This is a genomic window from Amphibacillus sediminis NBRC 103570 (assembly GCF_001552275.1).
GTDB classification, from domain to species: domain Bacteria; phylum Bacillota; class Bacilli; order Bacillales; family Amphibacillaceae; genus Amphibacillus_B; species Amphibacillus_B sediminis.
Genome location: NZ_BCQW01000016.1, coordinates 1 through 57,671, shown reverse-complemented (window position 1 = coordinate 57,671; position 57,671 = coordinate 1). Strand labels below are relative to the sequence as shown.

At 38.0% G+C, this 57,671-nt stretch carries 51 protein-coding genes and 1 pseudogene (1 of these 52 running past the window's edge); 36 read left to right on the top strand and 16 right to left on the bottom strand.

Going from position 1 to position 57,671, the window contains the following annotated elements; genetic code table 11:
- Together ASE01S_RS10550 and ASE01S_RS10545 are read left to right on the top strand one after the other, a co-directional pair.
- Positions 1 to 1,093, top strand: the 3' portion of a protein-coding gene (locus ASE01S_RS10550; protein WP_067841862.1) for a DUF2264 domain-containing protein. 752 nt of this gene lie to the left of the window's left edge; the window shows 1,093 of its 1,845 coding nt (coding positions 753-1,845); its start codon lies off the left edge, out of view; its stop codon occupies positions 1,091 to 1,093.
- Positions 1,094 to 1,723: 630 nt separating this feature from the next.
- Positions 1,724 to 2,086 carry a hypothetical protein gene (locus tag ASE01S_RS10545; protein WP_067841860.1) on the top strand — a complete coding sequence of 121 codons (363 nt, stop codon included), beginning with the start codon at positions 1,724 to 1,726 and terminating at the stop codon, positions 2,084 to 2,086.
- Positions 2,087 to 2,693: 607 nt separating this feature from the next.
- On the opposite strand, the gene ASE01S_RS10540 is transcribed toward ASE01S_RS10545, so the two are convergent.
- Together ASE01S_RS10540 and ASE01S_RS10535 are read right to left on the bottom strand one after the other, a co-directional pair.
- Positions 2,694 to 3,626 carry an FAD-dependent oxidoreductase gene (locus ASE01S_RS10540; RefSeq protein WP_083512108.1) on the bottom strand — a complete coding sequence of 311 codons (933 nt, stop codon included), beginning with the start codon at positions 3,624 to 3,626 and terminating at the stop codon, positions 2,694 to 2,696.
- A 450-nt stretch (positions 3,627 to 4,076) separates the two neighbouring features.
- Positions 4,077 to 5,069 (bottom strand): LacI family DNA-binding transcriptional regulator, encoded by a 993-nt coding sequence (locus ASE01S_RS10535; protein WP_067841858.1) that lies wholly within the window; start codon positions 5,067 to 5,069, stop codon positions 4,077 to 4,079.
- Positions 5,070 to 5,707: 638 nt separating this feature from the next.
- Here ASE01S_RS10535 and lacZ point away from each other — a divergent pair.
- The gene (lacZ, locus tag ASE01S_RS10530; RefSeq protein WP_067841855.1) at positions 5,708 to 8,836 is read left to right on the top strand and encodes a beta-galactosidase, LacZ type; all 3,129 of its coding nucleotides are present in this window, start codon (positions 5,708 to 5,710) and stop codon (positions 8,834 to 8,836) included.
- A 407-nt stretch (positions 8,837 to 9,243) separates the two neighbouring features.
- Positions 9,244 to 10,221 (top strand): pectate lyase family protein, encoded by a 978-nt coding sequence (locus ASE01S_RS10525; RefSeq protein ID WP_373277947.1) that lies wholly within the window; start codon positions 9,244 to 9,246, stop codon positions 10,219 to 10,221.
- A gap of 373 nt (positions 10,222 to 10,594) precedes the next feature.
- On the opposite strand, the gene ASE01S_RS10520 is transcribed toward ASE01S_RS10525, so the two are convergent.
- Complete coding sequence (locus ASE01S_RS10520) at positions 10,595 to 10,864, bottom strand: hypothetical protein (RefSeq protein ID WP_067841852.1); 270 nt, start codon at positions 10,862 to 10,864, stop codon at positions 10,595 to 10,597.
- 723 nt (positions 10,865 to 11,587) lie between these two features.
- Between ASE01S_RS10520 and ASE01S_RS10515 the strand changes: the two genes are divergently transcribed.
- Together ASE01S_RS10515 and ASE01S_RS10510 are read left to right on the top strand one after the other, a co-directional pair.
- A complete protein-coding gene (locus ASE01S_RS10515) occupies positions 11,588 to 12,433 on the top strand; it encodes a DUF6544 family protein (RefSeq protein ID WP_067841850.1) in 846 nt (281 codons plus the stop codon).
- Positions 12,434 to 12,449: 16 nt separating this feature from the next.
- Positions 12,450 to 12,998: a DinB family protein gene (locus tag ASE01S_RS10510; protein ID WP_067841848.1), complete on the top strand. Its 549-nt coding sequence runs from the start codon at positions 12,450 to 12,452 to the stop codon at positions 12,996 to 12,998.
- 383 nt (positions 12,999 to 13,381) lie between these two features.
- On the opposite strand, the gene ASE01S_RS10505 is transcribed toward ASE01S_RS10510, so the two are convergent.
- Positions 13,382 to 14,665 carry a right-handed parallel beta-helix repeat-containing protein gene (locus ASE01S_RS10505; protein ID WP_067841846.1) on the bottom strand — a complete coding sequence of 428 codons (1,284 nt, stop codon included), beginning with the start codon at positions 14,663 to 14,665 and terminating at the stop codon, positions 13,382 to 13,384.
- A 224-nt stretch (positions 14,666 to 14,889) separates the two neighbouring features.
- Between ASE01S_RS10505 and ASE01S_RS10500 the strand changes: the two genes are divergently transcribed.
- Positions 14,890 to 15,846: an HD domain-containing protein gene (locus ASE01S_RS10500; protein WP_157065196.1), complete on the top strand. Its 957-nt coding sequence runs from the start codon at positions 14,890 to 14,892 to the stop codon at positions 15,844 to 15,846.
- A gap of 362 nt (positions 15,847 to 16,208) precedes the next feature.
- Here ASE01S_RS10500 and ASE01S_RS10495 read toward each other — a convergent pair whose 3' ends face one another.
- Positions 16,209 to 16,607 (bottom strand): VOC family protein, encoded by a 399-nt coding sequence (locus ASE01S_RS10495; RefSeq protein ID WP_067841844.1) that lies wholly within the window; start codon positions 16,605 to 16,607, stop codon positions 16,209 to 16,211.
- A gap of 304 nt (positions 16,608 to 16,911) precedes the next feature.
- Here ASE01S_RS10495 and ASE01S_RS10490 point away from each other — a divergent pair, with 304 nt between their 5' ends.
- The gene (locus ASE01S_RS10490) at positions 16,912 to 17,427 is read left to right on the top strand and encodes a DinB family protein (protein WP_067841842.1); all 516 of its coding nucleotides are present in this window, start codon (positions 16,912 to 16,914) and stop codon (positions 17,425 to 17,427) included.
- 110 nt (positions 17,428 to 17,537) lie between these two features.
- Here ASE01S_RS10490 and ASE01S_RS10485 read toward each other — a convergent pair whose 3' ends face one another.
- Positions 17,538 to 17,825, bottom strand: coding sequence for a YciI family protein (locus ASE01S_RS10485; protein WP_245630361.1), 288 nt, complete (start codon positions 17,823 to 17,825; stop codon positions 17,538 to 17,540).
- Positions 17,826 to 17,915: 90 nt separating this feature from the next.
- On the opposite strand from ASE01S_RS10485, the gene ASE01S_RS10480 reads away from it, so the two are divergent.
- The 14 genes from ASE01S_RS10480 to ASE01S_RS10415 all read left to right on the top strand — a co-directional run bounded on the left by ASE01S_RS10480 (position 17,916) and on the right by ASE01S_RS10415 (position 29,634).
- Positions 17,916 to 18,341, top strand: coding sequence for a winged helix-turn-helix transcriptional regulator (locus ASE01S_RS10480; protein ID WP_067841837.1), 426 nt, complete (start codon positions 17,916 to 17,918; stop codon positions 18,339 to 18,341).
- A gap of 218 nt (positions 18,342 to 18,559) precedes the next feature.
- Complete coding sequence (locus tag ASE01S_RS10475) at positions 18,560 to 19,114, top strand: helix-turn-helix domain-containing protein (protein ID WP_067841835.1); 555 nt, start codon at positions 18,560 to 18,562, stop codon at positions 19,112 to 19,114.
- A gap of 87 nt (positions 19,115 to 19,201) precedes the next feature.
- Positions 19,202 to 20,107 (top strand): SDR family oxidoreductase, encoded by a 906-nt coding sequence (locus tag ASE01S_RS10470; RefSeq protein WP_067841833.1) that lies wholly within the window; start codon positions 19,202 to 19,204, stop codon positions 20,105 to 20,107.
- A 197-nt stretch (positions 20,108 to 20,304) separates the two neighbouring features.
- On the top strand, positions 20,305 to 21,087 hold the full coding sequence (locus tag ASE01S_RS10465) for a helix-turn-helix transcriptional regulator (protein WP_067841831.1): 783 nt from the start codon (positions 20,305 to 20,307) through the stop codon (positions 21,085 to 21,087).
- A gap of 95 nt (positions 21,088 to 21,182) precedes the next feature.
- Complete coding sequence (locus tag ASE01S_RS10460) at positions 21,183 to 21,596, top strand: VOC family protein (protein WP_067841829.1); 414 nt, start codon at positions 21,183 to 21,185, stop codon at positions 21,594 to 21,596.
- 212 nt (positions 21,597 to 21,808) lie between these two features.
- Positions 21,809 to 22,360: a DUF4269 domain-containing protein gene (locus ASE01S_RS10455; protein ID WP_067841827.1), complete on the top strand. Its 552-nt coding sequence runs from the start codon at positions 21,809 to 21,811 to the stop codon at positions 22,358 to 22,360.
- 19 nt (positions 22,361 to 22,379) lie between these two features.
- A complete protein-coding gene (locus ASE01S_RS10450) occupies positions 22,380 to 22,958 on the top strand; it encodes a hypothetical protein (protein WP_067841822.1) in 579 nt (192 codons plus the stop codon).
- A 571-nt stretch (positions 22,959 to 23,529) separates the two neighbouring features.
- Positions 23,530 to 23,976, top strand: a complete 447-nt coding sequence (locus ASE01S_RS10445; protein ID WP_083512103.1) for a MerR family transcriptional regulator — start codon at positions 23,530 to 23,532, stop codon at positions 23,974 to 23,976.
- Positions 23,977 to 24,007: 31 nt separating this feature from the next.
- Positions 24,008 to 24,943 (top strand): aldo/keto reductase, encoded by a 936-nt coding sequence (locus ASE01S_RS10440; protein WP_067841820.1) that lies wholly within the window; start codon positions 24,008 to 24,010, stop codon positions 24,941 to 24,943.
- Between the two features lie 554 nt (positions 24,944 to 25,497).
- A complete protein-coding gene (locus tag ASE01S_RS10435) occupies positions 25,498 to 26,034 on the top strand; it encodes a GNAT family N-acetyltransferase (protein WP_083512102.1) in 537 nt (178 codons plus the stop codon).
- Positions 26,035 to 26,192: 158 nt separating this feature from the next.
- On the top strand, positions 26,193 to 26,681 hold the full coding sequence (locus ASE01S_RS10430; RefSeq protein WP_067841904.1) for a cupin domain-containing protein: 489 nt from the start codon (positions 26,193 to 26,195) through the stop codon (positions 26,679 to 26,681).
- A gap of 60 nt (positions 26,682 to 26,741) precedes the next feature.
- Entirely contained in the window at positions 26,742 to 27,239 is a 498-nt protein-coding gene (locus tag ASE01S_RS10425) for a GNAT family N-acetyltransferase (RefSeq protein ID WP_067841818.1), read from the top strand.
- A gap of 343 nt (positions 27,240 to 27,582) precedes the next feature.
- Positions 27,583 to 28,017, top strand: coding sequence for a VOC family protein (locus tag ASE01S_RS10420; RefSeq protein ID WP_067841816.1), 435 nt, complete (start codon positions 27,583 to 27,585; stop codon positions 28,015 to 28,017).
- Positions 28,018 to 28,782: 765 nt separating this feature from the next.
- Positions 28,783 to 29,634 carry an AraC family transcriptional regulator gene (locus ASE01S_RS10415; protein WP_067841814.1) on the top strand — a complete coding sequence of 284 codons (852 nt, stop codon included), beginning with the start codon at positions 28,783 to 28,785 and terminating at the stop codon, positions 29,632 to 29,634.
- A 445-nt stretch (positions 29,635 to 30,079) separates the two neighbouring features.
- Here the strand turns inward: ASE01S_RS10415 and ASE01S_RS10410 are convergent, their stop codons facing one another.
- From ASE01S_RS10410 to ASE01S_RS10395, 4 genes are read right to left on the bottom strand one after another with little or no spacing between them, the layout of a single operon-like run.
- Positions 30,080 to 31,270, bottom strand: coding sequence for an NAD(P)H-dependent oxidoreductase (locus tag ASE01S_RS10410; protein ID WP_067841812.1), 1,191 nt, complete (start codon positions 31,268 to 31,270; stop codon positions 30,080 to 30,082).
- Positions 31,271 to 31,283: 13 nt separating this feature from the next.
- A complete protein-coding gene (locus ASE01S_RS10405) occupies positions 31,284 to 31,892 on the bottom strand; it encodes an NADPH-dependent FMN reductase (protein ID WP_067841902.1) in 609 nt (202 codons plus the stop codon).
- Between the two features lie 19 nt (positions 31,893 to 31,911).
- On the bottom strand, positions 31,912 to 32,838 hold the full coding sequence (locus ASE01S_RS10400) for an FAD:protein FMN transferase (RefSeq protein WP_067841810.1): 927 nt from the start codon (positions 32,836 to 32,838) through the stop codon (positions 31,912 to 31,914).
- Positions 32,839 to 32,858: 20 nt separating this feature from the next.
- A complete protein-coding gene (locus tag ASE01S_RS10395) occupies positions 32,859 to 33,773 on the bottom strand; it encodes a helix-turn-helix domain-containing protein (RefSeq protein WP_245630360.1) in 915 nt (304 codons plus the stop codon).
- A gap of 593 nt (positions 33,774 to 34,366) precedes the next feature.
- On the opposite strand from ASE01S_RS10395, the gene ASE01S_RS10390 reads away from it, so the two are divergent.
- The 7 genes from ASE01S_RS10390 to ASE01S_RS10360 all read left to right on the top strand — a co-directional run bounded on the left by ASE01S_RS10390 (position 34,367) and on the right by ASE01S_RS10360 (position 43,962).
- Positions 34,367 to 37,783 (top strand): glycoside hydrolase family 2 TIM barrel-domain containing protein, encoded by a 3,417-nt coding sequence (locus tag ASE01S_RS10390; protein WP_067841808.1) that lies wholly within the window; start codon positions 34,367 to 34,369, stop codon positions 37,781 to 37,783.
- A gap of 315 nt (positions 37,784 to 38,098) precedes the next feature.
- A complete protein-coding gene (locus tag ASE01S_RS10385) occupies positions 38,099 to 39,580 on the top strand; it encodes a methyl-accepting chemotaxis protein (protein WP_067841806.1) in 1,482 nt (493 codons plus the stop codon).
- A 25-nt stretch (positions 39,581 to 39,605) separates the two neighbouring features.
- Positions 39,606 to 40,526 (top strand): DUF5692 family protein, encoded by a 921-nt coding sequence (locus tag ASE01S_RS10380; protein WP_067841804.1) that lies wholly within the window; start codon positions 39,606 to 39,608, stop codon positions 40,524 to 40,526.
- A 220-nt stretch (positions 40,527 to 40,746) separates the two neighbouring features.
- Positions 40,747 to 41,598 (top strand): DUF72 domain-containing protein, encoded by an 852-nt coding sequence (locus ASE01S_RS10375; RefSeq protein ID WP_067841803.1) that lies wholly within the window; start codon positions 40,747 to 40,749, stop codon positions 41,596 to 41,598.
- 139 nt (positions 41,599 to 41,737) lie between these two features.
- Positions 41,738 to 42,292 (top strand): DUF1697 domain-containing protein, encoded by a 555-nt coding sequence (locus ASE01S_RS10370; RefSeq protein WP_067841801.1) that lies wholly within the window; start codon positions 41,738 to 41,740, stop codon positions 42,290 to 42,292.
- Positions 42,285 to 42,923, top strand: a complete 639-nt coding sequence (locus tag ASE01S_RS10365) for an HAD family hydrolase (protein ID WP_067841799.1) — start codon at positions 42,285 to 42,287, stop codon at positions 42,921 to 42,923. Before ASE01S_RS10370 ends, ASE01S_RS10365 begins: the two co-directional genes overlap by 8 nt.
- Positions 42,924 to 43,464: 541 nt before the next feature.
- Positions 43,465 to 43,962 carry a staygreen family protein gene (locus ASE01S_RS10360; protein ID WP_083512101.1) on the top strand — a complete coding sequence of 166 codons (498 nt, stop codon included), beginning with the start codon at positions 43,465 to 43,467 and terminating at the stop codon, positions 43,960 to 43,962.
- 658 nt (positions 43,963 to 44,620) lie between these two features.
- Here the strand turns inward: ASE01S_RS10360 and ASE01S_RS10355 are convergent.
- Positions 44,621 to 44,926, bottom strand: a complete 306-nt coding sequence (locus tag ASE01S_RS10355) for a PadR family transcriptional regulator (RefSeq protein WP_067841797.1) — start codon at positions 44,924 to 44,926, stop codon at positions 44,621 to 44,623.
- A gap of 139 nt (positions 44,927 to 45,065) precedes the next feature.
- Here ASE01S_RS10355 and ASE01S_RS16090 point away from each other — a divergent pair, with 139 nt between their 5' ends.
- A complete protein-coding gene (locus tag ASE01S_RS16090) occupies positions 45,066 to 45,656 on the top strand; it encodes a chromate transporter (RefSeq protein ID WP_217995649.1) in 591 nt (196 codons plus the stop codon).
- Positions 45,608 to 46,270, top strand: coding sequence for a chromate transporter (locus ASE01S_RS16085; protein ID WP_217995648.1), 663 nt, complete (start codon positions 45,608 to 45,610; stop codon positions 46,268 to 46,270). Before ASE01S_RS16090 ends, ASE01S_RS16085 begins: the two co-directional genes overlap by 49 nt.
- Positions 46,271 to 46,517: 247 nt before the next feature.
- Here the strand turns inward: ASE01S_RS16085 and ASE01S_RS10345 are convergent, their stop codons facing one another.
- Entirely contained in the window at positions 46,518 to 46,961 is a 444-nt protein-coding gene (locus ASE01S_RS10345) for a GNAT family N-acetyltransferase (protein WP_306303216.1), read from the bottom strand.
- Positions 46,962 to 47,205: 244 nt separating this feature from the next.
- On the opposite strand from ASE01S_RS10345, the gene ASE01S_RS10340 reads away from it, so the two are divergent.
- From ASE01S_RS10340 to ASE01S_RS10320, 5 genes are all read left to right on the top strand, one after another.
- Complete coding sequence (locus ASE01S_RS10340; protein ID WP_067841794.1) at positions 47,206 to 48,552, top strand: MATE family efflux transporter; 1,347 nt, start codon at positions 47,206 to 47,208, stop codon at positions 48,550 to 48,552.
- A gap of 526 nt (positions 48,553 to 49,078) precedes the next feature.
- Complete coding sequence (locus ASE01S_RS10335; protein WP_067841792.1) at positions 49,079 to 49,669, top strand: GNAT family N-acetyltransferase; 591 nt, start codon at positions 49,079 to 49,081, stop codon at positions 49,667 to 49,669.
- 225 nt (positions 49,670 to 49,894) lie between these two features.
- Positions 49,895 to 52,669 carry a glycoside hydrolase family 3 protein gene (locus ASE01S_RS10330; protein WP_067841790.1) on the top strand — a complete coding sequence of 925 codons (2,775 nt, stop codon included), beginning with the start codon at positions 49,895 to 49,897 and terminating at the stop codon, positions 52,667 to 52,669.
- A gap of 125 nt (positions 52,670 to 52,794) precedes the next feature.
- A complete protein-coding gene (locus ASE01S_RS10325; RefSeq protein ID WP_245630359.1) occupies positions 52,795 to 52,968 on the top strand; it encodes a YfhD family protein in 174 nt (57 codons plus the stop codon).
- Positions 52,969 to 53,404: 436 nt separating this feature from the next.
- On the top strand, positions 53,405 to 54,196 hold the full coding sequence (locus ASE01S_RS10320) for a carbon-nitrogen family hydrolase (protein ID WP_067841788.1): 792 nt from the start codon (positions 53,405 to 53,407) through the stop codon (positions 54,194 to 54,196).
- A 72-nt stretch (positions 54,197 to 54,268) separates the two neighbouring features.
- Here ASE01S_RS10320 and ASE01S_RS10315 read toward each other — a convergent pair whose 3' ends face one another.
- From ASE01S_RS10315 to ASE01S_RS16065, 4 genes and pseudogenes are all read right to left on the bottom strand, one after another.
- Positions 54,269 to 54,451 (bottom strand): hypothetical protein, encoded by a 183-nt coding sequence (locus tag ASE01S_RS10315; protein WP_067841786.1) that lies wholly within the window; start codon positions 54,449 to 54,451, stop codon positions 54,269 to 54,271.
- A gap of 57 nt (positions 54,452 to 54,508) precedes the next feature.
- The gene (locus tag ASE01S_RS10310; protein WP_067841783.1) at positions 54,509 to 55,522 is read right to left on the bottom strand and encodes a hypothetical protein; all 1,014 of its coding nucleotides are present in this window, start codon (positions 55,520 to 55,522) and stop codon (positions 54,509 to 54,511) included.
- A gap of 143 nt (positions 55,523 to 55,665) precedes the next feature.
- The gene (locus tag ASE01S_RS10305; RefSeq protein WP_067841781.1) at positions 55,666 to 56,745 is read right to left on the bottom strand and encodes a glycosyltransferase family 2 protein; all 1,080 of its coding nucleotides are present in this window, start codon (positions 56,743 to 56,745) and stop codon (positions 55,666 to 55,668) included.
- A 206-nt stretch (positions 56,746 to 56,951) separates the two neighbouring features.
- A pseudogene (locus tag ASE01S_RS16065) lies at positions 56,952 to 57,671 on the bottom strand (collagen-like protein); the annotation flags it as partial.

Below are 57,671 nucleotides of genomic sequence, written 5' to 3'. Positions count from 1 at the left end.
TCCATATGGGAGAAGCCTAACCTATCGATTTAGTCAGATCGCTTTTTTCTCCATTTATGTTTTTGCAGAGGTAGATCCAGATGCTAATGGCTGGATCAAAGGGGTGATATTGCGACATTTGCGTTATTGGTTTAAGCAGCCAATCTTTGATCGTGATGGCATTCTAACGGTTGGTTATCGTTATCCTAATTTATTGATGAGTGAAAACTATAATGCACCAGGCTCTCCATACTGGGCACTGAAAAGTTTTTTATTTTTAGCTTTGCCGGATGATCATCTTTTTTGGCAGGTTGATGAAGAGAGCTTACCTGATCTTGCAGAGAAGTTAGTCGACGATAAAGCTGAAAAAACAATAATTCGTGATACCGACACTGGACATGTCGCCCTTTTTCCATCAGGTTATTCTCATACCAATGGGCATACCCACGTAGCAGCAAAATATGAAAAATTTTGTTACTCGACCCATTTTGGTTTTAGTGTTCCTCGTTCGGAATCGACCTTAGATCAAGGAGCTTTTGATTCAATTCTTGCTGTTAGTGAAAACGATGACTATTATCGAGTAAAAAGGCAAGTTGTTGAGAAGCGTCATGAGCGCGATTATTTATATATGTTGTGGAAACCGTGGCCAAATGTTGCGATTAAAACCTGGATCATTCCTGGTTTACCGTGGCATGTTCGGATTCATTTAATTGAGAGTGAGCGTGAACTTCGCTTTGCTGACGGTGGTTACGCTATTGGTACTGATCAAACGGCAGCGGGCAAATTAGAACGAGAACAAAATTGGAGCTATGCCTGTTATCAGACAGGAGTAGGTGGGGCAGCTGTACTGAAAGGTGTAGGGAAGCCTATTCATGTTGTCCCTAATGGTAATACAAACATCATGACGCCTAACACTATTATTCCAACTATTACTGGAGAACTCAAGCAAGGTGTAACTCTATTAGTTCATGCCTTTTACGGTAAGCCGAAGGATCAACAACCTATGACGCAGTATATAGAGACCATCCCAATAATTAGTCAAGACGATCAAGAGCAACTAACGATTCAATTAAATGGGCAAGTAGTTAAGCTGGATTTATCGGGCTCGCTTTAGAGTGAAACAATGATGAATTTAATATTAATGATAGATTAGGGAAAACCAGAGTGAATGGTAGATTTAAAAAAACAACTATCATGATTTGTCAAAACGCTAATAGGTAGGTGAGTGTCCTAGGCTGTAAAAGTGCAGGAGAGCAGTGTAGACAATGTTCATATTCCGATACAAAATCCTCTCTCTTTGATCGCAGTGTAACTGGCTATAAGCCTCCCACTTCAAGAAATAAGGGACCACGTCATGTCTAAGTGGGAGACCCAACAGCCAGTAACGGACCGATCGGTTCATCTAACGTTCAGTGTGGGAGAGAGCAAGCTGACTAAGTTCGCGACGTCGTGTCGCAACGTCTGCACGAGCATTCGCTCCCCACTGAACGAAGTTTCACTTTATATTCCATCAACTAGCTCCATTCTCCTTGATCAACTAATGAGTAAGTAAAAAAAGTGTGCGTATATTGTTGTAACCGTTGGTTTCAGTTGACGAAAATTAAACAATTTATTACGGCATAGATAGCTCGCTCAATTGATTAAACCAAACATTTCGTCTTTACAGCTAACTGATATTTATGATTTAATATAATTACAAATCGTAATCATTTCGCTTTAAAGAGAAACAACGGAGGATTATGCTATGAACGAGTTACTATACCAATATGCACATAAACAAGCGCTTAAAGAATTACCATTAGCTGACCAAGAACTGTACAACTATGTAGTGGTGAGAGAAGTTATTTTAACTGAACATGCTACTATAGAGCAGCATTTATATGACCTTTTTATTGAAAAGTCACCTATTCTAGAAGCGGCAAAAGCATTTGATTTACCATCTAAAAAAGTGTACGACACTGTACAACGAATCGAACGTTTTCTTGAAGATCGGATACAATATTATACCAATACACTACACTTTATCGAAATGACGGATTTATTTGAACAAAGAGGGCTAATTTCAAATAAACAGCAAGTCAAATATTATTTGTTACCCAATAATTAATCTAACTCAAGCTTCACTTGGAAATAGCCTACAGGTCATGATAGGCCTAGGATTCCACTATAGATAGACACTCTATTTCAGCTCACTAGTACAAAGATGCCTGTTTTGTGCTGATAAAAGAAAATGGAGTATTTTGAAAGCGGTGGGCACACGCAACGATTAAAGTCATGTTAGTCTCTATTCTTTTTTGTTAATCTTTTACCTGATGTTTCTTTAGGTGAAAGATTATTTTTACTTTATCGCAGTGTAACTGGCTGCAGCCGTAGACTAAACATGAATCACTAGTACAGTCAAACGATTACTCGCGCCCTATCCTCACACTCATTTCTAAATATGGCATCTGATAAGCAGAATCCATTGATTCTATATTTCTTTTCTTATGTTATTCTGTCAAAATTATCGCCGCTTTTCTAGCCCCTGAAATATTCCGAGCAACTGGCCCAAGCTCTAATTCTGCTAATGCACCTGTCACATATAAGCCTTGCTTCCATTCCAAGTGTTTATTAACAATTGGAAAACCACAAGGAGCACATGGCAAATATTCATTTGTAATGACTTTATTTAACCATTGATTCTCGGGTATTCTAGCCTCTGAGCCTGTTGCTAACTAAATCATTGAAAATTCTTTCATATCGTTTTCTTCAAAGGATAGCTGGAGCTTGTCATTCTTATATGAAGCGGTTATAACTTGATCGTCAATCACTTCTAAATGTTGACTCGCTTGACATCTTTTGAGCTTGAAAAGCATATTTTGTGGCATAGAGCCCTTGTTTCGAGCTTTCGTAATTAAAAGGCGACGTTCACTTAAATCTGTCACTTTATTATATTTAGTTAAGCATTTTGGTCCTAGCCACCCTGGATCACTGTCGAAATCATGGACACGAAATGGATGACGTTTAACAAGGGTTACTTTACGCTTTGACGCTGTGGATAATTTTACTGCTAAATGGGCTGCGGATAGTCCCCCACCAATTATACAAACATCTCCAACTTCTGCTGTTACATCGGTATTTTCCTCAAAAATATGTTTTACCTTATCTGGGTTTCTATCACGTAATGGGAGAGTCCATTCCGGAAAAGCCGGTTGTTCATTCACACCTAAAGCTAGGATAACATTATTTGTTTCAATGAGGTGATCTTGCTCCGTATAGATACGCCATTTTCCATTAAAGGAACGAATATCGTTTACTTCCACTTGATACCACACTTTATCAATAGAAATGGAGTCTAATAATGCCAGACAATGCTCGTTAAATAGATCTAGTCTTGGTCGCTTATATCGGCCAAGAAATCCATTAACCCCACTCGTGCTTTTGATATAATTTTGCAAACTAAACGGGTCAAGATCAATATGATGAACAATAGGTGAGCGAAGAAAATCCATTCCTATTTTACTCGTAATTGTTGACCACTTGTGGAGAGGTTCTTCATAACGATCAACAATTAACAGTTCATCAGGCTTAACTTTGCCACTTTTGACTAGATAAACCGCAATCGTGCATCCATGAATCCCACCACCAATAATCACCCATTTATACATCGCCTTCCTCCTCTTCTTGCCTTTAGTGCTACATGTACGATGTCTCGTAACAAAATATATAGACAAAAAAATAAACGTAACTCGTAAAGATTACATCTTTTTGTTATTGTAACGCTGCTATTTCGATTTGTAAATAGTAATCATTACGTTTTACAAAAGGAATGGGCTTGTAAGTATGCTTTGTTTCCAACAATCCCCGACTTCCATTAGCCCTTAAGGGGATAAGTGGGTTAGATCAAAAGTTAGTAGAGAACATACGGACTCTTAACTATAGATCAAGCATCTGTAAATATAGCATAGCTTTTGCTAATCACCATCAATTATCATACATTCACAAGTCATTTTTTGAGACGGGCTTTTAGAACGAAAATGTGAAAGACCTCTTGCGATTAAAGATAACTTTAATTACAAGAGGCCTAGCTCTAAAAAGCATGATCCGAGCGTCTTAGATTAATTTGACGAGTCTCTTAATTTTAATGTTGTTTCAATGAATATCTTTTTAGCAACAGTTCGTTCTGAGGCAAGCTTATCAATAATCAGATCAACTGCCGTTTCACCCATAAGTTCCGTTTCGATCCTAACAGTGCTTAATGCAGGATAGACATATTTAGAAATACTTATATCATCTATGCTAATCAGACTAACTCGATCAGGAACTTTAATATTTTGCTCGTGAAGTGCCCTTAAAGCTCCTATTGCGATCGGGTCACTACCGATAAAAAAGGCGGTTGGTAAGTCATCCTTTAATGTATCAATCGCATTTTTCATTTGCGTGTAGCCACTGTCTGCAGTGAAATCATCAATAAAGATATAGCTTTCATTTAACAACTTTTTCTTACTGAGGTGTTCTCGATAGTATTTCTCACGTTTATCTTGAATAGGTTGAGCTGTTCCATGAAAGGTCTCATATCCACCAATAAAACCAATTTTTTCATGTCCTCGTTCAATAAAATGATCTAAAACCCGTTTTGTCACTTTTTTAAAGTCAATTTGTACAGTATCAATGCCAGCAACATCATAGAACGGATCAATGATAACAATATTGGTTGTCAACAGCTTGAGTTTTTTTAATGGCTCATCAGCCATATGCCCGACGATAATAATGCCATCAATATTCTCAGGGATATCAAGGTAATCTTGCTTCAAGTACTTTAATAATTGAATTTTGTGGTATTCAGACCTTTCTTCAATTCCTACACGAATGGCCATATAATAGACATCGTTTAGTTCCTCCGATTCTGTTCCCCAATGTAAAAATACGATTCTTCGAGTCGTATTTGTCTTGTGCTTACGCTTCTTATAATCTAAATCCTCCGCAATTTTAAAGATTTTCTTTTTTGTTTCTTCACTTACTGAAAGTGTCGAGTCATAATTTAATACGCGTGAAACTGTTGCAATAGAAACTCCGGCTTTTTCTGCAATATCTTTAATGGTTGTTGCCAAAATACTCACCTCTAATATTATTATTGGCGAAGAGACGGATCTGTTTGAAAGTTAAATACTTTGGGGTGATCTTGCAAAGAAGAAATAGTATTAGCAAAATTTAACTTCATTCAGAATAATTCTTCCACTTCTATAAGTGGTAAGCTGAATACAAACGTGTATTCCATTCAGAGGGGGAATAAACCCCGACTGAATAAAGTTAAAGCCTCATGGCAGATGCCACAGATTTTCAGCGTGATTTATCGAGCCGAGCTCGATAAGATCTGGGCAAATACGCCAAGGTGCATTTGCTAAATCAAGGGCATGCCCCGTATATTGTCAATAAACCGCTCTGAGCCGATTGATTTGATCATCATTGATCATTCACAGCAACTTTAACTAAAAGACAAAGTGTCCTTAGTAAAGGATTCTACTTCAAGATTAGCTTAAAATAAGATAAACGTCAACTTTTAGTTAAAAAATTAAAAGCAAAAATCCGCTTCATATCAAAGTGTAGCATTATAATGATTCGCTGTTTACTAATAAAATAATACACTAAAAACAAGTAAAAATATTAGTTAATTTTCCTTGACTTGTTTAGTTATAGCCAGTAAAATCATAATAATGTATGCGTTATCAAAAATGAAAGGAGAAAAGAAATGTTAAAAGAGCTAAAGAAATTTAACTATTCACCACCTGTAAACGGTTATCCTGAATGGAATAATAATCCTGAAATCTTTCAATTAAATCGACGTGAAGCTCATGCAACACTTATGCCTTACGTAACAATTGAGCAGGCTATTTCAGCAAAACGTACTGACTCTCCATTTTATTATGATTTAAATGGTAAGTGGACGTTTGCTTTTTCGCCAAACCCTGAAGCAAGGAAGAGGGACTTTTACCGTGTCGACTACGATCATGATCAATGGGAACAAATAACGGTACCGGGTCACTGGCAGTTACAAGGATTTGATTATCCCCAATACACCAATACGGTCTATCCTTGGGTCGAGAAGGATGATATTGCGGCTCCTTTTGCCCCTACCGAATATAATCCGGTAGGTCAATATGTACGTTACTTTGAATTACCTGAGACGTGGCAGGGGGATCCTGTTTATTTGCATTTTGGAGGGGTAGAATCTGCCTTTTATGTTTGGCTAAATGGTGATCTCGTCGGCTACAGTGAGGATAGCTTTACTCCAGCAGAATTTGATCTTACTCCTTATTTGACTCATGGCAGAAATAAGTTAGCTGTAGAAGTTTACCGGTGGAGTGATGCTAGTTGGTTAGAGGATCAAGATTTTTGGCGGTTGAGTGGTATCTTTCGTGATGTTTATCTGTATCGGACACCACAGATCCATATCAATGATTTCTTTGTCCGAACTGATTTGGATCAAGATTATCGCGATGCAATCCTTCATGTTCAAGTCGACCTGCTAAACTATTATGGCCGTGATACATCAACAGAATTTCAGGCTTTTCTATACGATGCTGATCGTAAACAGGTTTTACCGACACCAATTAAAAAGACGATTGCATTAAACGATGAGCAGGTTAGCTTTGATTTGACAACTGAACTTGAAAATCCACTTAAATGGAGTGCTGAACAACCCAATCTGTACACACTCGTTTTATGTTTGTATGATCAAGCCGGTCAACTGATTGAAGCAGAAAGCTGTCGTGTAGGTTTTCGTAAATTTGAGCTTAAAGATGGCCTAATGAAGCTGAACGGCGAACGCATTGTTTTTAAGGGTGTCAATCGTCATGAATTTGCAGCTGACAAGGGGAGAGCTGTCACTTATCAGGATATGGTGGCTGACATAAGATTAATGAAGCAATTTAATATTAATGCTGTTCGAACCTCTCACTATCCTAACCACCCGTTGTGGTATGATCTCTGTGATCAATACGGAATCTACCTCATCGATGAAACGAATTTAGAGACGCACGGTACTTGGCGCTATGATCAAGAGGGGTTAGCTAATGCGATTCCTGGCAGTCGCCCAGAGTGGACGGATAATGTGATCGATCGTTGTAACAGCATGTTTGAGCGTGATAAAAACCATCCATCTATTTTGATTTGGTCACTTGGAAATGAATCCTATGGTGGGGATAACTTTTTAAAGATGTATGCCCATTTAAAAGAAAAAGATCCAGATCGTCTGATTCATTATGAAGGGATCTACCATTATCGTGAATCGGAAGCATGCTCCGATATCGAAAGTACCATGTATATTTCACCAGATGGTGTGGAGCAATATGCTAAAAGAGCAAAGGAAGGCAGCAAGCCCTATATTCTTTGTGAATTTAGTCATGCAATGGGTAATTCGCTAGGGAACTTTTTTAAATATACAGATTTGTTTACTAAGTATCCGATTTTACAGGGTGGCTTCATTTGGGACTGGAAGGATCAAGCGTTATTAACTACTACTCAGGATGGTCAGCCATATTTAGGGTACGGTGGAGATTTTGACGAATCTCCTCATGATGGGAATTTTTCTGGCAATGGTGTCGTATTTGCTGATGGTAAGGCTAGTCCGAAATTATATGAAGTCAAAAAATGTTACCAAAATATATTGATAAAAGGTTATGACTTAGCCTCTAGTTTACTTGAAATAGCCAATCAGTTTTTATTTACTGATTTATCGACTTACCAATTAAATTGGCAAATTTGTAAAAATGGCGAGACGATTGAAACAGGTAGCCAGTGTATTTCCGTTCCCCCTGGGCAAACACGACAAATCAAGCTTGATTATCAGCTACCATCCAAGGATCACCTAGCTGATGAGCATGTATTAACGGTTAGCTTTGTTGAAAAGACAAATCAGCTGTGGTGTAAAGCAGGTCATGAGGTCGCCTTTGAGCAATTCATTTTGCCATCAAAGTTAAACAGTGTCGCTCATGTCCAATCGACTGAGCAGGAATCAGATTTAACAATTAACGAAGATGGCCAGCATTTGGTGATTACCAATGATAACAACACCATTCGATTTTGTAAAAGCAAAGGGGTATTAATTTCCTATTCTATAGCTGGCCAAGAGCTAATAGCTGATGGATTAGAGCCCAATTTTTGGCGGGCGATGACAGATAATGACCGTGGAAATCGCTTTAATCAAAGAAGTGCGATCTGGCGTCAAGCAACTGAGCAAAAGCAATTAATCGGGCTGAGCTATCAATCGGACCGATATCAAGTTATTGTGCATAGTAAATTTTTATTGCCTGAATTAAACCAAACATACCTAGAGCTGGCCTATACAATAGATCAGTCAGGTCAAATTCAAGTGGATTATACCTTGACACCGGGTCAAGGTTTACCAGACATACCTGAAATCGGATTGATGGTTAAAATGCCAAAAGAATATAATCAATTGAAATGGTATGGCAAGGGACCTTATGAATCATATTGGGATCGACAATTAGGCGCTAAAATAGGTAACTATCAAACTAAAGTCGAAGATCAGCTTGTCCCATATCTGAAACCACAGGAATGCGGTAACCACACCGCTGTTCGTTCCGCACAGATTGTCAATCAGGAGGGGATCGGACTAGCGCTTAACGGTCTACCGACTATTGAATTAAGTGTACTTCCATACACACCTTTTCAGCTAGAAGCAGCCGACCATGGCTATAAGCTTCCAAAATCATGCTATACAGTGGTGCGAATAAATCTTGCCCAGACAGGCGTAGGTGGGGATGATAGCTGGGGCCAACGTACACATCATGAGTTTACTTTACCGGCTAATCGTTCCTATCATTATCGTTTTAATCTAAGCGGAGTGATGAAGTAATAATTAGAGGAAAATGTTTAGCTAGCTCGAAAACCTATCTTTTGACAACTTTTATAGCCTGTAGATCACTCGATTACTATTGAGTGGTCTACAGTTTTTTGCATAGATTTGACAATTGGACAAGACAACAGCCGTTATAACCAATTATGCTATCCTAATGTTAATTAATTATGATAATCATTTACTTACTTTTTAATGAGAGCGTTTGTTAAAGGTAAACAAGCAGTAAAATAAAGCGGCATAGAAATCGTTAAGACCTGAAATAATGATTATTTATCGGAAGCGCTTTCGTGATATGATGTCGTTAGTTAAATTTGAAGGGAGGATAGGGTGTTTTGTCTTTCTAGTGGATGGATTAAATATAAAAGGACGTGAGCAAGGTGAGAATGAGAACTGGGTTATTCAAAATGGTTGTTGTTAGCCTCATCGTATTTTTTTGTGCGTTTTTTTCGTTATCATCTATATCGGCCAATACACCTGATTTTAGACAAACTGGTTTTTCCACACTTAATGGTGGGACAACGGGAGGTGCTGGAGGGAATACCGTAACGGTTCGTACAGGCAATGAGTTGATTCAAGCTCTAAAAAATAAACCGGCAAATAGACCTCTGACTATTTATGTTAATGGAACGATTACGCCGAGTAATACATCAGCAAGTAAGATTGATATCAAAGATGTATCTGATGTATCTGTGTTAGGTGTAGGTAGAAATGGTCGATTCAGTGGGATCGGAATTAAGATTTGGCGTGCTAACAATATTATTATCCGTAACCTGACCATTCATGAAGTGAATACAGGCGACAAGGACGCGATTAGTATTGAAGGACCCTCACGAAATATTTGGGTTGATCATAATGAACTGTATGCAAGCTTAAATGTTCACAAGGATTATTATGATGGATTATTTGATATCAAACGAGACGTCTATAATGTCACCTTCTCATGGAATTATGTCCATGATGGTTGGAAGGCTATGCTGATGGGCTCATCTGACAGTGACAATTACGATCGAAATATTACATTCCACCATAATTACTTTAAAAATTTAAATTCACGTGTGCCGAGCATCCGATTTGGGAGAGCGCATCTTTATAATAACTACTTTGAAGGCATCATTGATACAGGTATTAATGCCCGAATGGGAGCACATTTACTAGTAGAGAATAATGTGTTTGAAAACTCACATAATCCTTTAGGATTCTGGTATAGTAATCAAACCGGTTATTGGAATGTCTCTAACAACCTCTACATTAATAGTTCAGGAAGTCGACCGACTACTTCAACTAGTAATTATCGCGTTCCTTATTCTTACAGTTTGACACCAGTTCACAATGTTAAAGCAATCGTGACCCAATATGCTGGGGTTGGCAAAGTACAGCCATAATGCCTTAGGGTTATAACTGCAATCGTGTTCCAATGAAGTGCAATTCGTTAAAAATAGATAATATTCCAGTCCAGAGAAATAAGCGCATGTATACATAACATCGAGTATTTTCTCTGGCTGGGAATACTGGACAACACTTAAAATGACCTTTCCTCTGTGAAACTCTGCTAAATTACCGCAGTGTAACTGGGCTGGGGCTGCGATTACTCGCCCCATCGAAGGGCTTTGGTAAGACTCCCACTACAACGGTCCGATTGGTTAAACTATCGTTCAGTGGAGGAGAGAGGAAGCTGACTAGGTTCACGACGTCAACGTCTGCACGAGCACACCCTATCCGTCGAACCCCCCACTGAACGAAGTTTCACTTTAATGGTTACATTTGGCTAATTCCAGAAATTATAATCCATAAAAATATTATTGATAAAGACAAAAGCATTTCAAGCAATACAAAACTTTTCAGTTTTCGTTTGAGAATATAGACTATTGCAACGATTAACCCATAAGAAGGGATACCTAGCCAAACTATATCCTGTAATAACTCACTTCTTGAACCTATAACCCCGAGAAGATTTGTAAAAAACAATACATACCAAAGCAATTGTAGATACAAACCTACTTTTAATAAATTTTCAATATTTTTCAAATGCACACATCCTTTTCTAAACAATCACTCTCAATAACTAGCATAAAGTGCTCACATTTTATCAAAAATATATTGTGATTACAATTTTATGTTCAAAAGCAACAATCCTATAGAAAACAGCCTTTATCTCAAACAGACGAGCAGACTCCCCCTCAAATCGTGCGCAGGGCACAGCCAAACGGTAAGGGGGAGATGAAATGCCTTCAGACAACCTCTGCAGCTAAAGAATTATGCTTACAAGTATGTGCGTTCCCAAGAATCTCCCACCAATCAGAAAACAAGAGCGATAAGTAGGGGGAGTTCAATTCTTTCTCATATGGATACCGATACTGTTGTATAATAGATATAGAGAATAGTAGGGTACGATTTATTAGTGTTATTTTTATCGCAGTGTAATTGGCTGGGGCTGCGATTACTCGCCCCATCGAAGGGCTTTTGTAACCCTTCCACTACAAGAAATAAGGGAATAGGTCATGTCTAAGTGGGCGATCCAACGGCCAGTAACGGCCCCGATTGGTTCAACTCACGTTCAGTGGGAGAGGGAGAAAGCTGGCTAAGTTCGCAACGTCTGGACTAGCACATCCTATGCGTCGACACCTTCACTGAACGAAGTTTCACTTTATCGATTTAAACAGCATAGCTTCTACTTAAAAAAATAACTTAAATCTACTTTTACTTAATTCACTGTGTCAATGGATAACTATTTGTTAAGGAGGGACTTCCATGCTTAGATTTATCTTAAGTGTTTTATTAATTGGGATTGTGATATTAATAATAATCGTTTATGGGGCAAGGATATCTTTTGATCGAATGGTCAAAAAAGAAATTACGACACTTTTTAGTGACATGACATCGACTGGCAACCAAATTACTGAACAAGATTTAAAGCGATTACCGAACAATGTGCAAAGCTGGCTTCGTTATGCGGGTGTGGTTAATAGTAAGAACGTCACAACAGTTAGATTAAAACAATCAGCCCAAATGCGATTGGCTGAAGATAAGCCTTGGATGGAGGTTGAAGCTGAGCAATATTTTACCACCCAAACGCCGGCTTTTATTTGGAAGGCCAATGTAAAAGCTGCGCCACTGTTCAACATTTTAGCTCGAGATAAATACATAGATGGCAAAGGCAATATGTTAATTAAGCCATTAGCGTTATTTACGGTCGCTGATGCAAAGGGGAAGGAAATTGATCAAGGTACATTAGTACGTTATTTAGCTGAGATTGCTTGGTTTCCAACGGCGGCTCTCAGTTCTTATATCGTATGGGAAGAGCTCAATGATCAACAGGCTAAGGCAACGTTAACATATCAAGGTATTGAAGCTTCAGGAATTTTTACCTTTAATAACGATGGTGAAGTGATCATGTTTGAAGCAGATCGCTATGGTGAATTTGACGGCGAGTTTCGGCTAGAAAGATGGCTGGTTCACATTGAGAACTATCAGACATTTCAAGATTTTAAGGTACCGACAAAAGGTCAAATTACATGGGATTTGGATTCAGGGGAATATAATTGGTTTAACTTTGAAATTCAAGCGGTTGAATATGATCAACCTTCAGCCTATTAGAAAGGAACAATGTTAAATGGAGAGTACATATTTAGCCAAACATTTTAATAAACTCGATCAACAAAGAGAAGTATTTCAGCACGAGATAAGTAGTTATCAAGATTTGGAATGGAAACGGGCCCGCGTTGATAAGTGGTCGATTGGTGAAACCTATTACCATCTCTATTTAATGATTAGAAGATTTAGACAACTTAATCACTTTTATTTACCTTTGGCTAAGCCACTTGCTCGATTACGAAGTAAAAAACCGTATCCTACCAATAGCTATAATATTTATAAAGAATATACGACGAAACGTGATCAATCAATGAAGGCTCCATCAATTATTGCACCGCCTGAAGAAAGGAAGCGGAAGCTAACGTTTATTGAGTTAACTGATGCGATCGAACAGGAGACTCAGTTACTTAAGGAGATGTTGGTAGATGTGAAAGAAGAAGTGGCGGGTCATATTCGTTACCCTGATCCAATTGCACATTATCCCAACTTAATTCAAAGTATTGATTTACTAGGGATTCATGAGCAACATCACTTTAATTTACTGCGAGCTTATTATAAGCTGTTATAGCTTCATTCAGAAGAAAGACGGCCCTTTTATAAGTGGTGAGATGAATGCAAATATGTATTCCATTTAGTGAGGTACAAACCTGGACAGATTTTCAGCGGAAATTTATCGCAGGGTAACTGACTGGGACTGCGATTACTCGCCCCATCGAAGGGCTTTTGTAAGCCTCCCGCTTCAATAAATAAGGGAACACGTCATGTCTAAGTGGGAGATCCAACAGCCAGTAACGGCCCGATTGGTTCAGCTAACGTTCAGTGGGGGAGAGAGGAAGCTGACTAAGTTCGCGACGTTGTGTCGCAACGTCTGCACGAGCACATCCTATGCGTTGAACCCCCGCTGAACGAAGTTTTACTTTATTTCCATTGGACTGTTAACTCTATCAATGATTATTGTCCTGAGTAGGGAACAGCCCCGATATCTGGAGCAGTGCCATGATAAGGTTCACCGATGTCTACCCCGCCATTGACCAAAAAGCTATTAGGTCGTGGTTCAAATAGACGAATATCTGGTAGGGAACCATCTGGCTGACGTGGTCGTTTAGCAAGTGAGGTATCGACACTAAAAAACATACTTGGCGTGACATCTGCTATTTGCCAGCTATTGCCTTGCTGGATGGAGGAATTAGCAATCCGTTCATTTACTGGAGCCATTGCACTTAAATTGTTAATAAGGATATGATTACCTCCATCGACTGGGTTATTAGGGAAATCAAAATTACGTCCATTGTGTGTTATGCCGTTATGGTACCCAGTATTGTGAATCAGCGTTAAAGAACCTGTATTATTATTGTGATCAAAGCCTTTACCATGATTGTTAAAGGCGATATTGTTTCGGACAATATGATTACCTGCAATATGGTTTCCTCCTAACTTGAAACCATTTCCGTTCCCCTCAAAGTTTGGGTGATTCCAAATGGCTGCATTGCCATTGTCAAAAGACCAGTTATTTTCGATCACAATTGTACTGCTTGCCATCCAGAGGTCAAAGCCATCATCAGAGTTTTCCCAAGCCCGATTTCCGTAAAAGATATTACCAGGTCCTAATGCTTCATATTTTGCGGCAAATCCATCAGACATATTTCCAACACGACCACGAAGGTTAAAGTTACGGAAGCTGTCATTATTTTTAATTAGATTATACGAGCCATCTTCAAGGTGAATACCGGTTAAACGATTTTGATAAGCGACTGACTGTTCTAATGTATTATAGCTACCATGAATTCGAAATCCATTGCCACCAGCTCCTGTTACGTGTAATCCGATCATATGCCAGTAGTCACCGTTTAGACGAATACCATCACGTCCAGGTAATTCCTCCTGTGCCCAAAAATTAAATGTAGGTGTTTCACCAGGGTAAGCCGTAATGACGATCGGTTTGTTTTCTGTGCCATTTCTATTAATGTCAATTCGAGTGTTTTCATGGTAGGTTCCACCACGAACGACGATCACATCACCCGGTTGAGCTTGATTAACAGCATACTGCAGAGTAGCAAACGGTGCAGAGATTGAACCATTATGACTATTGTTACCGTGAGGAGCAACATAAAATGTCCGATCTCCATCTGGGATAACGAATGATTCCTGTGAAGCATTTAATTCTAGCAATGAAAGCAGGCTGAACAAGAATAAGAACGAGATAAACATGGAGAGTAATCGCAACTTTTTGAACATCGTTTTTTCCTCCTTTATAGGGTATAGACTAAACTTCGAGAAAGTTAATGAAAACCCTTTCATTGTTTTGGAGTTTTGTTCATCAAATTTTGCAACAGCTACCCGTGCTTTTGTCGAAGTAAATTTGATCTATTTGATTATTATCATTTGACATCGAATAGTGGCATAGGTTAAAGTGGCGAATATCTATTAACTTAGAAAGAAGCAGATGGGAGAGGATAAGTGTGCTAGATAACTCCATATTAATAGATGAACCGCTCTATCCTAAAGAAGTGATGCATCCATGGGAAGAGGCACTTTTTCAGACCAGCTATTTAAGAAGATTAAAGCACTTAGCTCATTATGGTGCTGGAGCACTTGTTAGCCCTGTCGTTCATTCACGATTTGAACATACGCTAGGGGTTTGGCGATTAACGGCCCGATATTTTCCTGAAAACGATCTTATCAGAGTTGCTGCTATTTTGCATGATATTGGTCATTTACCATTCTCTCATGCTCTTGAAAGTGCGTTAGGTTTTAATCATCATCAGCTTACTGAAGCCTATATTTGCGATCCGGAGATCACGAACATTTTAGCGGAAATTAATATACTGCCTCAAGATGTAATTGATTACTTAAATGGACCAAGCCCACTTACTGGAACTGCAGAAGTAATGGGACTCGATCATTTAGATAGCTTTTTGCGTGATACATATATGGCTGGACAAATTAAAATATTACCGAGAAAGCTACTTGAAAAAATCCGGTGTAATGAATCTGGAGTAGTGACTGATGAAGAGACAGGTTGTCAATTACTTGAATTAATCTATCTGGATCATCAGCTATTTTTATCTCCATTACTAATGGCAGCTGACCAACTTTTAATAGAAGCAGTAAAACAGGAACTAGCTAACAGCACAAAGCATGGATTAGCCTTATTAACTGATGCTGAATTACTATCAATTTTATATCGATCTGATCAAAAGCAGGTTAACCAATATGTAGCGTTACTGACAAGAAAGCCAGATCAAATTAAAATAAGTCATGATTTATCAGCTCAAGGAATTCCCTTAAAGGTGAGAAAGCTTTATCAAAAAACACCATTATGTATGGGCCAACCCTTAAGTAAATCCGAAAAAGCACAACCAGTCATGCAGGCATTAGCTGCATTAAAACGAGATTATCAACTACTGGTCAGCTAGGTTTATAAATCAAGGGGGCAGAGGTCAAGGTAATTTGCGAGTAAAATTCCACAAAGGAGAAAAAAGGAGCTTAAACGGCGAAGATAGGCTTAAAAAGGGATGCCGAGCTTAGTGTTGTCCTATTCGCTTTTATGGCTTTTACAGTCAGAGAAACGTTATGCTAGATATTATCGTCATGAATGCTTCATCCCATTGACTTAATCATCTCTTTAAGCTTTTATCGCAGTGTAACTGGCATTCGTCGTGTCGCAACGTCTACACGAGCACATTTTCTATGCTTCGAAACCCGATTGAACGAAGTTTCACTTTATTGACGAGGAGAGGGCTTACCTTTTGATCTGAGACACTGCCAATCTCGCCGTTTAATGGGGAGCTACAAGCTCAACCTTAATCCGGTCAGGGTCTTCAAAATAAACCGCATAATGGTCTTTACCACCGGCGTAAGGGTGTTTATCAGGATACAGGAGCGGTATCCCTTTATCTTTGATCGTATCAGTTATGGTATCAACGTGTTGACGAGAATTTGCTTGAAAGGCCAAATGATTTAAGCCTACTTGGCAGCGATGATAAGGAACCTCGGTATATTTTGCTTCTGTCTGTACAAAGACGATATAGGTTTCACCTAGCCTCCAGCTTTGTCCAAGCTTCCATTTTTGATAGGGCTGGTAACCTAATGATTCTAAAAACCATCCCCAAAACTGGGTCGATCGCTTAAGGTCAGATACATAAAGCTCCAAATGGTGAAGTGAACCTTGTAACATGATAACCAACTCCTTTTCTCTGTCTAATGATAAACATTACCTTCTTAACTTCATTCAGCAGCATTCTCCTACTGCTTATAAATGGTTAGATCAATGCCTGTTTGTCTTTGATTTAGTTCGAGGAAAACCTGGCTGAATCAAGTTAAGGACTTCGGTGGATGGCACAGACTTTCAGCGGAAATTTACCGAGCGAAGTTCGATAAAATTTGGCGCAAATTCGCCAAGGTGAATGTGATAAGGTACTTATTAACTTTTGTACGAAATAGTACTATAATTAAATAATCAAATCAGTAGAGGTGACCAAATGATAAATAAACCATTAGAGAATGAATACGCCGCTTATTTTAGTCCCTACGTCAAACGAGTTGTAGATCAAGATGTCGAGCAGGTACTCACTAACCAAGCTGATGACCTGGTTAATCTGCTTAGACCATTATCAGAACAAGTCTGGTCATATCAATATTCCCCTAATAAATGGACAGTTCGTGAGGTTTTAGGTCATTTGATTGACAATGAAATCATCATGCATTATCGTTTATTTCGTTTAACTAGAGAAAATCATCTGAGCATCTCTGGCTATGATCAGGATGATTTTGTTTTAGCTGCATCCTTTGACCAGTATCAACCTGGAGAACTCCTTGAATATTACCAGCATGTTCGACAAACGACCTTGTTTACCATAAAGGGCATAACAGTTGAAAATGAGTTGAATCAGGCAATTGTAGAAGAAGAATTGGTTACAGCTCGTGCCTTACCTTTTATTATAGCTGGTCATGAGAAACATCATCTTAATGTTTTACAAGAGCGATATCTTAAATAATAAAATGGAGCATAGTGTTTTTCTTTTCTCAAAGCCTATGCTCCACATTAACTTTTTATGCTGGCTGTAGATACCCTTCACCTGAAAGGATAATGAATACGTTTTAACAATTACAATGACTGAATCAAATCAATTTTTCCTCCGTATTGTAGCTCGGGCCAGTTTTGAATCCGTTCAAGTGCCTGTTCTTCAGAATCTACATCGATAATTGATGCACCAAAAATATCCCCTTGATACGGTGTCGCTCCTTGATCTGTAAGTGTTGTTAATCCTGATCCTGCAAAACGTGCGATTTCAAGACCATCTGCTTTAAGCTCGTCTAACCATTCCCAAAGTTGCCTTATATTATCTGCTCGCTGATCAGTTGGGACTTTGCCGCCATGATAAATAAGCATCATTTTCACAATCAACACCTCTTTGTTTTCAGTTGCATTTTAAAACTGAATTAATTATACTTGAATGATCAATAGAATGCAAGGAGTGAAGAAATGATAAATAAAAAATTACGGTCTGATTGTCCAATTAATTTCTCTTTACAAATGCTAGGAGATACTTGGTCACTATTAATTATTCGTGATCTTATTTTTGCGAATAAGCATACCTTTGGAGAATTTCTAAATTCTGATGAAGGAATTGCCCGAAATATTTTAACCAATCGGTTACAGAGTTTAGAACAAGAGGGGCTGATTAAAAAGAAACCACACCCATCAGATAAGCGTAAAGATCTCTATCAATTAACAGAAAAGGGGCTGGACCTTATTCCTGTGTTAATTGAGTTATCGTTATGGGGATCGAAGTATGAGCCGATTACAGAGAAACAAGCTAAATGGCTTCAAGACTCACAGTTATCACGGGAAGCATTAATTGATTTTATTAAGGATGCAGTTCGACAGGGAAAAGGTATCTTTGATTGACTAGACCATTAAAAGGAATGACGGAAAAGTGAACAAGCTTAATCTTTGGCGAAGCTACGCCTTCTGCTTTTGGGTTTGTAGAAAGGGGACCTAGTATCTTCAGACTTCGTCTCAACACTGATCCTGTCATTGAGCTAACTTTGGTAGGATTATAAGTTGACATCTATTAGAGATTTTATTATCGTTATATAAAATGATAATAAAAAGGGGTCTTACTGTTGAAAAAGATTGATTTATTACTACATCCAGTTCGAACACGAATTGTCCAGCAATTATTAGTCAATCAACCACTTACAACCTATCAATTAATGGAGCGATTGGGTGATGTACCACAGGCCACCTTATATCGTCAGATGAAACTGCTAAGCGATGCTGCTATTATACGTATTGTCGACACCAAAAATGTTAGGGGAAAAGCGGAGCATCTTTATGCGGTTAATCAAGATCAGCTCCAAATTAATCAAGATGAGTTCCTAACCGCTTCTGCCGAGGAGCATTTACAGTATTTCACCGTTTTTCAGGCAACCTTACTCCAACAAGTAACAGATTATCTTATGACAACCTCGCCAGAGCATTATCAGAAAGATGGCTTTGGTTATTGGCATGCACCACTTCATCTTACAGATCAAGAATTTGAGCAATTTACTCATGCAATAAATGAAATACTAGAGCAGGCTACAAAGAAAGAGAAACGTCCTGATCGAAAGACACGTACTTTTGCGTCAATGTTTATTCCTAACAATAGTGGAGAAAGTTCCTCAGAGCATGTCTAGAGCTGTTGGTTTAGTTTTAGTCAACGATCGCCTACTGGAAAACAGTTTAAATTTGAGCAAAAAATTATTTGAATAAGGGGAAAAATGATGACAAATAAAAAAGTTGCTTTAGTTGCTGGTGCAACGCGAGGTGCAGGACGAGGGATTGCAATAGAATTAGGTGCAGCTGGTTTTCTCGTTTACTTAACAGGGAGAACGACACGAGCTCAAAAATCAGAATATAACCGTTCTGAAACAATTGAGGAAACGGCAGAACTTGTTAATCAAGCAGGTGGAACCGGTATTGCCGTCCAAGTTGATCATTTAGAACGTGATCAGGTTAAAAATCTGATCGAAAGAATTGAGCGAGAGCAAGGTCGATTGGATGTCTTAGTTAATGATATATGGGGAGCGGAATATTTGGCTGAATGGAATATTCCAATTTGGGAGCATTCGCTTGATGCAGGCTTTCGGATGCTTCGTTTAGCTATTGATACTCATATTATTACAAGCCACTATGCGCTGCCATTGCTAATTAAGAACCCTGGTGGTTTAGTGGTTGAAGTGACGGATGGTACCGCTTCGTATAATGCGGATCATTATCGCTTATCTCTTTTTTATGATCTGGCCAAAACTTCAATAAACAGAATAGCTTGGTCTCAGGCCCAAGAAGTAAAACCCTATCAATGTACAGCTGTGTCGATAACTCCGGGTTGGTTACGTTCCGAGATTATGCTTGAAGAATATGGCGTGAGCGAAGCAAATTGGCAGGATGCATTGGCACAAGAGCCACACTTCGTTATTTCAGAGACACCGCGATATATTGGGAGAGCTGTGGCCAATTTAGCTTTAGATCCGAATAAATCTAGATGGAATGGCCAGTCATTGTCAAGTGGCCAGCTTGCTAAGCATTATCATTTTTACGATCTCGATGGTTCACAGCCTGATTGCTGGCGCTATATTGAAGAGGTACAGGATGCAGGAAAGCCTGCAGACCCAACAGGATATCGATAACTATAACTAGCAAACAGTCTGGCTTTAAACTTTTAATCGAGGAGTAGAATTATTAGAAAAAAGACTAATCTTAGACCATTATGGCAACATTTATTCTCCAAAGGTTGGGCTGGACTGTTTTTAGCTGATTGAGATATTCTAATATAAGGATAAATTGTAATAATAGGTACAAAATGATATCTTTTGAGGAGCTTGCCATGAAGGATTTGATTCCAGAAATATTGATCTATTTGAAAGAGCATGCTAATGACGATCAATCTATTGAACAGATTGCCCAGCATTTTGGCTACAGCAAATATCATTTTAGTCGCGAATTAAAAAAGCTAACCGGTTTTTCTGCTAAGGAATATAGCTCGGCAATTAAAATGGAAACGAGTATTGAACAACTGATTGGAAAAGATAGCACGGTTTTAAAATCTCAGCTAAGTTCGGGTTTTTTAAGTTCGGGTACTTTTGCTCGTAACTTCAAAAAAAATACGGGATTATCGCCAAAGCAGTATCAACTTCAGCTTAATCGGCTGTTTCAGGTGTTGAAAAAATATGAAACACAACCATCTGATCAGCAAGCTGTGACTTTTTCTGAGCCTATTGATCAGAAAAAATATCGTTGTACGATTCACTTGCACTATCCTGAGAACGAGCAATCATGCTTAACCTTCATTGGTTTATTTCATAAGCCAATTCCTAACCATAAGCCGGTGATGGGACAGGCGATTGTTAACCAAAACCGAGTTGTCTTTGATCGTATTCCATCAGGGAGATTTTATATATTGGCTTGTGCCATTAAAAAAAGCCAGAATCCACTTGATTATTTCATCTTGAAGAATTGCTTGCGTGGTCGGATAGAAGATAAGGTAGCATTTGATGATACATATCAAGAGCGTGAATTCGATTTAATTTTACGTCGACCCTTACCAGAAGATCCACCGATTTTATTCAACTTTGCTCAGCTACTTAAAGAAGTATTACACAAGGGATAGGGTGAGGATGACAGTAATATTACGCAATCTAGAAGAAAAAATAAAGTTATACCTTTGTTATTCTAATCTTGAATAATTTTTTAGGAGGAAAAATGATGATTAAAGATAGTATGGTATTCTTATTTTTTAACGGGGATTGTCAGGAAGCGCTTCAATTTTATCATAAAGTCTTTGGTGCGAAGATTGTTGAGCAGCTAACCTATGGCGAGGCAGAAATGGCTGAAACAGAAGAACAAACAGACTTGATTATGAACTCAACGATCAAGTTGGGGCCGTTAACCGTCTGTGCGAGTGATGTGATAACAGATCAGCACCTAAAGCAAGGCAATCAAAGCACGATTTGGCTTGAAATTGAATCAGAAGTAGCGCTTAAGGATATCTACCAGCATTTCACCAAACAAGGCTGTCAGATTATCACAGAGCTTGATCGAACCTTTTGGAATGCTCTATATGCCAAAGTTCAAGATCAATTCGGTTTTACCTGGGAATTGAATTATCAATTTAATTAAACAAAAGAGCTAACTGAATTCGACTTGAAACGGATTCAGTTTTTTAAATGGACCAAATCCACTAAATAATCATTGAAGTTTACTAGAAAATGATTGATTTGCAAGGTAAGCTCAGAACTTAGTTACATTCACAGGCAGAAAAGGTAAGAGATTAGTGCTATAATAATTTCTGAATGTCGTGATTCTGTTAAGTAAGGGGAATATTATTTTAAATGAGTGATTTAGCTAAACAATTTTTAACAATCGATTATTTGAGAGATGGTAACCTAAGGCAACAAGAAGCCTTCCATGTCATATCTGAATTGGGTGTGATGTTGGACTTAAGTGAGTATTCACCAATTCTATGTGGAACCATACCCCTTCAAATTGATCTACCGTACTCAGATTTAGATATCATTATGGAGGTATCCGCCTTTACTACTTTTGAAGCAAAGTTGGTCACGTTATACAGCCAGATGAAAGAATTTAGGATTAAAAGCTATCTTTTAAACGGTGATATAGTAACAAAAACAAACTTTAATTATCATGGATTTGCATTTGAACTATTTGGACAAAATCAACCTGTTGACCAACAAAATGCATATTTACATATGGTTATTGAAGCTAAGTTATTAGATCAAGATCCGAAACGACGTCAAAGTATAGTGGATCTGAAGCAGCAAGGCTACAATACAGAGGCCGCCTTTTGCCAAGTTTTAGGCTTATTAGGTAATGATCCATTTCAACTGCTATTACAATATGGAAAAAATAATCATTTAATATAAAAGATTAGGAGCGAACATAATGTATCAAGGAAAACGGGTGCTTTTAATTGGTGCCAGAAAAAAATTGTTGATAAAGATTGGCGAGCTATTAAATCAAGATGGCTTTCAATCAAATTATACAACTGCAGTAAGAAAAGTCGATGAAATTATTCTAGCACATGATGCGAGTCAATACGATCTGATCGTATTTGATCAAGGCCTGGCTGAAACCGATCTGCAGATACTTCAAGATAAATTTAACTATCAGAATCCCCAAATTAAGTTGGTTCAATGGATGGCATCAATCCCGAGTTTAATCGTCGATCAAATTAAGCTAGCTAGTCATGATGTCATTGTAAAATCGTTATCTTTTGAATTTTTGATAGACAATCAGCTGCAGCTAAAGGGGATTGCACCTAGCCATGTGTTAATCAAGCACTATTATTTAAATCTATTTCAGCAGACAAAAGAACAAATTGTTTTGAACTTTAAACTTGACCAAGGTGAAATGGTTGTATCGCTACCAAAAAAGAAAAGAAATAGTTTTATTGTTATAACCGTTGACGATCGGGTTTTAGCGATACACAATCAAACCAAAGAAGAGTTACTAACGCAATGATTTTAGCGTTGACTGGCTAACAGCAATGGTAAGTTTTAACCTCATTGTTGACTCAAAGTCATTGTATACACTACCGATTACAGACATATGCGCAAGGCTCATGTTAGAAATTTAACTTCAATCATATATTTGCCCTATACTAAATCCATATGAATAGCTTGTCGATACCAGTTTCTATAGTTATTGAGCCTACTAGACTATTAAATAGCATCGACTGCTACTTTTTTTGTTGGTGAGCCCTTTTTAGAGGGATTTCAATGGATCAGTTGTACTGTTAAAATATAACATAAAAAAACTTGTCAATATTTATAAAATAGCTATTAAGATAGCATTTTCTGCTAAACTAATATGTAAGCGTATTACATAAGAGATTATCAGTATTACACCTTGCTTTAATCTCAGATGCTTGGCGTCTTCGACCTATAGGATATATGACAAACATTCAACTCAAGATAGTTGGTGTTGATTTAATAGATTGTCTTGAGCTTATACTTAACTGAATATAACTGAACAAGTCTTGCTATAGAGTGTACTCTATACATTATGATGTTTCCAGAGAGGAGGGTAAAACATGAGCTTGTCGACAAAAGAAGTAACAGAAAAATATAACATATCTATGCATACTCTAAGATATTATGAAAAGGAGGGACTACTACCCAAGATTAAGCGTGATCGGAATGGTTCGCGTCAATATAGTGAAACAGATCTTGAATGGCTTGTACTGATTCGCTGTATGCGAGCAGCTGGTATGTCAATCAAGTATATTAAGCATTATGCCCAACTGTGTGAGCAGGGAGCCTCAACTATTTCTGAGCGAGCAGCGATTATGCTCATGCAAAAGGAAATCCTAAACCAGCAAAAGCAAAAAATTGATGATCATTTGGCTATCATTGATTGGAAACTGAAATGCTACCAAGAGAAAAGCGCAAAGCAAAAACTAGCTGCTCAGGATCAAGTGTCGGCTCATGCTAAGATGGATGCCTATATTCAGAAAAGAAATCAGACATTAAACGAATAGTAATCTGACATGGAAAAGGAGTGTTGTCTTAATGGAGTTTGTACAATTAGGAACCAGTAAGATAAAGGTCAGTTCACTGGCATTAGGCTGTATGAACTTTGGGACACGGGTTGATACAGAGATGGCTTATCGGCTTATTGATCAGTATTATGATGCCGGTGGAAATTTTTTAGATACGGCTAATAATTATGCCTTTTGGCATCAAGGTGGGGTAGGAGGCGAAAGTGAACAATTACTCGGATCTTGGCTAAAAAAACGTGGAAATCGATCAGATGTTATTTTGGCAACGAAAGCGGGAGCCAACCCAATGAAAACGGGAGAAAAAGAAGGTTTAAGTGCTAAGGCGTTACAAGCTGCTTTAGATCAAAGTCTACAAAGACTCCAGACCGACTACATTGATTTATATTATGCTCATTTTGATGACAAGGACGTGGCTATCGAGGAGACACTTGAAACACTTAATCGCTTTGTCAAGGAAGGAAAGGTAAGAGCAATTGGGTGTAGTAATTATCAAGTCGATCGACTGAGACAGGCGCATCAGATCAGTCAGACCCATGATTGGGCGGCTTATTGCTGTATTCAACAGCGCTACACCTATTTAAAGGCTAATCGAGATGCGGATTATGGGATTCAAGTTGTTGCAGATCAAGAACTGCTTGAATATTGTCATGACAACCAAACCACTGTACTTGCCTATACCGCCTTATTAAAAGGAGCGTATTCCCGATCAGAAATTCCTGAGAAATATCAAAATAAGACTTCGATTGAAAGAATGACTACATTAAAGCAAGTAGCTGAAGAATTATCGGTATCTGAAAATCAAGTCGTTTTAGCTTGGATGCGACAAAAACCGTTATCAGCTTTACCGCTTATCTCTGCTAGTAAACCGGAACAATTAGCAGAGAATCTAGCATCACTTGACGTAAGACTAAATCATGATCAATTGAAGCGACTTGGTGCTAGCTAAGGGGTGTCTTAATTTAGTATCATTCATAAGGAAAGCCCAATTATTTAACTTCATTTTGCAGAAGGCCCCCTTCTATAAGTGGTGAGATGAATGGCTATTTGTCTTCCACTCAGCCAAGGGTACAACTCCGGCAGAATAAAGCTAAAGCATCCGTGAATGCGCCAAATACTCAGCGGAAATAGCTCGATAAAGTGAAACTTCGTTCAGTGGGGTTTCGACGCATAGGATGTGCTCTTGCAGACGTGCCGCGAACTTAGTCAGCTTCCTCTCCCCCACTGAACGTTAGTTGAACCAATCGGGCCGTAAATGGCTGTTGGATTCCCCACTTAGACATGACATGTTTCCTTATTTCTTGAAGGGGAAGGCTTACAAAAGCCCTTCGATGGGGCGAGTAATCGCAGCCCCCAGCCAGTTACACTGCGATAAAATCTGGGCAAAGTGTGCCACCGCATTTGATTTTCCAGATAGCTGGACGAGCCCACGGTCATTTTGCTTGCCAACTGAGATTGACTTAGGTATGCTCAGTAAAAGGATAAAGAAAGGAACGAATTAACGTGTTTCAAACTGATCGAATTAGTCTCAGAAAAATGGTCCCTGATGATATAGTCAGCTACCATAAATGGCGCAATGATCATCAAGTAATGGTGTCCACAAATCCTGCACTAGATAACTACAGCTTTGATCAGACCGAATCATTTGTCGAGCAAGTTATTCTAAACAATCATTCAACTAAGAGCTATATGATTATTGAACGAAAACATAATCAGCCGATAGGAATTACTTCGCTAGCTAACCTTGATTTTAAAAATAGAAATGCTGAGCTTATTATTGATATTGGTGAAAAGGAGTTTTGGGGTAAAGGCTATGCCAGTGAGGCGCTGAAAATGTTATTAAATTATGCTTTTAACGAATTGAACTTACACCGACTCTATTTACAAGTATTTGCTTTTAATGAGAAAGCTATCCGGCTTTACCAAAGACTCGGCTTTCAACAGGAAGGCGTAAGTCGTCAAGCGTTGTTTCGTAAAGGGAGCTGGCATGATATCCTCCAAATGGGTTTACTACAATCTGAATATAATCACTTCAATTAGAATGATTATAGGAAGGTAAATAATTAAAAATTATCAATGCAGCTGAAGGGCTGCCTAAACACGACGACATAAGGAAAAGTAACTTATACAAACCTTTACAACACCTTCTTGTAAAATTAGCATATGCTATCCTATCTTTAGAGAAGGGATAGATGTTGATGTATTTTATGGGATATCCTTATTATTATGCCTATCCTGTTATACATGTTCATGATTTGGCTCATCCTAACCGTAACCAGCAGCCAATCGATCATGGTTCAAAGCCTTCTGTTGTTAATATTCATGAAGCAGCAAAGGAGAATAAGTTTTTTCGTACCGCCTTATGGACAGGTGAGCATTTACAAGTAACACTCATGCATATTGATATTGGTGATGATATTGGGCTCGAGATTCATCCAGATACAGATCAATTTTTGCGTATTGAACAGGGGCAAGCACTAGTTCAAATGGGTGATAAACCGAATCAATTAACGATTAATCAGCATGCAAATGAAGATTATGCCATTATAATTCCAGCGGGTACGTGGCACAATGTCATTAATATGGGTCATGTACCTTTAAAGCTGTATTCAATTTATGCCCCACCACATCATCCATTCGGTACGATTCACAAAACGAAGCAAGAAGCGATGGAAGAGGAGCATTAAGGAGCGGATTTAAAAGGGGGAAAGGTTCCCCCTTGTACCACTAATTGACGAGGTGATGAGATGCAAGAGGTGAATTTAACCTTTGAAAAATATCAAGAGCAGGATTTTGATCTATATTATCAATTGGTTGGCAATGAAGCTGTGATGGCAATGATTACAGAACGGGCGATTCCTATTGAAGAGGCAATGGATAACTTTCAATCGATATTAACGGATAATGACCGTTATCAAAAATTTGGTAGCTATAAGGTATTTACTAAAGATACCCATACCTATATCGGCTTCGCCAAATTAGAAGTAAAGAATCATGATGCGACAGAAGCTGAGCTTGGTTATATGCTGTTACCGGAATACTGGGGAAAAGGCTTTGGAACATCGATTGCTGAGCTTCTTATCAATAAGGCAAAAACACTTCCACGTTTAAAGACAGTAACAGCTATTATTGATCCGAATAATGTACCTTCAAAAAAAATATTAACAAAGTTAGGGTTTGTCACTGCTAAAGTATGTGAGATTGATGGTTTACCTGGTGAAATTTTAACATATCAAACGATCTAAGGAAGGATCGTGTATCTAAGTGATAAGTTTTATGTTAAAAAGAAATAAATATTTAGATGAGCAGGAAGTAGCGGCATTTAGATAACATTGATTATTTAGTCTGTTCAAGATGATCAAGAAAATTTAATTTAATCACAGGAAGTCTCCCGCTTCTATATGTGATGGATGGATATTTGTCTTCCTTTCAGTGAATCTTAACCCCCAGTTGAATCAAGTTAAAGCCTTACCACAGATTTTTAGCGAAATTTTATCGAACGAACTCGGTGAAATCTTGGCCGCAAATACGCCATGGCGCATTTGAATTTATAATTAGAATAAATAAGAAGGAGTCGATCTCGCTATCATGACGAAACCATTTTTATTTACAAGAGTTGGTTATGCCTATTTACCGACAACTGACATAGAAGGTTCAATTGCTTTCTATACAACGAATTTGGGTCTGAAGCTAATCAATAAGTTTGAAGATAGAGGCTCACTTATTGCCATTTTACACTATCCACATCAACATGCAATTGCGCTTGTGCTTATCGAAACAAAGGATAAGGCCCCGATAGTATTGCAGCGAAATGGTGACGAATATCCAATATTAGCGCTGAATTGCCCAGATATTGAATATACATATACGACCTTAAAAGAAGCCGGTATTGAGGTTGAACCACTTCAGCAGTTAGGGAATGGTGAGGCCAAGTATTTCTATTTTAGAGATAATCAAGGTAATTATCTTGAAGCGGCTTGGTCGCAATGGGATCCTGAGGATGATATTAAGGAAGGTTTTTAATTTCAATCTGCAGAAGTCTTCCACTTTTATTAGTGGTGGGTGAATGCCTATCTGTCTTCCATTAAAGTGGGGTTCAACCCCAGCTGAATCAAGTTAAAGCCACCGGCAGATACAATAGATTCTCAGTGATTTTTATCGAGCAAATTCGGTAAAAATCTGGCGCAAAGAGTCATTGTGCATTTGGTTTTCGTCCTTCTAGCTAACCTAATTTGTAAAAGAGCTTGAACTTTTGAACAGATATTCAATAGTTTAAAGCTCTTTTTTACATTATCCTAACTCATCTCCATTAGTTCACTGAAATGGGCTGGAGTAGGCTTCTTCCTACTTTCTTTTTTCTAGCCTTTGCTAATACAGGTTTTCTAACCTTTTATCAAGACTATATTCCGGTCGAGCATATGGGGTGAATTAGCAGTGTCTATCGTTTAATTGAGGCCTTGTTGATTATAGCTTTTACTGGAGTAATGGGACTAGTGACACAATTTACCTCAATCAGATTAGTCATAATCGTCGGTGTATTAACGATATTGGTTTTGTCTTTATTTCTATATGTAGCTCTTTTCACTTTGAAAGCCAGCAAGGCTGATACGATGATCGAAGCTAAATCATTATCGGAGTGACTAATTAACGGACTTTATAAAAAAATAGGTGAACGTTAATGATAAAATAAATACTGGAAGATAGATGTATCGACTTGCAAATTGGTGCAGAAAAAGTCGGGTTCTGCATGAATAGCTTTGTTAATCTAATTGAGAAGGAGGGGATCAAATGGAGATGTTAATCCAATTAAATCGAGCTATTGATTATATTGAAGAGCACTTAACTGAAGAGTTGGATATGAAGGAAATAGCAAGAATCGCCTATTGCTCTTCGTATCATTTCCAACGGATGTTTTCTTTTTTAGCAGGTATAACTTTATCAGAGTATATTCGAAGAAGGCGATTAACCATGGCTGCATTTGATCTACAGGGTGGCCAACGAGTCATCGATGTGGCGCTTGAGTATGGATACCAATCTCCAGATGCTTTCAGCCGTGCTTTTTCCAAATTTCATGGAGTCAAGCCTTCTGAGGTTCAAAGCTCGACACTTGGGTTAAAGGCGTATCCTAAAATGACCTTCCAACTAACGATTAGAGGAGGCGTTGAAATGCAGTACCGAATTACAGAACACGATGCATTTAAGATCTTAGGTTACAAGAAGAGAGTTACATTAATACCATCGGGAGAAAGCGATGATATCATCAATTTTATTAGTGAAAAGGAGGGAGATTTTGATCAGCTAGAGCTATTGTCTAACTGTGATCCAAAAGGTGTGCTTCATGTGTGTACAAATCTTTCAAGCAGTCAAGAAGAATTAGATTATTATATTGGGGCCGCAACAACACATGCTAGGGTTAATGATTTAGCTGAACTTATGATCCCCAAGTTGACTTGGGCAATCTTTTCAGTAGAAGGGAGTTGGCCAGAGGTAGAAGAGGTTTGGGGGCGAATTTATTCAGAATGGTTTCCAACGTCTGATTATCAATATCAAGAGGGACCAGAAATCATGGTTAGTAAGCAAAATCACACAGAAATATGGGTTCCTGTTAGCAAACGTCAAAAAACATGGTGTAAGCAATAGACTAGATTAAATGATGGAGGTTCAGCTCTAACGAAATCAACAGAAAGTCCACTTTGTGAAATGATTTTTTTCGCAAAATTAGATGAAGCCATGCCTGTGGAAAGCGAAGTGTTCACTCGAAGTGATATGTGCCTAGAATATTAATATTCTAGGCACATATATCACATTACTTTCTTGTCTAGGCGTTTCTTTAATAAGATCAATTATACCAGGTAAGTATATCCCACTATATTTCCTCATTTCCTCAGTTTTTTCTATCGATAAAAGCCTTTAACATCTATTGCGTCATAATCCTCTTAACTTACTCTGTTTTTGATCTGCAAAAGCTTCATTTCTCCGATTGATCATACTCTCTCCATTGGCACATTTTCTGAATGATTGGCCAAATTTTTAAATGGATAATAGAAAAACTAAACCATTCAGATTTAGTTTCTCTATCGTTGAGCTAAGATGATTCAGATGCACCGGAAACAGCGTCTACATCATCTGTGTGGTCCTTGACACTAGCACTAGAAACGGCATCCGCATCACCAATCAATGCTTGCCCTGTTTGTTTTAAATACCAGTCAATTGTTGGTTTTAAGTCACAAACATATTCATTAATACCAACATAGTTCCCTTCTTCATCATGTATAGCTGTATAATTATGTACAACATATTTATCTGGACCATGTGTAGGTACATGAACACGAACTACATCCGTTGCACCTGAACGTAATTGTTGAATGACCCATTCTACACTCTTATACACCCTTTCTGGGTGACAATTTGCTAATGGATTTCCCACTTGATCAGGTGTTCGTGGCGCCAACATTTCTTCTGCTGACGAGGTAAAGTTATAATATAAAAATTGATTATTACTATCTACAAAAGTTAATTCCATGGGCATCGAAGCCAAGAAGTGATTCAACTGGTCGACAGTTAAAATTCCTCTGTTTAATTTTACATAATCTTGGCCTTCTGCTGCATCAATGATTTCAGCTGCTTGCTCTACCCAATCTTCTGCAGACATATCTAAGCCATCAATTGTCGTATCAATTTTACCTGTTGCAAACAAGTCCTCTGGCTCAGCTACTGGTTTAGGACCTTGTAAAACTGTGACAACATCAATGAATTTAATGAATTTTTTCAAAATGCTTTCTAAAAAGTCAATCGTACGTTGATCTTTCAAATCATCATTTTCATCAAAGGCTTCTTTTACCTTACCTAATAAGAATTCATTGCCCGGCATCACAATGGCATTTACTCCTGGTGCATCTAAAATTTGACGTAAATGTAATTGCGCCCGAGATGAACCTTGGTCATAATATGAAGCCCCTACGATCATAACAGGTTTATTTTCTAACGGGTGAATATTAAAAGATAACCATTCTAAGACACTTTTTAGCGCTGCAGGAATTGTATGATTGTGTTCTGGTGTGGCTATAATCACACCGTCTGCTTGCAAAATCTTGTTGTTTAATTTTTGAATAGGTGCACTGTAGGTCTGGTCATCGCTTTGATTAAATAAAGGAATGTCTTTAATTTCTAAAATTTCTAAATCGAATAATTGACCAAAGTGTTTTTGGATGTACGTTAATAGTTTACGATTATAAGATATATCTGCATTTGATCCTACGATACCAACTAATTTCATTGTACTCTCTCCTTTATGCTTCTTCCCAAGAGAAGTTTTCTGCTACTTTTTTGTTACTTTCATGTGCATGGTTTAAATGCTTCATTATGTCAATGAAAATTAGGAAGTCTTTGAACAAACCTTCTAATTGTTGAATTTGCTCAGAATCTTTTAACTGATTATCTTCGTCAAAAGCTTGTAGAGAATGACTCAATAAAAATTCTGAACTTGGCATAATGCGTGCTTTTAATTCAGGAGCATCTAAAATTTGTCTTAAATGCATTTGTGCACGAGAAGAGCCCAAGGTTCCATAGGAGGCACCCGTTATCATGACTGGTTTATCAACAAACGGGTAAATACCATACGACAACCAGTTTAGCGTGTTTATTAATGAAGCAGGTACTGCATGATCATATTCTGGTGTACTTATGATAACACCTTCAGCAGCTTCAATTTTATCAGCAATCGTTTGAACGCTTTCAGGAACTTTGATTTCTTCAGGTTTATTGAAGATTGGAAGATCCTTAATTTCAACAATTTCAATTTCTGCTTGACTTACAAAATGTTTCTTCATAAATTTTAGCAACTGACGATTTGTAGATTGATCTGAATTTGTGCCGACAAGACCAATTAATCTCACCATACGATAACTTCCTTCCATCTTATAAATATTTTTTAATACCTTTTGAATAAAGAATATCTTTATTTTGTTTAATAATAACCCCGTCAATTTCCTCCAGCTTTTCTAATTGACGAAGAATTTCATTGGCTTGCTTGCCAAATAACCGTGTTGTCCAAATCTCACCATCTAAAGATTGTTTAGAAACAATCGTTAAGCTTGCAACATCCGTTTCAGCTGGATATCCAGTATTAGGATCTAAAATATGATGATAGAACTTGTTTTCTTTCTCAAAATGACGTTCATAAATCCCTGACGTGACAACCGAACGTTCTGACAATTTTAAGGTAAGGATAAATTGATTACGTGGTGATAATGGATCTTGAATTCCAATTTTCCAAAACCCTTCTTGACGATTTGGAGATGAACCGAAAACGACTAAATTTCCACCTAAGTTAATTAGAGCAGAACGGACTTGTACGTCTTTAAAATAGTCAATTAGTAAATCTGCAAAATACCCTTTCGCTAATGCGCCTAAATCAATTGCCATTCCAGATTCCTTTAAATAAACGGTCTGACGCTTCTCATCTAATAGAATATCTTCGGGGTTCGTTTTGCCTAGTAACCGTTGAATCTCTACATAGTTTGGAACCTTAGCATCTTTAAACCCAATGCGCCAATTTTGTACTAATGGACCGATAGCTATATTCAATCGACTATCCTTGTCACAACTATGCTGTTTACCTATTTTAATCAGCTTATATAATTCATGATGAACAGCGACTGCCTGTCGACCTGCATTTTTATTCACAAGCATTAATTCAGAAGAGGGATTATTTGCGCTAAATCGTTTTTCGTACAGCCGTATACGAGCTACTGCTTCGGCTAAAATTGGTTCCGGCAGATCATGCTCAATGGTTAAATGAATAACCGTTCCCATCAAATGAATAACTTTACTACATTGTTGCATCTTCTTGGTTCCAGCCCCTTTTAATTAGTAGGAGGTACAGAAGAATTTTTCACTTCCGCTTCCATTATCGCTAATTCCTTTAGGCCAATCACATTGCGATTAATTTTCGAATAGGCTCGTGCATCATAAATCAATTCTAAAATTTGGTCAGTGTCTTCTTGAGTTACCATTGCATTTTTAGCGAGTTGTATCGCTGCACGTGCAAGATAGTACGTAATGTGATTATCTGCACATATGTTGATAGCGTAATTTAATAGTGCATTGCTAATTTCTATTTCTCGTATGTGAGCATAAAACACACCACACTGAAAAACAATATGTAGTACCCGCCACGTATCTTCCATTTGCTCAATCGAGTAAGAATAAATCTGTTCTAATACTTTATTAAAATAGAACTCTGCTTTCTCATCATCTTTTTCTCGTGAATAAATCATACCTATTCCGGTATAAGCCAATAATCGGAAAATAGTGGATTGTTTCGTTTCTTCTTCAAGTAATATTTGGTCAAAAACAAACATGATTTCCATAACAGCAGCATTTTGATAGAACATTAAAAACCCTTTTAAATAAAGATGCCGCAATAAAACATCAGCTTCTTCGATTTCTGAAAGCAAGATACTATTAAGCAAAGCAGTGGCCTGTTGATACTCACTGGTAATTAGGAAAAATTCTGCTTGGTTCATTTTTTCAGTGATTTCTGAATCTTTGACTGCAACTTTTGGAAATAATTCACCTAATGAAATATTCAATCGTTTGCATAATTTTAACAAAATTTTCAGAGTTGGAATTTGTCCATTATTTTCAAAACGACTTAACGTTGCTTGTGTACAAATCCCCTCAGCTAGTTCGCTCTGAGAAAAACCCATTGCTTTACGTGCTGCAATAAAGCATTCAATATTCATTTTTTCTTCATCTCCATAAAAATGTTGGAACATTGTTAACTACTTCACATAGTATTCTATGATGAATTTTACTCTTCCAGGATACTTCTGTCAATTATATATATAAAAAATGATATATAAAAAATTATATAATAGTAATTTTTAGTGAAATATCTTTAAATGTACATGACATTTTACATTCTGGTCGGAGATATAGGTCACCTCATCTGATCTAAACCAATTAGCTCATGTCGAGAAAGCGGCATGAGATAGCAAAACTTGTTGTCGCCAGAAAAATCAACATGATCAATCAAATGATCAGACATAGCCTACTTTAACATCATTAAGAAGAAGTCTCACACTTTGATACGTGGTGAGATGAGCTATTTGTCTTCCATTTGGGGAATCAACTTAAGGCTTCTGGCGGATGCCACGGATTTTATCGAGCTTTGCTCGTAAAATTCTGGACGCAAATACGATTTGGCGCATTTGATCTTGAGTACGTTTTAAAACCTATTCAAAACTAGTGGTTTTGCTAAAAATAACACTAGTAAGTCCATTGACTGAACAAAGTTGGTGTGTAAAGATAAATTACAAAGCCGTTTAAAACAGGGTCAATTATAAATAAATTTGAAAAGGTGAGTTAGATGAATAGAAAAGTAAAATTTAATAATGATTGGGTTTTTGCTAAAACAGGGCTAGAAGTGACCGATTATCATGGATTAGATTTTCAACCTGTAGAAATACCACATGATTGGCTAATCTATGATACACAAAATCTTTATCAGGATAGTATCGGCTGGTATAAGAAAGCGTTTACTTATAATGGAGAAGCGCCCCAGGTTTTACTAGCATTTGATGGGGTGTATATGGATTCGACATTATATGTAAATGGTCAATTGGTTGGGGAATGGAAGTATGGATATTCAGCCTTTGAACATGATTTGACGCCTGCATTAGTAGTAGGAGAGAACGAGATTATTCTTAAAGTGGTACACCAAAGTCCTAATAGTCGTTGGTATTCTGGAGCAGGAATCTATCGCCATGTTTGGTTAAAAACGAGGGGGACAAGTTATATTGAGTCTGATGGCATTTATGTCTCGACCAAACTGCTAGATAAGGTTTGGCGAGTTGAGATTGAAACAGAATTAAACGTGACCGAACCGGCCCGATTAACGCATTTACTTTTACGTCATGATCAAGTCATCGCTAAATCCTCTGATCTAATTAATCCTGCTAACTCAGATCAACAGATAAATAGTCAACAGCTAACAGTTGTTCAACCTGAGCTTTGGAGTCCTGATCAGCCTAACCTCTATCAGCTTCGTACGGAGCTTTGTCAGGTTGAAGCAGAAGAGATAATAGATCTGGAATTACAAGAAATTGGCTTTAGAACAGTTGACATGGATCCGAAGCAAGGATTAATGATTAATGGTCAAAAAACAAAAATCAATGGAGTTTGTGAGCATCACGATTTAGGCGCTCTTGGTGCAGCATTTAATCGAGTTGCCTTAGTACGTCGTCTTAAGCTTTTAAAAGAAATGGGTGTCAACGGCATAAGGACGGCACATAATATGCCTGCCAAGGAACTAATGCAGTTAGCGGATCAAATGGGCTTTTTCGTTGTTTCAGAAGCCTTTGATATGTGGGAGCGTCAAAAAACATCATATGATTATGCAAGATTCTTTAAGGAATGGGCTTATCGAGATGTAAAAAGCTGGATTAAACGTGATCGGAATCACCCTAGCTTAATTATGTGGAGTATAGGAAATGAGATTTATGACACGCATGCGGATCAACGTGGTCAAATCATAACACAAATGCTAATGGACTATGTCAATGAATTCGATCCAAAGCATAACGGACGTGTAACCATTGGCTCTAATTATATGCCATGGGAAAATGCCCAGAAGTGTGCGGATATTGTTAAGGTTGCCGGCTATAACTATGCTGAAAAATATTATCAGTCCCACCATCAAGCACATCCGGATTGGGTTATTTATGGTAGTGAAACAGCGTCAGTTGTTCAGAGTCGAGGAGTTTATCATTTTCCATATAATAAACCGATTTTAGCTGACGATGATGAGCAATGCTCTGCGTTAGGGAATAGCACAACTAGCTGGGGAGCAAAGTCGGCCGAGGCCTGTATCATAGCTGAACGTGATACACCGTTCTCATTAGGACAATTTATTTGGACTGGATTTGATTATATTGGTGAACCGACCCCATACCATACGAAGAATTCGTATTTCGGACAATTGGATACCGCGACATTTCCAAAGGATTCTTATTATATTTATCAAGCCGCTTGGACTGATTATCGTAAGCAACCAATCATTCACCTGTTTCCTTACTGGGATTTTAACGAGGGTCAAATCATTGATGTTCGAGTCGCAACAAATGCCCCGAAAGTAGAGTTATTCCTGAATGGGCAATCACTAGGTGTTAAGGTGATTGATCATCAACATGGCAAGGAACTGGTTCCGACCTGGCAAGTTCCGTATCAAGCAGGAGAGTTAAAGGCAATCGCTTACGATGATGATAATCAAGTGATCGCGACAGATTCAAAGCATTCATTTAGTGATGCTAAAGCTCTTGTCGCTCGACCAGACAAAAATAGCTTACAAGCAAACGGGACGGATTTAATTTTTGTTGAAATCACAGCAGTAGATCAAGCGGGTCATCCTGTAGAAAATGCCACTAATCGAGTAGAAGTGTCCGTTACTGGAGCGGGGCGTTTAGTTGGATTAGATAATGGGGATAGTACGGACTATGATCAATATAAAGGCACAAGTCGACGCTTATTTAGTGGTAAGTTAATGGCTATCATTGCAGCAACGGAGGTCGTAGGAGATATTCATGTTATGGTAAACTCACCTCGATTAGTTCCGGCAGAATTAAAGTTAGAGGCGATTCCTCCTGCTGCTGACCAATCTATCGCTTGTTCTACTTTATTAGCGAATGCTACAGTACCCACTGTGACCGGATATGAAGGCGAGCAGCCTGTGCGAAAAATAGAAATAATAAGTCCAACTGGTCAGCTATTTCATCGAGAATTAACTGAGATGGAGGTTCAAGTCAAACTCCATCCAGCAGACGCAAGCGATCAGGATATAGAATGGTCTGTTGTGAATGATGTAGGCATTAAAACAAATATCGCTTCGATAGAGGGACATGGTCACCGAGCAAAGGTAAGAGCTATCGGTGATGGCTGTTTTCGGGTTCGTTGCACTAGCAAAAACGGTACCGATAAAATAAAACTTATATCAGAGCTAGAGATGAGCGCCAATGGTTTAGGGGTTGCTTATAAAAACCCTTATGATTTTATTCAAGGAGGTTTATATGATTATAGTAAAGGAGAAGTAGGCAGTGGTAATGAGCGTGGTGTAGCCACAAGTCGAGATGGTGAGACCCATGTTGGATATAAGCAAATTGATTTTGGTCCGATTGGGTCGGATCTAATCACGATTCCGATTTTTGCTATGTCGAATGAGGAGTATCCGATTCAAATTTGGGAAGGTATTCCTGGTGAAGCAGGAAGTATCTTATTAGCTGATGTGATATATCAGAAGGAACCGATTTGGAATGTTTATCAGCCGGCAACGTATAAATTAGCTAAACGATTGACTGGCTTAACAACCATTACCTTTGTATTGGAAAAGAAAATCCATATCAAAGGGTTTTCATTTGAACCATATAACCGTGCTTTTGCTAAAAATAAGGCGAGTGAAGCTGATCACATTTATGGAGATAGTTTTATGATTGGCGATCATGCAGTAGAAGGTATTGGTAATAATGTTTCTCTAAGCTTTGAAGCCATTGATTTTGGTGATCAAGGCATGACAAAGCTCGTTATCTATGGTCATTCACCAATTGACAAAAATACCATTCATGTTCGTTTTGAGAATGGACAGAGTCAAGTTAATCAATTAATTGAATTTACCCAATCTGAAGGTTATCAGGAACGGTCGTTTAATTTAGAACGTGTGGTTGGAAAACAAACCGTTACCTTTATCTTCTTACCAGGAAGTCAATTTGATTTTGGATGGTTCAAGTTTGAGTAGTTCTTTAGTTTAGAACCAACAGGTAAGTTGAACCAATCGAGCCAGTTACACTGCGAAACAAGATTGAACTAGGCTTTTTGCTTGTGTTTAGTTACACAGGTAAGAAGCCTATTTCTGTTATTAAGGGTGAGTTTTTGGGATTTCGTTAATCTTAAGTAGCTAATAGCCAAGAAACTAAACGCTATAAGTAAGTCCTGGTTAAAATGTTCACTAAATATATACATTTAAGTAAAAATAACGCTAAACTTGATAATGCTTCTAGTCGATATATAAATCGGATTAGTATGTAAAAAATTTGAACATCAGGAGGGTATTATGACTAAGCAAAAATACTCATTTGCTGATCGAAACAACTTGTTGATCAAGCTTTATGTTCTGTCTGTTTTTCTAACTGCCATTATATTGTTTGCCGGTGGATTTCCCCTTGTGACTAACCTGATTGGGGTAAGCTTCGGAATTAGTACCATTGTAATTGTTTTCCTAATGAATCGATTGAAGATAAAGACAAATTGGATTCCGTATATATTGATTGTCAGTTTAGCCTTGATGACGATCTTTATGCTTGAAAACAGACCGGCTTTCACGACTTATCTACTTGTCTATTATAGCGTGATTATTATTTCACTTTACCATACCTCTCGTTATGTTATTGTGTCAGGTTTCTTTGGGCTATTGATCACGAATTATTTTGCCATTCGCTTTGGAGCTGTTACAATCGTAGACTATTCAAATGTCCATCTTGTTTCGTTAAATATTCTGTTTATATTAATGACAACGTTTTTAATTTATCAAAGTATAATTGGTAAATACGTATTAAACCGTTCTGAACAGCTAACTATTGAAGCAATAGCATCAAAAGAGAGCATGGAAGGTATGGTAACAGAAGTTAAGTTAACGGCTCAAAAGCTAGAACACCTTAATGATCAATTAACTGAGCATATGAAGTTGACGCATAATGATTCAAGTGAGTTAACGACAACATTCCATGAAATAGCTGGCGGTGTTGAAAGTCAGGCCAATAGTGCGGGTGCAATGAGTGAATCGATTCATTTGGTTGACCAAGAAATTACAGATATTACTGTAAAAGTACATACTATGTATCAGGAAGCAGAGAAATCAACGACCATTGTTGATAACGGAACGACTTGTGTGGACAATTTAACTGAGACAATTGGACATGTAGACCGTACTTTAAAAAATACGGTGCTAGAGATGGCTGAACTTACTCAATCAACAGTGAAGGTAGAAGATATTTTAACAACTATATCAGAAATTGCTGATCAAACCAATTTATTAGCGTTAAATGCAGCCATTGAAGCCGCTCGAGCTGGTGAGTCTGGTAAAGGTTTTGCCGTGGTAGCCGAAGAGGTCAGAAAGCTTGCTGAACATTCTATTTCGGCAACACGTGACATCAATGAAATCCTGACCTTAATAAAAAATAAGGTGGCTTCAGCATCAGCTAGAATTGAAGAGAGTGAGACTGTTTTTAATAATAGTAAATCGTTAACGACAGAAACAAATCAGGCATTTAATTCGATAAAACAGTTTGTTTCTGATTTACAAAAGCTTGCGTCAGCTTTAACTGAACGGGTCGATATTCTTAGTCAATCATCTGCAGGTGTTGTGGATGAAGTGAATTCTGTCTCTAGTGTTTCAGAGGAATTGAGTGCATCCGTTGAAGAAGTTCTAGCTAATATTGAGGAACAAAATACTAGAATTGATCAATTAAATAGTCAAGTTGTTGAAATCGATCACTTAACCGATCACTTAACTGAGTTAATTCAAAATAATAACTAGTCTATCTGATAAGGAGTGTTGAAGCGTGTTCTTTTTTGAGAGCTTTCCATGGTACAATGTGTTGATCTGGTTACTGGTGTTTAGTATATTAATTGGATTAAACGAGTGGATAAGGCGGAGTAAATTTGCTAATGGACTCTTATTTATTGCACTTCCACTAGTCTTAACACCGATTTGGTATATCAATCGAGATAATGATATTACATCTTGGTTTACATGGATAAAGGTATATTCAGCACTTGCAGGAAGTATCATATATTTAGTTGTTCGATATACAAATTTCTATAAAAATCATAAATGGTATTTAATTTTTATTCCAGCGATTTTAGCTATTAATATTTTAGAGGCCGTCGTTCGTGAGTTTCAAGTAGGTGTTCAAGGTTTCTCGGGGATCGTTGATGGGATGTACTATATTTCTGGTGGTTGGAACTACTTGAATGCTGTAGCCGGTCTATTAAATATGCTATTAATATGTGGTTGGTTTGGTATTTATGCTACATCAGGAAAATGCAGGGATATGATTTGGTCGGATCAAACGCCATTATGGATTATAGCATATGGTATATGGAATATTTCCTATGTTTATTCCTGTGCACCAGGCAATGCCTTTTATTCAGGTTTTGCCCTAAACATTGCCGCCACTGTTCCAGCTTTACTTTGGGCAAAAGGCACATGGATGCAAACGAGAGCTCATACCCTGACATTTTGGATGTTTTGGGTGATGACTTTTCCTTATTTCTTTGCCACAGGTAGTAGCTTCAATGTTAGTGTTAGCTATAACCCAGCAGCGAACTGGACGCTTGCTATTGTAAGCTTAACATTAAATATCGTCATGGCATTTTGGCAGGGGTACCGGATTGTTAAATACCGTTTAAATCCTTTAAAGGATGAGCTTTGGTCTAACCGAGATCAGTTTGATGAATTGGATAAGACAATAAGTGCCTAATCACATAACCATATGAAATTCAACTAAAAGCTTGGATTTTATATGGTTATTTTTTTGTTCCCAACGCTTGACTTAGGTATAACGATTCCTTATTTGAATGATTAGAGGGAATATCGAAGCTGAAGGCTGCCTCAGTAGTCAAATAAGTGTAGAACCTGACAGTGCCGTATTCAATTTGGTAGAATAAAGTCAGTTAATAAAGATAGGATTGGTGAAGATCTTGATTTATATTGGTGTAACTGGCTGGGGTGATCATGATTCGCTCTATCCGCCAGATCTAAAAGCGAAAGATAAGCTGGCTGAATATAGTAGCCATTTCCCTACGGTTGAAGTCGATGCTTCCTTTTATGCTGTGCAGCCTAAGCGTAATATGGAAAAGTGGGCGAATGAAACGCCAGCTAAATTCCAATTTGTTGTTAAAGCGTATCAAGGAATGACCGGTCATCAGCGCAAAGAGCTTCCTTTTGAAACGAAAACGGAGATGTTTGAAGCTTTTAAAGACTCACTTGGACCGATAATTGACAAGAACAAACTAGCCATGGTTTTATTTCAATTTCCACCTTGGTTTGACTATAAGCAAGAGCACATCCTTTATTTGAAGTATTGTACGCAAAAGATGAGCGATATTCCAATTGCTCTAGAATTTCGAAATCGATCATGGTTTAACCCCGTTAATCGTGAACAAACCCTCACTTTAATGCAGGAGGATGGCTGGATTCATACAATCGTTGATGAACCACAAGTTGGGGATGGATCTGTTCCAATTGTACCGATTACCACGGATCCAGAAAAAACATTAATTCGATTTCATGGCCGGAACAAGTACGGCTGGGTGCGACCAAAAAATAAAGAAACAAATTGGCGTGAGGTTCGCTATTTGTATAAGTACAATCATGCCGAATTAGCCGAATGGAAGAACCGAATCGAACAATTGGCGCAAGCCTCAAAGCATCTCTATATTTTATTTAATAACAATTCGGGTGGAGATGCTGCTAACAATGCTAAAACACTTCAAGCTATGCTTGGGATAGACTACGATGGATTAGCTTCACAACAGCTTCGTCTATTTTAACCTTGTGAGACTTAGGTTTAGACAAATTAATCGAGCGTGGTTGGTAGAGATACTTCTCGATATTAGCCGGGAGTTTGGCACTGATTACTGTTCTGGCCGGGTATAGTTAAATGTTATTTGAAAATAGGAGGTCTTCGTCATTATTTACTTAGCTTTGTTGAGAGGGATAAATGTCGGTGGTAAAAACAAAATAGCCATGTCAGAATTAAAGGAAGTATTTGAACGGGCAGGAATGCGAGCGGTCACAACATATATTAATTCTGGGAATGTCATTTTTGAGAGTGAGAACATGGATGAGGATGAACTTGTCACAATTCTTGAACAGGCGATCAATCAACATTTTGGTTTACCAATCAACGTGTTATTAAGAAATTATGATCAGATGAAAAAAGTCATTACGAGTTTACCGGAGAGCTGGCAAAACAATAAAATTATCAAAAGTGATGTCCTGTTCTTATGGAAGGAGATTGATAGTCGATCTATTCTTGATCAACTGAAAATTAAGCCTACTATTGACCAGGTAATCTATACGGAGGGTGCCCTTCTTTGGTCAGTATCTAAGGATCATGTCACTAAGACTGGACTTACAAAATTAATCGGTACGCCAATCTATAAAAAAATGACGATTAGAAATGTGAATACGACAAGAAAATTATTTCAGCTTATGGATGAAAGGGGAGAGTTAAATGATTAAAGCAGTCATCTTTGATTTTGATGGAACATTAGCCAATACTTTGCCGATCTGCTACAAAGCTTTTCAGCATGTTTTCCAAACCTATGATAATCGCAAGTTATCAGATCATGAGGTTAGGGAGATGTTTGGTCCATCTGAGACAGGTATTATTAGGGGGAATTTGCAAGATAGTCGGGTAGAGGAAGCGATTGAGGTATTTTATCAGCAATATCACGAACAGCATAATCAGTTGGTTTCACCAAATCAAGACATTCAAAGCCTGCTTACTTATTTAACTGATAATGGGATACAATTAGCTATTGTTACAGGCAAGGCACGACGGAGTCTCAATATCTCACTACAAGCCCTTCATTTAGATTATGATTTTGAAGCAATTATAACAGGCGACGATGTAAACATGCCTAAACCAGATCCAGAAGGCATTTACAAGGCTCTCAATATCTTAGGCGTAGATGCAAGCGAAGCCATCTATGTTGGGGATAGTGAGGCTGATATTGAAGCAGGAAAAGCAGCAGGTACTTTTACGGTTGGGGTACAATGGCTCCCTGAATATCAATCAGAAGCTTTTGTTCGAGAACCTGATCTTGTATGTAGGCAAGTTAGTGACTTAATTAAACATATAGATGCTTAAATTAGAGGGATAGATTGTGGAAGATAGAGTGATAATGAACTAGATTTTTTAACTTGATTCAGCAGAAGCCTCTCCCTTCTGAAGTGGTGAGATAAATGCAACTATGTATCAGTGGAAGTTCAAACCCCAGCTGAATCAAGCTAAAGCCTACGGCCGATTCCCACAGATTTTCAAACAGAATTTTATCGAGCGAAGCTCGATAAAATCTGGGCGCGAATACGCCAAGATTCATTTGATCTAAAACATTCCGAACAATCTATCCTTTGTAACCTTATTAAGCCTGTTTGCTTGACGACATATCCATTTCTTCAAATGATCCCCATTGCTTAAGATTTGTAGGGAGGTGGTCCTTCCTTTTTCAGTGTTGAATGATCACCAACTCCTTTGCCACAACTCACATCTCTAAAAGGGTTCGCTTTTTCGCCCCAACTGGTATTACCTCAATCGGCTAGTTTCTAACACGACATCTTTTGACAAGCCTATAATTGAAATTTCGAGACTAAAAGGAAGATATTGATCGTATGATTAGAGTGGATCATAAATGAAAGAGGTGTTGCTGTTGCAATTTTTTAATCCAAATCAGCTTTATGTTACGTTCAATTCCCATCTTTTACAGACAGATGCGGTAATTGGACGGAGATACACCTTGATCAGTTCAGATCAAACGGCTGAGAAATTTTTGTATATTGGTTTGACTTATGCTCATGATCAGATAACTGAAAAAAGAGATGCAGTGTTAGCAGAATGGTGTATGGAAGCCGGAATTTGTACACTTTTTGTTAAGGTTTATCTCGGGGACGAAAATAGAAAGGCTGTGATGCAACAGGAGTATCGTGTTAGGAGTAAGTTACCATTAGCTTTAGAGGCCATTCTTTATGGTGATCGAGCGTTCTTAATGAGACACCAATATCTATACTGTGCATTTATTAAGGTTTGTTTTGAATCAAGCTATTCAGAATATAACAGGGAGGAACATTGGGGAGCACCGATGGATTACATACTTTTAACTTCATTAGGCAGAAGTCTCCCGCTTCTCTAAGAGGTGAGATAAAAACCTATTTGTCTTTGATTCAGTGGCGGTTTAAACCTCAGCTGATTAAAGTTAAAGCCTACGGCGGATGTCATAGATTTTTAGCGGAAACTCATCGAACGAAGCTCGACAAAATTTGGGTGCAAATACGCCGTGGCGTATTTGATATAGGGGAGGAATTGAACAAATCGACAGTTGTTAGCAACTAAAAAGCTAAACAAACCAAGGATGGAAAAGATAGAGATAGGCCTTCTGAATATGATTTTATCGCTAGTTTAACTGGCTGGGGCTGCGATTACTCGCCCCATCGAAGGGCTTTTGTAAGACTCCCATTATTTTTCTAGTCCAGCGTCATATCGAGACATTTTTTTCTATACTTAAAGAGAGTACATAAAAGCTTCTATTTTCCTCGCGTCTGCCTAGCTTTTCTATGTACTTATTTTTTTGAGGTTAAATTATCAAAAACTTGAAAGTCCAGCAAAAATCGTCCAGTTATCTAAAATGAAAGTCATGATGCGAACATTTTATAACGGACGATTTTTACTATTGTTACTAACCTTAATGCATTACAGCTCTTAAGCTGATAGAACAAGCCCTTTTCAGACATTTAGTCTTGGAGGCTTCCCTTTTGTACAACCATAAAGCTTATAAACAAAATCAAGATTGATCATTTAATCTCTTTAAACAGTTCATATGCCTTCTGTCTTGCTTCGGTTAAAATCGTTTCACCAAGCTCAGTAATAGAATAGTATTTACGAATTTTCCCTTGGACAGTTCGATTCTCTTTTTTTAGCAGGTTTTTCTCTGACATACTGTGTAAAATCGGGTATAACGTACCTGGGCTCATATCATATCCATGCTCTTTTAATTCTTCAATCATCCAGGCTCCATAGAAAGGCTCCTCTTTAGCATGGTGTAATATATGAATTTGAATAAAGCCTAGAAAGAATTTCCTTAAAATTTGCTCTTGCATTGCTAATACTCCTCATACTATTATTAATACATAACCGATATCGGTATTCAATATCGGTGTTCGTAATTAAAAGAGTTATTTTTCTTTTATCATGATAGCTCAAAAACAAGCTGGATTCAAATAAGGGAGGGAGAAGTTTATGAGAGAGACAGTAACTAAGAGTAAGGAATCTAAGGAAGAGCTGAGCTGGACTAAATTTTTGCGAGATATTTTTATCTGCTCATTGGGGGCGTTTGGTGGTCCAGAAGCACATTACGGCGTGTTTACCGATCAATTAGTCACAAAAAAGAAATATTTAGATGAAGAAGAACTAATTGAATTGATTGCTTTATGCAGTATTTTACCAGGACCATCAAGTACGCAAACCATTGTAGCAATAGGACATAAAAAAGGTGGTCCTGTGTTGGCTTTATTGACGATGCTCGTTTGGTCACTACCTGTGCTGTTGTTGATGACCATGTTGTCATTTTTATATCTTTTTCTTGAGCGGGTTCAGCTCTCGGCTGATGGTTTACGCTATATTGGACCAATGGCTGTTGCTTTTATTGTCATGGCTGCCTTTAAAATTGGAAAGAAGGTTGTCACAGATCGGCTTACTATGGTGCTACTTATTGTAGCGGCACTTGTTAGCTTCTTTTTTAGACAGGCTGGGTATTTCCGTTATTATTGGTGCTCGGTGGAGTGGTTGCTATCATCCATTCACGTGAAAAAAACTTATGGCACCGTGTAAGCCTAAATCCACCTTGGCGCTACCTCATCGCTTTTGTTAGTATCACAATTGGCGCTATTCTCCTTTCGTTATTAGTGAACCATCAATTAGTGAAGATTTTTGAGAGCTTTTATCGCTATGGTTACCTTGTCTTTGGTGGTGGACAGGTCGTTATTCCGGTTATGTTTAGTGACTTGGTCGAGATCAATTCTTTTATGACAACTGAAGAGTTTTTAACTGGTTATGGCTTAGTTCAAGCTATGCCAGGGCCAATGTTTAGCTTTAGTGCCTATGCAGGCGGCCTCGCAGGTCGAGCCACACTATTCACTCAAATATCAAGTGCCTTGGTTGCTGGGCTAGCGATTTTCTTGCCTGGTCTTCTCCTTATTTATTTTGTCTATCCAATTTGGGAAAAGCTTAAGCAAATTCGTGGGATTAAAGTTTCATTAAAAGGGATAAATGCAATTGCAGGTGGGCTTATTACAGTTTCAGCTTTAATTATTATGCAAAGAAGTGGCTTTGCTTGGGATAATTTACTTGTCATGGCTTGCACATTATTTTTATTGTCCTTAAAAAAGATTCCAGCCCCCTTCATTGTAATACTCGTTATCTGTCTTGGCTTCATGATCGGCTAATAATTAGTTTTCCAGGCTGAAAGAACACCACTATCATAGCTAAGACATGATATTATACATTGGTTGAGTTACACACAACAAATAAGCTAATGTGCTCAGTATCATTTAGTTCTACCTTAACAGCCTGTAAACCAGGGGTACTTTTTGGGAGTACCTATGTGGGGCGATGGTATTAAAAAAATTAGGCTACCAATCTCTTCTATAGTCATCTGGTAGCCTATTGAGCTATAAGGTGTTGAACTGTGATTTAAAGGTCATATTTGAAAACATAGCTTGCTTTAGTATAGGTCATTTTCTGTTCATAAAAACGATGGGCATCGGTACGATTAAGACCTGAGGATAGCGCAACCGAGCTATATCCATTTTGATCTGCCCAGTTATGTACATAGTTTAATAGTTGTTCACCAAAACCTTGAGATCGGTAGTGGTGATCGGTAATTAAGTCACATACCCAAACAAAATGCCCGTAATACAAAGTGACCATTGGCTTGAAGCCAACCAAAGCAATCAGTGAATTATGCTTAATAAGCCCGTGCAATTGATATCGTTCAAGCTTTTGAGCGTCCTTAACTAAAGATAAGTAAGATGATTGATTAAGCTGTGGTCGCAATTGCTGCATAATTGGGAATGCTTGTATTAGTTCTTCATCAGTATTTAAAGCTTTAATTGTATATTGTGACAATACATTCACGTCCTTTGCTCAAATTAAGACACATTTTAATGAAGAGATAAAGATTTGTCAATCTATCGTTAATAATTAAGTTGACATTACCTTATCCTTCTGCTAAAGTATCTATCAATATATCAAACTGTTAGCTTTGCCGCCATGTAAAGCTAGTTAAGCAGTAAACGTTTTACCTTTAGGCCATAGTAGGTAACGTTTGGTGCTTTTTTTTGTGGTCGTTCAAATGTTTTAGCTAAAGGAGTTGTAACAGATGGAGATAAGAGGGGATTTCCAAACTTTTTTTAAATATGTAAGTTTAAATATTATGGGTATGATTGGCTTGTCTATCTATATTTTAGCTGATACACTTTTTATCGCTAATGGTGTTGGTGAGGTTGGGTTAGCTGCCCTTAATCTCGCATTACCTGTATTCACGGTTATGTCAGGAATTGGCTTGATGCTAGGAATAGGTGGTGCGACTTGGTACACCATTTTAAAAGCGCAAGGAAAGCGACAAAGTGCAACAAACGTCTTTAATCATGCTTTAATTCTTGGGACAATCCTTAGTGGACTGATCTTATTATTGGGTCTAGTAGGCTCGGATTATTTAAGTCACCTATTAGGTGCGGACGCCGAAACACTTCCTTTAACGAATAGCTATCTTAAGGTTATTATGTTATTTGCTCCATTTGTTATCTTTAACAATCTGCTTACAGGCTTTATTCGAAATGACCAGAACCCAAAGCTTGCGATGCTAGGGATGTTGGTAGGGAGTTTAGCAAATATTTTACTTGACTATCTTTTCATCTTTAGCTTTGACATGGGCATGCTAGGTGCTGCGCTTGCTACTGGAGCCACCCCGATTATTAGCATAATGATCCTGTCTATTCACTTTAAATCGCCTAAAAATAGCTTGACCCTTCAGAAAATAACATGGAAGGTTCGTGTTTTTACTAAAATAGCGAGCTTAGGTATTTCTGCCTTCATCACTGAAATATCGACAGGGGTAGTCATCTTAGTATTCAATATGGTGATTCTCTCGCTTGCTGGCAATGTCGGAATAGCTGCTTACGGCATTATTGCCAACATTGCCTTTGTGGTGGTGGCTATATTTACTGGTATGGCTCAAGGGATCCAGCCAATTGTTAGTTATTTATTCGGTCAATTAAAATATGATGAGATGAAAAAAATACTCAGATATGGTATTACGTTTGCTAGCCTGCTAACCATTATCATCTATGGAACCTTGACCTTAGGGTCTGATACGTTAATTGGTTTCTTCAATCGTGACAATAATCTGGCATTAACTGAAATTGCTCAAACAGGTATTTATCTATATTTTATTGGTTTTATCTTTGCTGGCTTTAACATTATTGCGATCGCCTATTTAAGTGCGATTGAACAGCCGCGTACGGCCTTTTGGCTATCAACGCTTCGGAGCTTTGTCTTGATTATTCCGGTCATATTTTTATTATCTTTACTCTTGGATATGACAGGTGTTTGGCTCTCTTTTGTCGTTACTGAAGCCCTAACGTCTAGCATCGTTATGTGGCAACTCTATGTTCAACAGCATCGTAATTGGAAAGAAACTGGGGTGAAAGTAGAATTAGATATATGAAATCCGAACATATCTCTCACCACTTCGGCAAAATACTGCGCTTTCCGCAGACATGGCTTCAGCTTACGGGGTAAAGAAGACCCAGTGAATCTTCAGCTCATGCTGTTTCTTTAGCAGGAGTTACGTATTTTTCCTACGCTCAGTCAGATTGTTCGGATCCTCCCAGTCCCTTTAGTTATAGAGGTTAGCATTACTCGTAACATGGACAGACTCTTCTCATCTTGGTTGGAACAGTATAGTCATTGCAAATGAAATAGCTTAACTTCGAAAAACAGAACATCTTAAACGTTATGTCTAAGTGGGAGATCCCACAGCCAGTAACGGTCGTTCAGTGGGGATAGAGGAAGCTGACTAAGTTCGCAACGTCTGCACTGGCATATCCCCCACAGAACGAAGTTGCAATTTATAAAAACAAGGTATTGATGAAGACTTGGCAGTGGCCAAGTTTTTTTGTATGACAGCTCGGTGACATAGGTCTAACTCTTACTAAAAATGGAGAGGATAGACATTATGAAGAGGTGATAACATGAATATCGAGCTGAAACCGTATGATTATGATGTCGAGTATACGGATGTGATGACTGAGCTGCTTTACTCAACTGACCCGGTGTTACATCAATTAAGTTTTGGTCCTCAAGCTCATCGAGTGATTCGTAAATACATCGAGCTTTGGCCAAGCTACCTTTTACCAGGTAATATGAACTATATTTGGACAAGGGGTCAGTTTGTCGGTTTGGTGATTATTTATAGCGTTCAACAGGCAAACAAATTAAATCAACTAAGTCATACTTGTTTGAAAAAATCAATGGGCTATCTGCCGTATTATTTAAGATGGCCGATTTTCCGTAGAATAAATAAAATGCTCACTTATAACATAACAGCAGATTTTTACTATATTAACGGCCTAGCGATCAGTCAACCCTTCCGTGGCAAAGGAGTGGGGACAGAAGTTATCTCAAAGTTAAGTGATCAATATCACAAGCTTTCCCTTTTTGTTAATGATCAGAATCATTCAGCGATCCGGTTTTACTTAGCAAATGGATTTCAAATTAATTCCCACCACCAAATGACTTATCGAAGAAAAAAATATGGGGAGTACCTCATGTTAAAAGGTTAAAGTACGGGTCAAAGGGCTAGCACTATCTAGCTATTGGTAAGGTTAATGGAATAATAACCAATCGATCAGTTATCGTGTCTATTCTAATGATCGATTTATTCGGATTTTGTTATTGCGCTTATCTCTCTATTTGACATGGTTTTTGCTCTGTTTTTTAATGTAGTAAATGAAACCGCTTTCTGATAATGTTGATCATGTGATGAATGAGACAGGAGGGATTGGCTAATGACAAATAGGTTATTAGGTGTACCATTAGAAGGATTTGCTGAATTTAGTCGAAAAGTAGCAGCGGACGGAGCTGTTTTATTAAAAAATGAGCGGCATGTGTTGCCAATTTTAAAGGGTGAAAGGGTCTCTGTTTTTGGTCGTATTCAAAAAGATTATTATCGTAGTGGGACCGGTTCTGGTGGTAGTGTCAATGTGACATATACGACAAATTTACTCGATGGATTAAGAGAAAAAAAGTCTATTAAAGTTAATGAATCCCTTGCATCTATTTATGAGGAATGGGTTGAAGCTAATCCGTTTGACGATGGTGGTGGCGGCTGGGCGGCTGAACCATGGCACCAGCAAGAGATGCCTTTAACAAAGGAAATGGTCCTAGATGCAAAAGCAAATAGTGATAAGGCTGTAATCGTAATTGGACGTACAGCAGGAGAGGATCAGGATAATGCAGCAAAACCAGGTAGCTACTTATTAACAGATGATGAGAAACAGATGATCAAACTGGTGAGCGATCATTTTGATCAAGTAGCTGTTGTATTGAACACATCTAATATTATTGACCTTAGTTGGGTGAATGAGTATTCAGTCCAAGCTTTAATCTTTACGTGGCATGGTGGAATGGAAGGGGGGCGTGCTGCCGCTGATGTATTAGTAGGTGATGTGACACCTAGCGGCAAGTTAACAGATACAATTGCCTACAGTATCGATGATTACCCTTCACACATCAACCATGGTAGCAAAATAAAAAATTTGTATCAGGAAGATATTTATGTTGGTTATCGTTATTTTGAAACCTTTGCACCAGAGAAGGTTCAATTTCCGTTTGGCTATGGTCTTTCCTATACGAGCTTTGACTTAACTTATGGTCAAGCGTGCTTAATTAATCAAGACAATCAAGAATATATCGAGCTTGAGGTTAATGTGAAGAATGCGGGTACAAGTTTTGCTGGAAAAGAGGTTGTTCAGGTTTATGTCGAGGCTCCACAAGGAGAGCTAGGACAACCAACACGTTCTTTAGTTGCCTTTGCTAAAACTAAGCGACTAGAGCCCGGTGAAATAGATACGCTAACAATACGCTTTAGTCCCAATGATTTTGCCTCTTACGATGATGGTGGAGTTACTGGATTTCGTTCTGCTTACGTATTAGAAGCAGGAACGTATTATATTCATGTCGGGACAAGTGTTCGTGATACCGTACAGGTGTCTGTGAACGGACAGCCAGGTTATAGAGTTGATCACATTCGCGTTGTTCAACAACTTGAAGAGGCATTAGCGCCAATTGAAGGCTTTAAGCGCTTCAAACCTGGTCAGCTAAAAGAAAATGGTACTTATCAATTAACATATGTTGATGTGCCGACAAGACAACAATCATTATCTAATCGAATCAAGGAAAGAATGCCGAAATCACTCGATCAAACAGGCGATCAAGGCTATCGTTTGCAAGATGTGGCCAATAAAAAGATCTCAATCGAAGCATTTGTTGCTCAATTTAGCGATCAGGAATTAGCCGCAATTGTCCGAGGAGAAGGGATGAGTAGTCCACTTGTGACACCAGGTACAGCTTCTGCATTTGGTGGGGTAAGTGATGCATTACTCCATTATGGTGTACCAGTAGCCTGTACGGCTGATGGTCCTTCTGGAATTCGAATGGATAGTGGTCATAAAGCTACCCAAGTACCAATTGGAACATTATTAGCTGCGACTTGGGACCGGCCATTAGTTGAAGCACTTTATGAAATGGAAGGGCGTGAGCTGGTTAACAACCAAATTGATATGCTACTGGGACCGGGGATGAATTTAAGACGTCACCCTTTAAATGGACGTAATTTCGAATATTTCTCAGAAGATCCTTTATTAACTGGGGCCTTTGCTGTTGCTACTGCACGTGGTATCAGAAAAGGTGGTGCACATGCAACACCGAAGCATTTCGCTTGTAACAGTCAAGAGCAGTCACGGAATAAAGTGGATGCTGTTGTATCAGAGCGTGCTTTACGTCAGCTTTATTTAAAAGGATTTGAAATGGTTATAAAAGAAGGTGGAGCACGTGGAGTGATGACTGCATACAATCCGGTTAACGGTCATTGGTCTGCGTCAAATTATGATTTAAATACAACAATTTTACGAAAAGAATGGGGCTTTGAAGGCATTGTAATGACGGACTGGTGGGCGCATATGAATGATCCAATTGAAGCGGGTGAGCCTGATCGAAGAAATACGCATCATATGGTTCGAGCTCAGAATGATCTCTATATGGTTGTTAATAATTACGGAGCAGAGGTTAATGCAGCTCAAGATTATACGTTACAAGCACTAGAGGAAGGTACCTTAACACGTGGTGAACTGCAGCGTTCAGCCATGAATATATGTCGATTTCTAATCGAAGCACCAGTCTTTGGTCGAAAGCAGATATTTGATGATACAGCAGGTAAAGTAGCTGCAAGAGACATTCATACGGATGGTGCTGTCCAGTCCCTAAAGGATAGTGAACATGTTCAGTTGAATCAAGGTACTGATGCCGTCTTTAAAGTAAGTCAGCCAGGTCAATATCGTATCTTAGCCAAATTGAAGTCTTCAGGGACGGATCTATCACAAATGGCTTGTAATATCGTTCTCAATGATCAAGTCGTTTCGACTGCCCAAACAAACGGCACAGCAGGTGCTTGGATTATTCAAAAGCTCGTTAGAGTTGAGCTAGAGTCAGGGCTATATCAAGTGAAAATTGAATATACAAAGCCAGGGATGGAAGTGGAAAGAGTTAGTTTTAAAAAAGTATAAAAAAGCACGGTGAATAGAATCAAATTTTTTTAAATCATGGATAGTATTCCTACATTTTAACACGATCATAATTGAGCGCTTTTAGCACATACTAACACCAAATATATTTGTATGAGGTGATTGATGTGAATAAAAGTAAGCATAATAAGATTAGTCGAGTTAAAAACAAGGGAAAATCAATGAGTGACGGCTTAGATGTTGAATTTTCAGCGGAGTTAGCTGATTATGAAGACAAAGAAGCCCAAAAACGAGCCGAAGCAGCAGAAAATCGTGTAAAAGAAAGAAACCCAAAGTTATAAATGTCAAAGAACGCTTCATAATTAGAATAGGATGTTTTGGACAAATTGTACGACCGCAGGTACACTAAATTAGCCCCTCATGATTTTAGTCATGAGGGGCTTTGACTACCGACTATAGGCTAAACAAGGTGTACTTTTACTGTTCAAATGGATACATGGTCTGATAAAAACGAAAAATTCTATTGATATAAGATGGGGAAGAAGACATCTGGTAAAAGGGATTAAATATTTCATTTTTCGGCTTTATACGTTGAATTAAAAACAACAGCAACTGAATTGCCTTTAGCCTTGGCATATTCATTTTACTAACATCAAACAAAACTAGCTATTCATAAGGTTGCCATCTCGACAGTAATTAATAATCACAAGTAATAATGAAAAAAGTGAACCAATCAAGAATTTGTGATAGGCTAATATTAAAAAAGTAGGTGTTGAGATGAAATACGCAATTTATCAAATGGATGTTGTTGTAGCAGATCCAAAAATAAATAGAACTAAAATTCAAAAGTGGATTGAGGCACAAGTAAGTGAGAATAAACCAGATACAGTCGTATTACCGGAAATGTGGAATGCCGGTTATGCCTTGGAAAAGCTTGATCATTTGGCAGATAATAATGGCGAAGTAACGATTCCTTTTTTAAGTATGTTAGCGCAAGAATATCAAATCAATATTATTGGTGGTTCGATTGCAAATAAAAAAGAAAAAGGGATTTATAATACGAGCTACGTATTTAATCGTGATGGTGAGCTTGTTCATCAATATAACAAAATCCATCTCGTTCCAATGTTAGATGAGCCTAAATATTTAATTGGCGGGGAAGAGAAAGGGACTGTATTTACATTAGATGGTGTCAAAATGGGTGTGATTATATGTTATGATCTCCGTTTTCCAGAGTTGATGAGGGATTTGGCACTACAGGGAGCGGAAGTTATCCATGTTGTTGCACAATGGCCAACCTCAAGAAAGGATCATTGGAAATCCCTGCAATATGCGCGTGCGATCGAAAATCAGTGCTATCTTATTTCTGCTAATAGCAGTGGAGTGTGCAATGGTACAAATTTTGCTGGGGAATCACTTATCATTAATCCGTTTGGTGAGCTTGTAACATCAGGGCTTCCAGAGACTGAATCAACGGTTGAAGCGAGTATAGACTTAGCGATGGTAACAGAAATACGCAAAAATATTCCTGTATTCGATAGTAGGGTGCCGCACTTATATCAGCATTAATTTAGAAACAGCATCTCTCCTTTTAGAAGGAGATGCTGTTTCTGTTTTTATTGTTGTTAACTTGCTTCTTGATTATTCATCATGCTTCTTCAATTCTATCGTAATTTCATTAAAAGGATTAATAAATGTTGATAAGTATTCCACCTCTGTCTTCTGTTCTTCACTATTTTTCAAAGTAATTTGTGCATGTGAGGTTGTTTCCACCGCAATTGTTTGTATCTTATACATCGACTGCATGGCATGATTTGTCGCCATAGTAGCTCGATAGTAGCTAACATCGCCTCCTATTCTTTGAGTTAATTGGCAATTGGGTTAACTACTTAATGTTAAAATTAGTAAGGAGCGAAATGTGAGGTCTGATAATCGTCGCTTAGGAGAGCGCCAATCTTTTTCTAGAGCCAGTCCTGTGTAAGGGCTCCAACTTGTAAAATAGTAATGCGCTAACCTTTTAGTGAACAAACCATCGTTTTCATCGAGTTTGACTCGTAAAGCTTGGGTAGCTTCGTTTAATTCCTCAATTTCTTTAGCAAGACCAAGTCGTGTCAACAACTCTAATTGATGAAACCAGATCATCCAATCCTTATTTTGTTTAGGAAAGGTATTTACCTTGAAATCTTTCATAAAAGACGATGCTGGTGCTATTAGTTGTTTCTTTTCTAATACTAGGATGGATGGGATTGGGGATAGGATAATAAGTCGTTGAATCGCCCTTTTCATGATGTTTTGATTATTTGGAGAACGCCAGCTGGATGTGAAGGCTAATAAACGAAGATCATAGATGCTTGGCCATTTAACTCCTTGTTTGAAAACAAGCTGATTTTTGTAGACTTCAGTTATATCTTCAATCTGATTAACTTGTAAAACAAAAGCGAAGCTTTCCAAAGCTTTCTTAATTTGATTTTGAATAAAGGGCTTGTTTTCAATTCCCATATATGAAAATACGGTTGCTCTAATTAGTTGTGATCCGCCTAAATGTTTTTGATCGAGGATTTTCCCTACACGTTGAAGAGAGCCTTGGTCAAAGGTATCTTGTTTTTCTTCTAGTGCACTTAGCATTTTGTGAATTGCGGGGTGGTCGGCAGATACCCCTTTTTCTGCAAAGACACGTACAGCTGTTTCAATACCGTCTGAACTATGGAAATCTTGAGCGATCCAGCCATTTTCCTGTTGCATGTCTAAGAACTTAATGATGGCTGGATCAGTCAAAATTTGAGCCTGCCATTGATGATCTTTTGGTATCTCTCTTTGCTTCAATATTTCCTTTTCAAGCCGGTATTGAATCGAGGGGCAGCTGTTACATTGTAAAAAACGAATCGTTTTATCCATCAAATCTCTCCTTAGACTCTTTTTACATTTATTTTATAGTATTACCTGGTAAATACAAGCAGAAATAAATACTTGGATAAACATGTTCGTTTTAATTTTATAATCAGTATACATATATTAATCAAAGAACATTATAGCTGGGATTAATTTGTTTTTAATCTCTTTTCTAAAAGTTCTTTATTAAACAGAATTCTTTCATCTTCTGGTCGGTAAATCCGTGCCTGTTCATTATGGTAATAGGATTTTTCATAGTCGCCAATATTATAGTAACAAACACATAGTTGTAAATGTGGATACCATGTTGCATAGGCAGGGTAAGTAAAGCTCCATTTATTTGGATCGTTTTTTAATTGTGTTGCTAACTGATACCAAAAAATAGCTGCATTATATTCTCTATTCCTTTGAAAATTAAATCCTAATCGACTACATATTTCTGGACGAGGGATTTTTGCATATTGGAAGGCCTCAAATAGTGAAGCACGTTCATTATTTGTGTCGTTAAGGTTGCGATAGCAATCGGCTTTATTTATACATGCATATACTTTGTCTTCTACCCAACCTGTTTTTAAGGCTATGTTTTTCTGATAGCTTTCAATGGCTTCTCGGTAGTGCCCATTTTCTCTAAGTTCATTTCCATAATAAAAATAGTCTCTAGCAGTAAATGTATCACCACGCTCCAGCTTTTTTTGGTATATATCTAAATTTCGTCCAACAGAATGTTTCAGTTTTTTGTGTGTAATAGCAATATCAGAATTGATAATTTTCCCAGTAACGTTTAGGTAATTATGGCAATCTCCTTCCCATTTAAAACCTTTACTTCTTTTCAGCAAACGATTTAGTCTATACTGCAATGTAATATTGCCAAATTCATCAGTGCCGGCATTGTAATACATTGAGACAGCATCTATGCTAGGATCTAGCTTCTTCTTTAGTTCAATAAATTTTTTCTGATCTTCAGGTAAGATAACATCATCCGCATCAATGTAGAGGATATAATCTTTAGTTGCATACTGTAAAGAAGCATTCCGTGCTTCTGAAAAGTTTCCAGTCCATTTATAAAAAAATACTCGATCAGTATATTTTTTGGCAATCTCAACCGTCTTATCTGTTGAGCCGGTGTCGACAATATTAATTTCATCAACGATATCTTTTACAGACTGCAGACATCTATCTAATACGGCTTCTTCATTTTTAACAATCATACATAAGCTTACCGTAATCATGTTAGTTTCACTCCTTCATCTTTTAAATAGTTAACCAACTCACTAACTTGGTGTGCCTTTCAGGTAACAAAGAAAAGCTACAAATGAAAACTGCCTATTACAAAAAAGCATTGTATGTTGTTTAGTATTTTTAAGATCGTACTTGATAACTATGCCTTTTAAGACAATTTAGTGAAGGGAAGAATATTTCTTCCCTTCTTTAATAGTTACGAAAAGCTAATTAAGTTTAAATCACTGTTCAAAACGGTAATTGATGCTATATTGTCTGTAGAGGTGACTGTAACCCTAACTGAGTAATCAACCTGATCGGTCTCTGGAGCTACATCAACAAAAGTATTATAAAATGGGAATATCTGAGTTTCAGCTTGTTCCATCGCATGATTAAAGATTTGTGTTTTTATTAATGTAGCATTACGATAGGTTTTTATTTCAAATGCAAGGTTACTATTTGCGATATTTATAGATTCAAAAACTAATGCATAGTCAATTTTAATGTTTTGCCCAGTAGTCAGAGGAACATTTTGGACTGTAGCAACAGTAGTTTCAGTATTTAAAGGTATACTAGGTGGGTTAAATACTGTAATAGTTCCCGTTTGATTATTAAAAAACAATTCAACACCAGGTCCGGTCGGTCCGGTCGGTCCGGTTGGCCCAGTCGGCCCGGTAGCGCCCGTCGGTCCGGTTGCTCCGGTCGGCCCGGTTGCTCCGGTCGGTCCGGTTGCTCCCGTAGATCCAGTAGCCCCGGTAGGTCCGGTAGCTCCGGTCGGCCCAGTAGCCCCAGTCGGTCCAGCATCACCCGTAGGTCCGGTAGCCCCAGTCGGTCCAGTGTCCCCGGTCGGTCCGGTAGCTCCGGTCGGCCCAGTAGCGCCCGTTGGCCCGGTGTCCCCGGTCGGCCCTGTTGCTCCCGTAGGTCCGGTAGCACCAGT

Coding starts and splice junctions, on each gene's coding strand:
- ASE01S_RS10495 (WP_067841844.1), bottom strand. CDS start 16,607: ATGTTACAAGGTTCACTTCACCATTTGGAGCTTTATGTATCTGACCTT.
- ASE01S_RS10545 (WP_067841860.1), top strand. CDS start 1,724: ATGAACGAGTTACTATACCAATATGCACATAAACAAGCGCTTAAAGAA.
- ASE01S_RS10465 (WP_067841831.1), top strand. CDS start 20,305: ATGAAGGATTTGATTCCAGAAATATTGATCTATTTGAAAGAGCATGCT.
- lacZ (WP_067841855.1), top strand. CDS start 5,708: ATGTTAAAAGAGCTAAAGAAATTTAACTATTCACCACCTGTAAACGGT.
- ASE01S_RS16090 (WP_217995649.1), top strand. CDS start 45,066: ATGAGAGAGACAGTAACTAAGAGTAAGGAATCTAAGGAAGAGCTGAGC.
- ASE01S_RS10505 (WP_067841846.1), bottom strand. CDS start 14,665: ATGTTCAAAAAGTTGCGATTACTCTCCATGTTTATCTCGTTCTTATTC.
- ASE01S_RS10330 (WP_067841790.1), top strand. CDS start 49,895: ATGACAAATAGGTTATTAGGTGTACCATTAGAAGGATTTGCTGAATTT.
- ASE01S_RS10310 (WP_067841783.1), bottom strand. CDS start 55,522: ATGGATAAAACGATTCGTTTTTTACAATGTAACAGCTGCCCCTCGATT.
- ASE01S_RS10525 (WP_373277947.1), top strand. CDS start 9,244: ATGGTTGTTGTTAGCCTCATCGTATTTTTTTGTGCGTTTTTTTCGTTA.
- ASE01S_RS10405 (WP_067841902.1), bottom strand. CDS start 31,892: ATGGTGAGATTAATTGGTCTTGTCGGCACAAATTCAGATCAATCTACA.
- ASE01S_RS10450 (WP_067841822.1), top strand. CDS start 22,380: ATGTATCAAGGAAAACGGGTGCTTTTAATTGGTGCCAGAAAAAAATTG.
- ASE01S_RS10315 (WP_067841786.1), bottom strand. CDS start 54,451: ATGGCGACAAATCATGCCATGCAGTCGATGTATAAGATACAAACAATT.
- ASE01S_RS10390 (WP_067841808.1), top strand. CDS start 34,367: ATGAATAGAAAAGTAAAATTTAATAATGATTGGGTTTTTGCTAAAACA.
- ASE01S_RS10385 (WP_067841806.1), top strand. CDS start 38,099: ATGACTAAGCAAAAATACTCATTTGCTGATCGAAACAACTTGTTGATC.
- ASE01S_RS10455 (WP_067841827.1), top strand. CDS start 21,809: ATGAGTGATTTAGCTAAACAATTTTTAACAATCGATTATTTGAGAGAT.
- ASE01S_RS10440 (WP_067841820.1), top strand. CDS start 24,008: ATGGAGTTTGTACAATTAGGAACCAGTAAGATAAAGGTCAGTTCACTG.
- ASE01S_RS10490 (WP_067841842.1), top strand. CDS start 16,912: ATGATAAATAAACCATTAGAGAATGAATACGCCGCTTATTTTAGTCCC.
- ASE01S_RS10355 (WP_067841797.1), bottom strand. CDS start 44,926: ATGCAAGAGCAAATTTTAAGGAAATTCTTTCTAGGCTTTATTCAAATT.
- ASE01S_RS10400 (WP_067841810.1), bottom strand. CDS start 32,838: ATGCAACAATGTAGTAAAGTTATTCATTTGATGGGAACGGTTATTCAT.
- ASE01S_RS10510 (WP_067841848.1), top strand. CDS start 12,450: ATGGAGAGTACATATTTAGCCAAACATTTTAATAAACTCGATCAACAA.
- ASE01S_RS10480 (WP_067841837.1), top strand. CDS start 17,916: ATGATAAATAAAAAATTACGGTCTGATTGTCCAATTAATTTCTCTTTA.
- ASE01S_RS10335 (WP_067841792.1), top strand. CDS start 49,079: ATGAATATCGAGCTGAAACCGTATGATTATGATGTCGAGTATACGGAT.
- ASE01S_RS10395 (WP_245630360.1), bottom strand. CDS start 33,773: ATGTTCCAACATTTTTATGGAGATGAAGAAAAAATGAATATTGAATGC.
- ASE01S_RS10445 (WP_083512103.1), top strand. CDS start 23,530: ATGAGCTTGTCGACAAAAGAAGTAACAGAAAAATATAACATATCTATG.
- ASE01S_RS10360 (WP_083512101.1), top strand. CDS start 43,465: ATGAAAGAGGTGTTGCTGTTGCAATTTTTTAATCCAAATCAGCTTTAT.
- ASE01S_RS10420 (WP_067841816.1), top strand. CDS start 27,583: ATGACGAAACCATTTTTATTTACAAGAGTTGGTTATGCCTATTTACCG.
- ASE01S_RS10320 (WP_067841788.1), top strand. CDS start 53,405: ATGAAATACGCAATTTATCAAATGGATGTTGTTGTAGCAGATCCAAAA.
- ASE01S_RS10430 (WP_067841904.1), top strand. CDS start 26,193: ATGTATTTTATGGGATATCCTTATTATTATGCCTATCCTGTTATACAT.
- ASE01S_RS10470 (WP_067841833.1), top strand. CDS start 19,202: ATGACAAATAAAAAAGTTGCTTTAGTTGCTGGTGCAACGCGAGGTGCA.
- ASE01S_RS10365 (WP_067841799.1), top strand. CDS start 42,285: ATGATTAAAGCAGTCATCTTTGATTTTGATGGAACATTAGCCAATACT.
- ASE01S_RS10415 (WP_067841814.1), top strand. CDS start 28,783: ATGGAGATGTTAATCCAATTAAATCGAGCTATTGATTATATTGAAGAG.
- ASE01S_RS10340 (WP_067841794.1), top strand. CDS start 47,206: ATGGAGATAAGAGGGGATTTCCAAACTTTTTTTAAATATGTAAGTTTA.
- ASE01S_RS10410 (WP_067841812.1), bottom strand. CDS start 31,270: ATGAAATTAGTTGGTATCGTAGGATCAAATGCAGATATATCTTATAAT.
- ASE01S_RS10460 (WP_067841829.1), top strand. CDS start 21,183: ATGATTAAAGATAGTATGGTATTCTTATTTTTTAACGGGGATTGTCAG.
- ASE01S_RS10485 (WP_245630361.1), bottom strand. CDS start 17,825: ATGATGCTTATTTATCATGGCGGCAAAGTCCCAACTGATCAGCGAGCA.
- ASE01S_RS10540 (WP_083512108.1), bottom strand. CDS start 3,626: ATGTATAAATGGGTGATTATTGGTGGTGGGATTCATGGATGCACGATT.
- ASE01S_RS10515 (WP_067841850.1), top strand. CDS start 11,588: ATGCTTAGATTTATCTTAAGTGTTTTATTAATTGGGATTGTGATATTA.
- ASE01S_RS10425 (WP_067841818.1), top strand. CDS start 26,742: ATGCAAGAGGTGAATTTAACCTTTGAAAAATATCAAGAGCAGGATTTT.
- ASE01S_RS10305 (WP_067841781.1), bottom strand. CDS start 56,745: ATGATTACGGTAAGCTTATGTATGATTGTTAAAAATGAAGAAGCCGTA.